Origin of the sequence: Lutibacter sp. TH_r2 (assembly GCF_033101135.1) — a bacterium.
Lineage (GTDB): Bacteria > Bacteroidota > Bacteroidia > Flavobacteriales > Flavobacteriaceae > Lutibacter.
In genome coordinates this window covers 1-57,671 of the sequence record NZ_JAWMPV010000004.1, presented here as the reverse complement: position 1 = coordinate 57,671, position 57,671 = coordinate 1, and the positions used below count along the sequence as shown (strand labels likewise).

Below are 57,671 nucleotides of genomic sequence, written 5' to 3'. Positions count from 1 at the left end.
CCAGCATATTTCGATTTAACTAATAAATTAAAAGCTGATGGTTCAGATAATATTTTAACTGTTCATGTAGATCACTCTAGATATGCTGATGGAAGATGGTATACAGGAAGTGGTATTTACCGAAATGTACAACTAATCACAACTAACAAATTGCACATTCCAATTTGGGGAACATATGTAACAACTCCTGAAATTTCAGAAGAAAATGCAATAGTGAAATTAGAAACTAAAGTTAAAAATGACTCTAAAAAAAGGTCGAAATTTACGTTAGCAACTGAAATTTATGACGCTAATGGTATTTTGGTTGCAAGTAGTAAAAGTGAATCTAAATTATCTTCAAGTAAGGAAATTGCTATTGTTCAGAATATAAATGTTGAAAATCCAAAATTATGGGATTTAGACTCTCCAAACATGTACAAAGCAGTTACAAAAGTAATTGTTGCTGGAAAAACAGTTGATAATTATACAACTCCATTTGGTTTTAGAACAATTAAACATATAAAAAATGATGGTTTCTTTTTAAATGGGAAATCAACATTTGTAAAAGGTGTTTGCATTCATCATGATGGTGGTTTAGTTGGAGCTGCAGTTCCTAAAGGTGTTTGGAAACGTAGATTGCAAGCTTTGAAGGATGCCGGAGTAAATGCAATTAGAACTTCTCACAATCCATTTTCTCAAGAGTTTTACGATTTATGTGATGAAATGGGATTATTAGTGCAGGCTGAAATTTTTGATGAGTTTGACAATCCAAAAGACAAACGTTGGAATATGCAAGAAAGAAAACAAGATGATATTACAGATGGATATACAACAATGCACTTTCAAAAATGGGCAAAGAGCGATTTAACTCGCTCTATGTTAAGGGATAGAAACCATCCATCTATTTTTGAATGGAGTATTGGTAATGAAATTGAATGGACATATGAACACTATCGCCATGTAAGTGGTTTATGGGATCCTGGAGCAAAGGGTTATTGGAACAGATTGCCTAATATTTCAGCAAAAGAAATGCAAGAACGTTATAAAAACTTACCAGACAGAAAATATAAATTAACAGAAACAGCTCAAAAATTAGCAAATTGGACACGTGAAATTGATAACACAAGACCAGTAACTGCAAATTTAATTATCCCTGTAGCTAGTTTAGCTTCTGGATATGCGCAAACTCTTGATATTGTAGGTTTTAGTTATCAAATTAAACAATACGATTGGAGTAAGAAAAATTACCCTAATCTACATTTTACTGGTAATGAAAATGCTGGAACTTGGGAAGAATGGAATTCAATTATAGAAGACCCAATGATATATAGTATGTACATGTGGACAGGTATAGATTATTTAGGTGAAGCTAATAATAAATGGCCTCAAAAAGGTTGGGATGGAGATATTTTAGACTTTGCTGGGTTTAAAAAAGTAGGTTGGGATCATTTCAAAACAATATGGGTAAATAAACCACATATCTCTTTAGGAACGTATCCAGTTAAAGATTCGTTAATGGTTGATCCATTAAGTGGAAAAGTGAAAATTACTTCTCCTAAATTTTTAAAGTGGAATAACCAAAGAGCTCAAAAAATTTGGAATTATAAAAAGGGACAAACTATTATTGTTGAAGTTCCTAGTAATTTGCCAAAAGCAGAGTTATTATTAAATGGTAAATCTTTAGGGTGGAGAACTTTAAGTGGAAGTCCTGATAGAATTTTACGTTGGGCAGTTCCATATGAGCCAGGAATTTTAACAGCTAGAGCGGGATTTGATGGTCAAGAGGTTGAAGTTGAGTTAAAAACTACCACTCAACCAGTAAAAATTGAATTAACAGTTGATAAATCTGAATTAGATGCAGATGGATATGATGTAGCTCATATTATTGCACAATTAGTAGATAAAGATGGTAACCATGTAAAAACAACAGAAGTAAATTTAACTTTTGAAGTTGATGGCGATATAAAGGTTTTAGGAGTTGACAATGGTTCAAATACAAGTATTCAAGATTATCAAACAAACACATTAAAAACAAGTAAAGGTAGAGCACTATTACTAGTTCAGTCTTTTAAAAAATCAAGTTTAGTTAAAATTAAGGCAAGTTCAACAGAGTTTAATAGTAATACTATTCAAATTCAAACTAAATAAATTATAGACATAAACCAATTGGTAGAACTGTAATTGAAAATTTTATATACTAAATAAAACAATTATATAAACAATATGAAAACAAAAAAAAACTTTTTATTAATTACATTAATAGTTATTTGTTCATTCACAATATATGCTCAAAAAAAGAAAAATATTGTATTCCTTTTTGCAGATGACGCAGGTTACCACGATTTTGGTTTTCAAGGAAGTAAAACGTTTAAAACACCAAATTTAGATAAGTTAGCTTCAGAAGGTGTTGTAATGAAACAAGCTTATACAACCGCTGCTGTATGCGGACCTTCAAGAGCTGGTTTATTAACCGGAAGATATCAACAACGTTTTGGTATAGAAGAAAATAACGTGCCAGGTTATATGAGTCAGTCTTCAAAATTATTAGGTGATGAAATGGGAATGCCTTTGGATGAAAAAACCATTGCCGATTATTTGAAACCATTGGGTTATACATCACAAATTTTAGGTAAATGGCACTTAGGAAATGCTGAGAGATACCATCCTCTTCATCGTGGTTTTGATGAATTTTATGGATTTAGAGGTGGAGCAAGAAGTTTTTGGCCATTAACACAAGCTCAAGCAGCAGATAGACCTGAAAATAGATTAGAGATTGGTTATGAAAAATACCAAGAAGCTAACAAATATTTATCTGATGCTATTGCTGATGAAGCTTGTGATTTTATTGAAAGAAATAAAAATAAACCTTTCTTTACCTATGTATCTTTTAATGCTGTGCATACACCTCTTCAAGCAACAAAAGAAGATTTAGCCAAGGTAAAAGGATTAACAGGTAAACGTAAAATTTTAGCTGCTATGACTATTGCTTTAGACAGGGCTTGTGGACAAATTTTAGATAAGTTAAAAGAGCTTGGTTTAGAAGAAAATACGCTAGTTGTTTTTTCAAATGATAATGGTGGTCCTGATGGTTCAATGACATGTAATTATCCGTTAAGTGGCTGTAAATCTAATAACCTTGAAGGAGGGATTCGTGTTCCTTTTATAATGAAATTGCCAAATGTTATTAAACCAGGAACTACATATAACAAACCTATAAGCATGTTAGATATGTTACCAACATTTGTGAATGCTGGTGGTGGAGATGCTTCAAAAATTAAAAATATAGATGGAGTTGATTTAATTCCTTATGTAACAGGAAAAAATAAAGCTGTTCCGCACGAAAAATTATTCTGGAAAAAAGAAAACAGAGGAATTATTAGAATGGGAGATTGGAAACTATTGAGGTTCCCAGATAGACCAGCAGAGTTATACAATATTGAAAAAGATGAAGAGGAAAATAATAATTTGGCATCAAAACACCCTGAAAAAGTTAGAGAAATGTTCAAGTATCTTTGGGATTGGGAATGTGAATTAGAACGTCCACTTTGGATGCTAAAACGTGTTTATGAAGAAAACGCAATGAAACGTATGGATGACAAACGTGTACCTGTTTTAGATTAAATAGCAATAATTTTATTTAGGTTCTTATATTAATCCCATTAATTATTTGTGCTTTTAGTATTCATAATTAATGGGTTTTTTACATTTATAAATGCACCTAATCAACTCTTTTTTAAAATAGTGTTTTTTAACTTTCAATTGTTAAGTGGTTGATAATTATTTTTTTAGTAGGTAAAACACACAAATTTAAAAGTATACAAACACTCTACAAATACAGATGTTTTTAGTATTCTCATAAAAAAAAACATACGTTTTAGTTTTAGACACATATAATCTTACACTCAATTTAACATTGTTTTAAATTGCATACTATTATTAATTTAAGCTCTTAAATAGACTTATATATGAAGTATTTCCACTTTCTATTTGGAATGTTAATTTTGTTTTATTCTTGTAAAACAGAACAGCAAAGTTCAAATAAAAATAGTATTACGTATAAACTACCATTAACATCAGATTTTTCGAATGTTGAAATAAATAAGACTAGAAATATACCTGATATGTCAGCTGTTTCACCAAATGGTCATAAAATCACAGTAAATAGTCAATATTTGACTTATAATGATAAACCTTGGATTCCTTCTTATGGAGAATTTCATTATCAACGTTATCCTGCTGAACAATGGGAAGATGCTCTTTTGAAAATGAAAGCACAAGGTTTTGATGGAGTTTCGGCTTATGTATTATGGATACTGCATGAAGAAATTGAAGGCGAATGGAATTTTTCTGGAAGTAATGATTTAAGACGTTTTATTAAACTTTGTCAAAAACATGGATTAAAGTTTTATGCACGTATTGGTCCTTGGGTAAACGGTGAATGTAGAAATGGAGGTCATCCAGATTGGTTAGTAAAAAGATTAGGAAATCCTAAAAACCCATTTGGAAACAGTGGTAGAGGAGGGAAATTACGAACAATGGATCCAGAATATTTAGCTTCAGTTGATAAATTATTCCAAAAATTAGCAGAACAAATGGAAGGCTTGTATTGGAAAGATGGTGGGCCAATTTATGCCATTCAATTAGATAATGAGTTTTCACACCACGTTTCAAAAGGAAGTCCAGCATTAATGGATTGGGAAAAAGAAACGGCTCTAAAATACGGTATGGAAGTTCCACTGTATTCTGTAACAGGATGGGCAGATGCTCCTTATACGCAAGATAATACCATTCCATCATATGGCTCATATGCCGATTATTTTTGGATTCCTGCGGATGCAAAACACGTACCTGAAGCATTTAGTTTTAGTATTTATAGAGCATCAAATGATGTTAATACAGAATTAAGTGATGGAGCTAAGGAAACTGAAGGAGTACAAATTTCATATGATTCTAATCCATATTTAACTTGTGAAACTGGTATTGGAATGGATATGGCATATCACAGACGAACAAATTTGGATAATTTAGATAATGGAGCACTTTCATTAGTTGAACTGGGAAGTGGCGCAAATGGGATTGGGTATTTTATGAATGTTGGAGGAAACAATCCAAAAGGTAAATTAACCTATATGAATCGTGATATTGAATCGGGTGCAAATGATAATGGTGTTATAAGTCGTGATTTTCAGGCTGCTATTGGAGAGTTTGGGCAAGTTCGTAAAAGTTTTCACGAATATCCTGTTCAGTTGAATTTTATAAGAGATTTTGGGCAATATTTAGCGCCTTGTAAAACATTTGTTCCTTCAGAATTAGATGAGTTAAAAGGATTTAAATTGGGTATGACTGAAAGGTTGCAAAGAGCTATTAGAACCGATGGTAAAAAAGGATTTATTTTTGTAAACAATCATGTAAAATTAGATACAGCTTATCAATTCAATAATATTCAATTTGAAATAAAGTTGAAGAATGAAACCTTAACAATTCCAGAAAAAGCGATAACTATTCCTGTTGATTCTTACTTTTATTGGCCATTTAATTTAACACTTCAAGAAACCACCATAAAATATGCTACTGCGCAACCTATACTTTCCTTAAAAGAAAGTAATACGTATGTTTTCTTTCAAAATGAAGGAATAGATGCAGAATTTGTGTTAGAAAATTCAATAGATGCTATTGTAAAATCTGAAAATGTTGAAGTTTCTAAATTAAAAGGATTTACAAAGATTTCAATAACTAAAGCAGGATTGAACTGTTATTTTGACATAAAGCAAAAGAATGGAAAAATAGTTCGATTTATTGTTTTGTCACAAAAACAAGCAAAGCAGATGTATAAAAATGAAGATAAATTATACTTGTCAAATGCGGAGGTACTAACATTTAATAATGTGAATAATTCAATTAATGTAATAAGTGAAAATATTGAAAATTCTGTTTGGGTGTATCCATCAAACATAATTGCTGATGTAAAAATTACAAAAGATGGTTTGTTTGATAAGTTTGAGATAAACTTTGAAAAAGTAGAAGTTCCTATTACGGTAAAAGAAACACAGAATGGTAAAAACTTAACGTTCAAAAATCGTTCAAACAACAGAAAGGTTAATAACAAAATTGCACGTCCACTAGATTCAGTTTGGCATAAAGGAACTGTTCTTGAATTAGCGTTTCCAAAAGGAATTCCTTTAAATGTAGAAGATGTTAGAGTTGTTGTAGATTATAAAGCAAGTGCGTTACGTTTTTATAAAAACGGAGCGTTTAAATACGACAATTATTACAACGGAAATGTTTGGGATATGAGTGCAAAACACTTGTTATCTGATTATAATTCTAATATGAAATTGGAATTAAAATTTCTTCCACTTCAACCTACAGATGCAATTTATATTGATGGTGTTTACTGGCCAGAATTAAATAATACAGAAAATGTATTAAACGTAAATAGTATAACAACTAAAGCTGTTTATAGTAAAAATTATAAATTAAAATAAAAAAATAATGAATAGATTAAAGTTTATAATATTAAGTATCACAACTGTTTTAATTTCAAGTAAAACAGTTTTTGCTCAAAAGCAACAACAGCCAAATATTTTGTTTGTATTGACAGATGATCAAAGATATGATTCAGTAAAAACTTTTAACAAAGCAATAGATGGGCAAGAGATGAGTAAGCTTGGTTATATTGAATCCCCAGAAGTTGATAAGTTAGCTGTTCAAGGTACAACGTTTATAAATACATACTGCCAAGCAACAGGATGTGCACCTTCTAGAGCAACTATGCATCAAGGGCGATATCCTTTTAGATCTGGTGTTTACGAATTTGAATATCATAACAATGTTGCTGAACATATGAAGCCTTCTTTTCCAGAACAGCTAGCTTCATTAGGTTATCAAACATTTCATGTTGGTAAATTGGGATATAGACTTAAGGGATTGGATAAAAATGGTAAATCTAAAGAGCATAAAGTGTATCAAACAGATATTAATTTTAGAGCTTTAGGACAACAAGGTTTAACAGATTATTCTGGCGGTGGCTGGTGGAAAGAAGTTGATGGTGTAAAATATGAGAATCCAATTAAAGATATGAATTTCTTTGTAACAGCAAATGGAGAATTCGAGTATATTTCAAAGCAATTAATTGAGCAAAACAAGAAGTATGCAAAAGTTCCTGAAGAAGTAACTAAAAAGTATGATCTGTTGAGACATTATAAAAAAGGGCAAAAAAAGTCTATGTATAAAGGAATGATTATTTCTGGAGTGAGCCCACAACCAGCAGGAAAAACACGAGATGGTTATTATGCATATTTTCTAAATGAATATTTAGTGAATGAAAACAAAGAATTTAATGCAGGAAAATTAAAATTTAAAGGTGTTGACCCTTCAAAACCTGTGTTTGCACATGTTGGGTTTGACTTTCCTCATACTCCTGTTTTGCCTCCTGCAGATTTTAGAGAGCGTTTTCAAAAGCACACTTATAAAATCCCAAAGGTTACAGAAAAAGAGTTGAAGACTATGTCAATTCAAATGAAAAAACTGGTTAATAATAAATATACCGATCATATGTCTGAAGAAGATTTACAAAAAATGATTCAGGATTATTATGCGTTTTGTGCATATGGTGATAAACTTGTAGGTCAAACAGCAAATGATTTTATTTCTTATAGCGAAAAACAAAATCAACCTTGGATGATTATTTATGTGTGTGGAGATCATGGATGGAAACTAAATGAGCATGGTGCAACTTCAAAATTCACACCTTGGGAATGGGACAGTCATAATCCAATTATTGTAGTTTCTTCAGATAAGAAAAAATTTCCAGCAGGAAAATTGGTTACAGAGTTTACAGAATTTGTTGATATTGCTCCTACAGCTTTAAGTGCAGCAGGGGAAGACTTAAATTCTGAAAAGTATAATTATATAGATGGACTTGATATGGCCAAAATTGTAGCTAATGAAGCACCTGTAAGAGATTATATAATAGGTGAAACACATGCCGTTATTGGGGCAAGAGCATTTATTAGAACTGCTGATTATGTACTATCATTAAAAACAAGACCATCCAAAAAAGAGGGCGAAAACATGAAATGGGCATTGTCAGCTTCATGGGAAGATCTTGATCCTGCGTTGTACGATTCTAAAAAAGATCCTCAAGAAATAAACAATGTAGCATTTGATAAAAAGTATCAAAAAGTTGCAAAAAAAATGAAAGATAAGTTATTGAATATTGTATTAGGGGATAATCGTGTAGAAGTTAATTGGGAAAAATGGGGAACTGGTACCAAAGTTTATCGAAGTAATTTTGCACCTGGATCTCACGATTATAAATTAAAATTAGAAAATATTAAGTAATGTTAAAATAGAATAATTTCACTTTCAATTAAACTTATAATCTTTTAAGTGAAAATATTATTAATGTTTGAAACAGTAAAGCAGCATTTAAATAGTTTTTTTTATAAAGTTTACTTTCTATTGGTGATGTAGTGATCCTGGTTATTAATTTGAAGTTCTTAATATTGGTTTTATGAGTTAAAATGATAGAGAAATACACTACACAATTTATATACAATAGTTATAAAAGGTCACATTTTTTTGATAAAGAATCATAAACATAAGTTTTAGTTTTATAGACATTCAAATCACTCTTCTATTAGTAGAAAATCTATCTTGCAGATAAGATATTTAAAAAATGTAAGCTTTATTATGAAAACAAATAACAGAATTTTATTCTTTGCTATAGTTTTACTATTTATAGGAAAAAACATTTCAGCTCAATCTACAAAGCAACCAAATATTCTTTGGATATTAACAGATGATCATCGTTATGATGCAGTTAGGTCGTTCAATAAAATGTTAACTGGTAATGAAATGAGTAAACTTGGTTATGTAGAGTCTCCACAAACAGATCGATTAACAGAAATGGGGACCACTTTTATAAATACCTATTGTCAAGCACAAGGTTGTGCGCCTTCAAGAACCTCAATGCATCTAGGACGATATCCTTTCCGTTCTGGTGTATATGAATTTGAATATTACAATAACAATGCTGAACATTTTAAACCTACTTTACCAGAACAAATGGAATCACTAGGCTATCAAACTTTACATATTGGTAAGTTAGGCGTTCGTATAAAAACAGTTGAAAACGGAAGAGCAAAACCTTATGAAATCTATCAAACAGATATAGGTCAAAAAACATTGGGAAAAGCAGGTTATACTGCTTGGGGAAAAGATTGGTTTTATAAAATAGGAGATACTAAATTTGATAAACCGTTAAAAAATGTAGAGTATTTTGTTACTCCTGAAGGAAAGTTAGAATATTGCTCATTTAAAACTGAAGAATTGGGACTTCAAAAGAAAGGAACAACCCAAGGAACTCTAAATAAGTATGATTTAATTCGTTTTACTAAAACTTATCGCGAAGCTGATGCAGAAGGAGGTATGATAGTTTCAGGAGTAAGTCCTAGAAAAGCTGGAAATACTCGTGATGGATTCTATCCAAAAATGTTAGATAAATTTCTAAAAAATGAAAACAAATCATTTGATGTTGGTTCAAAAAACTTTGATGGAGTAGATCCTTCGAAACCTGTTTTTTGTCATATAGGATTTAATTTTCCACATACTCCAGTGTTACCTCCAGCAGATTATCGTGAACGTTTTCAGAAAAAAGAATATAAAATTCCAGAATTTGATAAAGCGGAGATGAAAACAATGGCAAAGCAAATGCTAAAGCAAGTGAAAACTAATTATTCAAAAAATTATTCTGAAGAAGACCAAATTAAAATGATTCAAGATTATTATGCTTTTTGCGCTTATGGAGACGATTTAGTTGGGCAATCCGTTGATTCTTTTATTGAATATAGCGAAAAGCACAATCAAGAATGGTTGATTATTTATGTGCATGGTGATCATGGATGGAAATTACACGAACACGGAGCTGTTTCAAAATTTACACCTTGGGATGTAGACGCACACAATCCAATTGTTGTAATTTCTTCAGATAAAAACAAATTCCCTGCAGGAAAAGTTGTGAAAAATTATACTGAATTTGTAGATGTTGCACCAACGGCTTTAGCAGCTGCAGGTGTTGATTTAAAAACAGAAGCGTTTAATTATTTAGATGGTATGGATTTGGCAGCTGTAGTTTCAGAAAAAGCTCCTGTAAGAGATTATGTTATTGGAGAAAGTCATGCAGTTACTGGTCCTAGAGCATATATTAGAACTAAAGATTATGTGTTTTCAATGCAAACAAGACCTACTAAAAAACGTGGAGAAAATATGAATTGGGCATTAAATGCTACTTATGAAGAATTAGATCCTGCATTGTATGATATGAAAAAAGATCCGCTTGAAGTAAACAATGTTGCTTTTGATAAAAAGTATAAAAAGGTTGCTCAACAAATGAAAGAAAAACTAATCAATATTGTTTTAGGAGACAATAGAGTTGAAGTTGGTTGGGGTAAAAAAGCAGACGGAACAAAAATTTACAAAAGTAATTTTGCTCCTGGAGCGCACGATTATAAATTGAAAGTAAAAAAATAATTAGGTTATATTTTATAAAAAAGATGTAATACGTCATTCTGAACTTGGTTCAGAATCTCATCAAATTTATTCTCAAAGGTTATGAGAACCTGAATCAAATTCAGGTTGATGAAAATTTGTCAATTTTAAGAACCACATAAAATACTCATATGAAATTATTAAAATTATTTTCAATACTAATATTAGGAATACTATTATTTCCTTCAAACATAAATGCACAAAAGAGCGGAGTCGAAGGGAAGCCAAACCTAATAGTTATTCATACTGATGAGCACAACTTTAGAACATTAGGTTGTTACCGAGATCAATTAACAGAAGACCAAGCATTTGTTTGGGGAAAAGGTGTTGAAGTTAAAACACCAAATATTGACAGAATTGCGAATGAAGGTGCTATTTGTAATAATTATTATGCTTCATCACCAGTTTGTACGCCATCAAGAGCATCGTTAGTTTCAGGTAATTATCCTATTGAAACTGCTTCATACAGAAATGATATACCTATGAAAGATGAGGTAATTACTTTTGCTGAAGTTTTAAGAAAAGATGGTTATGCAACTTCATATTTAGGGAAATGGCATTTAGATGGTAAAGCAAAACCTGGATTTGCTCCTAAAAGAAAATTTGGTTTTACAGATAATAAATATATGTTTAACCGTGGACACTGGAAAGGTTTAGAAGATGACGAAAATGGGAACCCAAAACTTGCAGGGAAATACAATCCTAAAAATGAAAGACAAACAATTAACGTTAAAAATACAACTGCAGAAGACTTTACAACAGATTATTTGGTAACAAAAACACTAGAGGTTTTAGAACGTGATAAAAATAAACCTTTTTGTTTAATGGTTTCTATTCCCGATCCGCATACTCCAAATACAGTTCGTCCTCCTTATGATACTATGTATTCAAATTTACATTTTGAAAAGCCTAAAACGTTAAAAACTCCACTAGAAGAAATGCCAAAATGGGCAGGAGCTAAAGGAAAAAATTTAGTAAATGAACTGGAGCAAGATAAAATGCAGCGTTACTTTGGTATGGTAAAATGCATTGATGACAATGTTGGAAGAATTTTAGATTTTTTAGATGAAAATAATTTAACAGATAATACAATTGTGGTTTTCACTTCAGATCACGGAGATTTAATGGGAGAACACCACAAGCACAACAAAGGAAATCCATATGAAGCTTCAGCAAAAATTCCTTTTGTATTGCGTTATCCAAACAAAGTAAATGCAGGAAAAGTAATTAAAAAAGCATACACAACTATAGATTTTGCTCCAACTATTTTAGGATTAATGGATGCTTCACAAATTAAAAATGTTGATGGTTTGGATGCTTCTACAGATTTTACTTCAACAAAAAAAGAAATTGTTGATGATAGAATTACGTATATGACTTCATCTCATCAAAATTGGATTGCTTCCTTAAATAACAGATACAAATTGGTTTTATCTGCTGAAGACAAACCTTGGTTAATAGATTTAGAGAAAAATCCGGATGAGGATATTAATTTCTATAACAACCCTAAATACAAGAAAATTGCAACTAAAATGCAAGCTGAATTGTTAAAGCAAGCAAAAAAATACAACGACCCAATATTTTCGATAAAGAAAAAAGATTTGATTTATAAATAAGAGATTTAAAGATGAACCATTTATTCAAAATAGTATTTGCTGTTTTTTCAATAACACTTTTGAATACAGCTGTTAATGCACAGAAGAAACCAAACATAATTGTTGTTTTTGCTGATGATATTAGCGCAAGAGAATTGCCAATTTACAATTCTTCGCAGTGGAGTATTCCACCTCAAGGAGGAAATACCACAGATCCAAAGTATAGAGCTGAAACTCCAGTAATGGATAAGTTAGCTAACGAAGGTGTTTATATAAAATCGGCTTGGGGAGCAACAATTTGTTCACCAAGTAGAGCAATGATGATGACTGGTAGATATGCCCATATACATAAATGGTGGCATTTAAAAGACAGAGGTACATTCATTAATAAAAAAGGTAAAAAAGTACATACATATCCGTTGTACGAAAGTTCACCACATACCATTGGTCATATTGCAAAAGCTGGTGGTTATGCAACGTATTGGGCAGGAAAAACACAAATTGATGGTGTAGATAAATTTGGTTTTGATGAAGGCTGTTTTACACCTGGAATTAATGATAAAAAGAATCCTTATTCCGATTTTAAAATTCTTCAAACAAAAGTGAACGGTAAAAGAGCGCTGATAAATACCGATACAGGTGTTCAGGTAGAATATTACCAACAATTTGGTTGGTATTGGAAACCTCATGTAGAATTAATGAATCATCCAAGTTCTAAAAATAAATTTCAATATTGGCCAAATACTCCAGAGTCTAAAGCTTCTTACGGTTTAAATACCTTTGGACCTGATGTTGAGCTAGATTTTATTCTTGATTTTATGGAGCGTAAACATAAAGAAGACAAACCATTTTTTGTGTATCATACTACACATTTAGGTCACGATGGCTGGGACTTTTTTAGCAGTGATATCAATAAAAAAACAAGACAAAAATGGCCAGGAACACCAATAGTTAAATGGGAAAATGGGAAATATACTCGAACTGAACCAAATGTTACTGGAGATAAAGGTAACTACAATACTCACGGAACTGTTACTGAAGGCGGTATTCACAATCACGTAAAATATTTAGATTATCAATTATGGCAGTATGTTGAAAAACTGAAAGAATTGGGAATTGAAGACAATACCATTTTGGTTTTTTGTGCAGATAATGGAACAAGTGGTTATGGAAAAGGTAGTGTAAAAGTGCAACAAGGACCACACATTCCAATGATTATTTATGCGCCTGGTTTAAATATGACTAAAAAAGGAGCGCAAGATGTATTAGCAGATGTTTCTGATATTTTACCAACTATTGCTGAAGTTGCAGGTGTAAAAGTTCCTGATAATTATGAATTGAATGGAAAAAGTTTAATTCCGTTTTTAACTACAAATCAAACTGAACACCGCGAATATATTTATACATACCATATGGAAAAGCAATTAATAAGAAGTAAAAATGTATTAATTGATGGAAATGGTAAAACTTATAATGTATCTGAATATCCAGAAAATTTAATCAGTTTTCCAGTTATTAAAAATTTAGAGAACGGAACTAAAGAACAAAAGAAGGAATATAAAATGTTGAAATCAATTTTACCAAAATTTGATTTACACGCTACAGAACACGATGCTCCAATCAATGGAATTGGAGAAATTTCACCTTTAAAAGTTATAAAATAATTACAATGAAGAAATTTATATTTTCTATAGTTATTCTAGTATTGAGTTTAAATCTTAATGCTCAATTCAATAAAAGCTATTTTAAAAAATTAAACTCCAAAAGAGTTGAATCTACAGATTTAGTTGAGTGGAGACAAGTTGGGCCAGGAATGTCTGGTTATTGCGAAGAATTTTGGTGTCATCCAACAGATAAAAATGTGATAATGATGTCTCCAGATATGTTCAACACTTACGGATCGTGGGATGCAGGTAAAACCTGGAAAACGTTAAAAGATGCAGATGGAGATGGAAGAGATTTAGCAAGAGTTAGAAAATTTATGTTTTCATATCAAAATGCGGCTTTTGGATTTGCTATTACAGGTGGAGGAAAATTATATAAAACATTAGATACAGGTAGAAGTTGGAAAGAAGTAAATGCCTTTAAAGGCCGTCATTCTGAAATTACTGTTGATCCTTCAAACGATAAAAACTGGTATATAGGTCCTGGAGATTTTTGGAATGTAAAAAAGAGTTGGAGACATTTAAAAGGTCAAGCCGGAAAAGTAAATAAAAATGCCATTTATAGAAGCACAGATAGCGGTAAAACTTGGCAGAAATTTAAAGTAGGAAATTCTGAAAAAATTGATGTTGGTAGAATAGTTGTTGATCCAAATAATTCAAAAATAATAATTACAATTACAAACGAAGGTGTTTTTAGAAGTGAAGACAAAGGGAAAACTTGGAAATCTAGTGCAAAAGGATTAGATGTAAATAGACCACGTGATTTAGATTTTTATTTTAGCAAAAACACAAAAGAATTCATTCTGTATTTAGTTGATCAAACTGCTTTTGAAGCAAAAGGAAAATCAATTTCAACAAAAGGAGGTGTTTATACAAGTACAGACAGCGGTAAAACTTGGCAAAATATTACAGGGAATTTACCTGTAGATTTAACAAAAATTTCAAGTAAAGCCTTATTAAATAGGTATTGGAAATCGTTGGCGTATTGGTTTCAAACAAGTGTAAAATCTATTAAAGTGAAGTATCCAGAATTACCTACGGAAGTTTTAGATATTTGGCATAGAATTCAGGTAAATCCAACAAACAAAAATGAAATTTATCTATCGCATAATACTAAACACGATAAGGCTTTTTTAACTGGTGATGCTTGGAAATCTAACGATGGAGGAAAAACTTGGAAAGCAGTTGCAAGAACTGGAAAATATTGGGTAAACCAAACAGATAAAGCATATTGGAAATCGAGAAATAATCCAACAAATACCAATACATCTTTTGCGCATTTACAAGGAGATATGGACCGAAGAGAAGATGTTTGGGGAAATCGTTTTTTAGAATTAAGTGTTGATGGAACTGCATACATTTGTTTAGATCAACAAGTTTTAAAATCTACAAACGGTGGCGAAACTTGGATACAAATAGATGATAATGAAACTGCTCCAGGAAGTAAGCATTGGGTAGGCCGTGGAGGAAGTAATTTACCTGGCCGAAATATGTTATTAGAAACTGGAAAAAAAGATAGATATTTATTAGGAAGCGGAGAACACGGTTTATGGCAAACTGCACCATTAGGTAATTATCCTGATAAAATGGAGGTTGCTGTTGAGCAAATTGAAGGACAAGTTTATCACGGAGGAGCACATTCGCCTGGACCAATGGCTGTGCATCCAAACGATCCAAATACTATTTATTTTATTGCCTATCGTCAAAGTCATAGAGGTAAAGTTCGTAGGTCAACTGATGGAGGAAAAACTTGGGAAAACATTTCAACAATATTTGCAGCAGATACGCCTTCTCACGAACGTTTGGTTTTTCTAAACTCTTTAATTATCGATCCAAAAAATCCTGATAATATGTATTTCTGTGCTACCAGAAATCCAATTTCACAAGTAGCAGGTCCAAAAGCAAAAGAATTATCAAAAGGAGATTACGGTTTTTATCGCTCATTTGATGGCGGATATACTTGGGAATTAAGTGTAAAAGGTTTTCATAAGGATGCAAGTATTAGAAGAGTTGTTATGGATCCAAAAAATCCTGAAACTTTATATGCTGCGGTAAACGATGATAACGGTGGATTATTTAAATCAACTGACAAAGGAGGAACTTGGAATGAAGTTGAAATTCCTTCAGAAATAAAAAATGTGAACAATATTTTTATAGATAGAAACACCCAAGAAATGTATTTATCTTCTGGAAATGAACGTGCTACTGATGAAGGAAGTGGTGTTTGGAGAAGTAAAAACAATGGTAAAACCTGGAATAAGATTTTTGATTTACCATACATATGGCAGTGTGAAACTTCACCAGTAAATTCTAATATTATTATGGTAAGTGCTCCTTTGGCTTTTAGAACAAAAAATGCAAATGCAAAACTAAATTCGGGAGTTTATGTTTCAATGGATGCAGGAAAAACTTGGAATAAAATCAACAGAGGTTTAGGGCAACACGATAGAATTGTAGATTTAAAACCTGATCCATACAGAGATGACGTTTTTTGGGCTTCACAAAAAGGAAGTGGTTGGGCAATTGGTTATTTAAAAGGTACAACAAAAGGTTGGTCTAAAAATTAAAATATTTTAAAAATGAAATCATTATTTACATTCATAATCTGTTTAATAGCTCTAACTGTAACAGGTCAAAATAAATACAATTTTGACACTACTAAAACTGAAGAATTAAGAGTCCGAGATGGCTTACCAAATTTTTTTAAAAAATTGAAAGAAGGTAAAAATGTAACTATCGGGTACATTGGTGGAAGTATTACAAATGGAGGTTTATGGAGAGCAAAATCGTTAGAATGGTTTAAAAGTGAATATCCAAAAGCTACTATTTCGCAAGTTAATGCCGCAATTGGTGGTACTGGACCTGATTATGGCGCTTGTAGAATTCAAAATCATTTATTACAACACAATCCTGATATGGTTTTTATTGAATATCGTGTAAATAATGGTGGAGTTTATCAAGGAAGAGCTTTTGAAGGTTTAATTTCTCAAATTTGGAAACATAATCCAACTACTGAAATATGTATTGTTTATACTATTGCTCAATGGATGAAGAATGATATTCAAAAAGGAAAACAAACAAGTGCTGGTATTTGGATGGAACCAGTTGCAAATCACTACGGAATTACTTCTATAGAGTTTGGATTGGAAGTTATGAAGCAGTTAAAAGCTGGTAAATTAGTGTTCAAAAAAGGAGATAGCCCAGCTGACGGGAAAATAATTTTTAGTAAAGATGGTGTGCACCCAATTGAGGCAGGACATGATATTTATAGAGATGTTTTGGTGAGGTCTTTGAAATCTATTGAAAATTATGGAGTTGTTGGAGTTAATAAAATTCCATCACCAACTAGAGAAAATGTATTTTCAAATGCAAAAATGGTTCCAGTTACAGAAGCTAAATTTAGCACAAACTGGGAAAGTGTAGATTTAAGTGGTGAGGTAGACATTAATGATGATTTAACTGATAAAAATAATGGAGCTAAAACATTGTACAATAAAGCTTTTCAAACTTCAAAAGTTGGAGCGAGTTTTACATTTAAATGGGAAGGTTTTTTACTAGGATTAACAACCTTGTTAGACAAAAAAGGAGCAATTCAAATTGAAGTTACAACAGATGGAGGTGCTCCAAAAATAGTTGATTTAAAATCGAGAAAAGGCTCGCCAAGACCTAAATATTTCTTTTTAAACGAGCTTAAAGATGGTTCACATATTACAACAATAAAGGTGGTTAAACTAGAGCCAGAAAAAGTATTTCAAGTAGGACAGTTTTTGGTAGTAGATAATTAAAAAAGTGTTATGAATAAAATCAATTATAAATTTTTAATTGTAGCCTTATTAATTTCATTAAGTGCTTCATTTTTAAATGCTCAAACCAAATTAGCCTCCATTTTTAAGAATCATGTGGTATTACAACGTAATGCTGAAGTAGCTATTTGGGGGAAAGATACACCAAATAAAAATATTCAGATAAAAGCAGGCTGGGGAATTGATGCCAAAACAAAAACAAATTCTAATGGCGATTGGAAAACTACTATTAAAACAACTAAAGCTGGAGGTCCATATACAATTGAAATTATTGGTTCAAAAAAAATAGTTTTAAATGATGTGTTATTAGGCGAAGTTTGGCTATGTGGAGGCCAATCTAATATGGCAATGAAACTGGAAGGTAATATTGGTCAGCATATAGAAGGAAGTAACAAGGAGATTTTAAATAGTACAAATTCAAATATTCGTTTTTTTACAGTTTCTAAAACAGTTAGTAATGTACCTTTAGATAATTGTAAAGGACTATGGGAAATATCAAATCCTAAAACTGCAGCTGAATTTAGTGCTGTTGGTTATTTCTTTGGAAAAATGATTCAAGAAAATTTAGGTGTTCCAGTTGGTTTAATTTCAAGTAATGTTGGTGGAACTCCAGTACAAGCTTGGACTTCAAAAGATGTTTTAGATGCTGATTTTCCTGAATTTAAGAAAATACCTAAAACCACAGGTGAAACTAAAAAGCCTTCTGTGTTATTTAACGGAATGATAAATCCTTTAATTCCTTTTACAATTAAAGGTGCTATTTGGTATCAAGGTGAAGGAAATAGATGGAATCCAGAACAATATTCAAGATTATTTCCCGCAATGATTACTGATTGGAGAACTAAATGGAATCAAGGTGATTTTCCGTTTTATTTTGTGCAGTTAGCTCCATATGGAAATAAAAATCTTGAAGGTTGGGTTGGTATTCAGCAAGCACAATTAAAAACTATGCTAACGGTTCCAAATACTGGAATGGCAGTAATTAATGATATAGGTTATAAAACCAGAATTCATCCTCCAAAAAAGAGGGAAGTTGGTGAACGTTTAGCTTTATGGGCTTTAAAAAAGGATTACAATATTGAAGGAATTACTCATTCTGGCCCAGTATTTAAATCTATTAAAATAGAGAATGATAAAGCATTTATAAGTTTTAATGAAGCTCCTCTTGGGCTAGCAAGTTTTGGGAAACCTTTAACCAATTTTGAAATTGCAGGAGATGATGGAGTTTTTCATCTAGCAGAAGCAAAAATTGTAGAAAAAGGAAAAATTCTACAAGTTTGGAGCAACAAAGTCTCTAATCCCAAAAATGTTAGATATGGCTGGACTAGTTATATAGAAGGTAGTTTATTTAATACAGCAGGTTTACCAGCTTCAGCATTTTCAACAGAAAGTTGGGAAGAAATATTTAAAAAGTAGTATAAAAAACATACGGTTTACATATTAAAACATTTCACTTCTTATAAAAGAAAAAAATAAAATAGTTTTACAATGAAACTATTAAAAACAACTTTGTTTTTAAAATATTTTTTAATAAAAAATGACTGTAAGAAAAATTTTCATAGTACTTCTTTTTTTAAATGTTGTAGGTTCAATTTTGAACGATATTTATGCACAAGAAATTCATGTGTATTCAACGGAAATCCCTTGGGTACAGGGTTCAATAACAGAAGATATTGATAAAATATATTCGATAAGTGAAGCAATAAATCAAGCTTCAAGTGGAGATGTAATTATTGTTCACGAAGGAGTTTACAGAGAAAAAGTAATTGTAAACAAAGACAATATTACACTTCAAAATTACAATGGAGAGTATGTTTTGGTTACGGGAGCTGAAAAAGTAACTGGCACTTGGAGTGATGCTACAGGAATGACTTCGGGAGTGAAAGTTGTAGATATTTCAGGTTTTAATATAGAAACTGATTACAGTCAGTTATTTGCCAATGGAAATATTCAAAAATTAGGTCGTCATCCAAATAGAACTATTGAGGATATGATGGAAGTAATTCATTCCGATGGAGGATATGCGCCATTAATCAATGGTTCTAAACCTTCTGGTGCTAACGCAACTGGACAAATTATATTTGAACAAACTACAATTCCGAGTGTTGATTTAACTGGTGGAATTGTTAGAGCAATGACAGGTAAAATGCGTAATTATGTGTATGGTGATATAGTTTCTAACTCTGGAAATACCGTTTCTTTTAAAGCAATTAATAATAATACCGATTGGATAAAAGATGATGAAATAGCTTCAACAAGATTTAAGTTTAGCTGGGGTTATGTGTTGCATAAAAATTTGGTTGACACTCCAGGAGAATGGTTTATAGAAAACAATAAATTGTACTATTTCCCTTCAAACGGTGGAAATATAAATGATTATAGAATTGAATTACAAGCCAGAGAAAAAGTATTAGTACTTAATAATACGGATGGAATTAAAATTACTGGTATCAACTTTGTTGCTGGAAATGTAGATTTTCAAGATGCTAACAATGCTGTAATTGATGGCTGTACATTTAGATATTTGCATCCATTTTGGACTCCTAATGGTTATGGACAAAATGATACGGACCCGAAAGGAATTTATTTAGAAGACAGCTCAAATAACACTTTTAAAGATACTTATATTGGACACAGTTGGGGTAATATGGTTGCATTGCGAAGTGGTGCAAATAACTCGTTTGAAAACTGTACAATTGAAGATTTTGGATGGGTAGGTGTGTTTACTTCCGGAATACATATTAATAAGTCTGATAATACAAATATTAACAATTGCACATTTGGAGATGCCGGTAGATTCCAAATTCGTTTAGATGGTGATGATGCTAAAGTGAATATTTTGGATTCTGATTTTTATGGTGCCATGAAAATGGGTGAAGATGCTGGTCCAATTGAAGCTACAAGTACAGGTAAAATAGAATCTTTAGATCTAAAGGGAGGAGTTATTGCATACAATAAAATTCACGATGTAACAGGAATTCCGGTTTCAGACGGAAGTTATAACAAGCAAAAAATTACTGCTTTTTATATGGAAGATACTGAAAATTATACAGCACATCACAACTTGATTTATAACATAAGAGCTAATAACTATAATGGGGATGTGGAAATAGTAGAACACGGAGAATTCTTGTATTTGGGACCGAGATATAACCCAATGGACAATCCTGTAAATTATTATAATAACACCATTTGGAATTACGATGCTTGCATAAGTATTTGGAATATTGAAATTGATAACTGGGAAGAATTGGGGTTAGATTTTGATTCAGGACGAATGACTGACGGACATTTTGCCAACAATATTTTTATGTCTGATTCTGATTTTAAATTGAGTTATGTGCGTCAACAACTTTCTAGTACTGGAGGAAATTTAGGCTATGTAACGCTTAATCCGAGTCCAAGTTTAGAAACAACCGATTGGGATGCCTACACAACGCATTGTGCAAACTATAATTATCACTTCAATCCTGAAAATAATGTATTTATTAATCCAACAGAACAAAATTCAAATTTTGCGGATGTTGCAAATGGAAATTTCAGTTTAAATAGCTCTTCTTTAGCAGTTGGAGCTGGAGTTGAAATACCAGGAATCACAAGCTCAATAACTCCAGATTGTGGTGCTTTAGAAGGAGGGAACAGAGTTTTAAATGCTGGAGCAAATTTAACGTTACCTGAATTTTTAGAGAAAGAATTTTCAGTATTGAATGCAAAATTTTCTATTGCAGTTACTTCTGAAACGTGTCCAAATGAAGACAACGGAACACTAACAATTATACCAAATATTGAAGCTAATTATCAAGTAAGTTTTAATGGAGATAATCATGAATTTACAGATGAAATTTCTTTTCAAGATATAAAACCAGACACGTATCAAATTTGTATCAAAATTATAGGAGAAACTGAAGAACAGTGTTTTGAATTTAAAGTAGCTTCAGCAGATGAATTAGCCTCAAAAACAAACTTATCAGGTAAACAACTTCAAGTAAATATTACCGCAGGAACAGCACCTTTTAGTGTTTCAGTAAATAATATTCTGGTAATGGAAACAAAATCTTCTAAATTCAATATTGAAATAAATCAAGGAGATGTTATAAAAATAAAAACAGCTAAACAATGTGAAGGAGAGTTATTTAAAACCATAGATTTTTATGGGGAAATTAACCCAACTCCAAATCCAACAACAGGAGAATTTAGAATTACATTACCTATAACTGAAGGAAACATTCCTATTGAAATTTACAATGTTCAAGGGCAATTAATTTCTTCAGAAGTATATACTGTAAATTCAGGAGTAGTTCAGTTGAATTTAAATGATAAACCAGTTGGTGTTTATTTTGCCAAAATCAAAACCGACAAACCAATAAACTTTAAAATTGTTAAAAAATAAACAAATTATGAAGCCTTACAATTTACTTATCACATCAATAATGTTGCTATTCAGTATGTGCTTATTTGCACAAAATGGAAAATTTGGACCACCAGAACCACCAACAGGGAAAAGATGGGTTATGAATCCTGATTTTTCTGATGAGTTCAACGGCACTGAATTAGATGCAACAAAATGGTACGATTATCATCCAAATTGGAAAGGTAGAGAACCTGGAATATTTTTGCCATCACAAGTTTCAGTAAAAGATGGTTATTTACAAATTAAAGGTGAAAAGCTAAAAAAAGACACTATTGTAAAAGCGTATGGCCGTGAACTTACATTTAACATTGCTGGAGGTGCTGTAGTATCTAAAAAATCTACTTTTCTTGGCTATTATGAATGTCGTGTAAAAGCAGCTGCAACAACTATGTCTACAACGTTTTGGTTTTCAACTAACGGAGCTGCTGAAGGTCCAAATGGTTGTGATAAATATGGTCAGGAATGGGATATTCAAGAATGTATTGGTAGAACTGGAGATTTTGCAGGTAATTTTTTCGCGAGCGGAATGAACTCAAATGGCCATTTTTGGTATAACGACTGTGATAAAAAAAGACACGATTTAAAAGCAGCAAGTGTTGAATTTAAGAATGAAGAATTAGCCTCAAAAGATTTTAATGTTTATGGTGGTTGGTGGCGTAATGAAAATAACGCAAGCTATTATTACAATAATAGAAAACCTAAACATATTAAATTTTACGATAAAATTGTAGACAAACCATTTAGCGAACCTATGTTTATGCGTTTGGTTTCAGAAACCTATCCTTTTCCTTGGATTGAATTACCAACAGATGAAGAGTTAGCAGATCCTACAAAAAACACTGTTTATTACGATTGGGTGAGAGGTTATAAATTGGTCGATGTTTTAGATGATAGCATTAATCAAGATTATGAAAAAGGTTTAAAATTGTATAATGAAAGCGTTCTTTTTTCAGAAGCAGAAATTGAATTGGAAGTTTCAAAAAATAATAAGATACTAATTCCTTTGAGTTTTAAAGCCAATCAAAAAAGAACTATCTACATAAAAGTCTCTGAAACTACCGATAGAACTAAAGTAAAATGGGACAAAAAAGTAGCTGAACAAACTATTAATATTTCTCCTGGGTATGGAAATATGAAAGTAGCATTTAAACTAGATAAAGAGCTTTCAAAATCTTCAACCTATAAAGTTGAAGCAATTATTAGAGATGTTAATGGAACAAACAAAACAAGAGAAGCTTTAGATGTAAGTTCAATGTTTTTTACTCTTAAAAAATGATTAAAAAATGCAAAAAATAATTTGTTTAAGTATATTTCTATTACTGACTACTATAGGAAATTCACAAATAAAATATGAAGAGGTAATTGATGAGTTACCAGTCCGTGAAACTAAATACAAAATTAGAGTTCCAGAAAATTGGAATGGAACTTTATTAAACGATTTAGATTATTTCAAAAATGCTGATTCAGAAAGAAATTTACTTTTTTTAGAAAAAGGCTATGCTTTATCTGGAACTGTAAGACGAACGGATAGATATCAAAAATATGATCCAGCACATGAAGCACACGATTTTATTTCAATATTTGATGTTTTCGAGAGTAAGTTTGGAAAGCCCAAAAGAATTATTCAATTAGGCTGTTCAGGTGGAGGTACGGTTACTTTAAGTATGGCAGAAGTACATTCAAGTAGAATTGATGGAGCCATTGCGGCTTGTGCTGCTACAAGCCAATGGATGTCTAATACCTATTTGGATGCTATGTTCGTTTTAAAATCGTTGATAGCTCCAGAATTAAAAATTATAAATTTTGGTTCATTAAATAATGAAGATTTAAAAAAGCTTCAAACAGATTGGGAAAAAGCATTAACAGAAGCTCAAAAAACTCCTGAGGGTAAAGCTAGAATTGCCTTGGCAATAACAATTGGTCAATGGCCAGCGTGGGGAGGAAGAGGAAAAGCTCCTGTTGAACAACCAAACCCTAACAATATAACAGCATTACAAGAAAGTATGTTTCAAAGTGTAATGAGATTAATTCCATCACAAAGAACAAGAGGAACTTCTATGTTAGAGAATGCAGGAGAAGGACAATTACAAACCAATATTGGATTAGATTATAAAGAGCTTTATAACAATGGAAATGAAGCTTATAAAAAAGCAGTTAAAAAATTGTATAAAGAATCTGGTTTAAGTTTATCTAAAGATTTAAAAAAAATAAATGCATTCAAGCGAATTTCACCAGATGCTAAATCATTAAAGTATTGGAGCGCTCCAGGAAGAACTCACGTTGGAAAACCAAAGGTGCCTTTATTTAGAATTCATACAATTGGAGATGGTTTGGTTTACCCAACAATGGCTCAAGGGTATAGAGATTTAGTGAAGAAGAACGGTTATTCTAAACTTTTTAGAAGTGCTTTTATTAATAGTTGGGGGCACTGTACAATTAGCTCTACAGAATGGTTAGTGGCTGTTGAAACAATGATGGAACGATTAGATTCTGGTGTATGGCCAAGTACAACTCCACAAAATCTAAATAAAAAAGGAAAAAATTTAAATTCAAATGATAAAACCCGTTTTATAGAGTTTGAAGGTGTTAAAAAATATAACCGAGTGTGGATTCCTTCAATTAATAACTATTTAGGAAAGAATAATTAAGAATATACTATTATGAAAAAATCAATTTTAATTCTTTTAGTTTTTATAATAAACTTGTCTTTTGGGCAACAAAATGTATTAGACATTTCAAAAGAAAGGGCAGCTAAAAATAAAATTTGCTTTGCATTGTATACCGTTCACGAGAATACAATGAAAATGACTGCGCAGTTTTATCCAATTAAAAACTACGACCCATTTAGAGCAACGCTTCAAATTAATAACAATGGTAATTGGGAAGATGTGCAAGAAAGTGAAATTCAATATCCTGGATATACAGCACATTTCAGAATAGAAAATTGGGATGACACAAAAGAAAAGGAATACCGTGTTAAATATAAAAAAGCACAGTTTTACAAAGGAGTTATTCAGAAAAACCCAGTATATAAAGATGAAGTTGTAATGGCAGCATTTTCGTGTTGGTCAATTTATGAAAGACATGGTGGACAAGAACCGGAAACAGATATTGTAGATAATTTAAAAAAGTTAAAACCAGATGTACTATTTTTTGCTGGCGATCAAGTATATGATCATAGTGAGCATTATAAATATTGGTTAAAGTTTGGAGAATCTTTTGGAGATGTAATCAGAAATACACCAACCATTACAATACCAGATGATCATGATATTGGGCATGGAAACCTGTGGGGTGATGGAGGTAGAAAATCGGAAACTAGAGATGGTAATTATGGAGGTTATTACATGCCTGTCTCTTACCTTAAAGAAGTTGAAAGAGCACAAACTTGGCATTTGCCAGATCCTTATGATGCCACACCAATTGAACAAGGAATTGGTGTTTATTATACAGATTTAACTTGGGGAGGAATTAGTTTTGCAATTGTTGAAGATAGAAAATTTAAATCGGGACCTAGAAGAGTTTTAGATAAAAGAAGCTATAAAGATACTCGTGATATGGATGTGTTAGAAGCAACTTTATTGGGGAAACGTCAGCTAGATTTTTTAGAAGATTGGACAACTAATTGGAAAAATGCTGAAATGAAAGCGGTTTTATCTCAAACTATTTTCACCAATTTGGCAACACATTCACCAACTATAGATAAAAAACAACGTTACAGTGTAGATTCTAATGGATGGCCACAAGCAGGAAGAAATAAAGCTTTAAATGTAATTAGAAAAAGTTTTGCTTGTATGATTGCAGGAGATCAACATTTAGGTTCAGTTGTGCATCATGGTATTGAAGATTGGAACAATGCAGGTTATTCTTTCGCGGTGCCTGCAGCTGCAAATTATTGGATGCGTTGGTGGAATCCTAGTGAACCAGGAAAAAACCAAGTTAAAGGCGCACCATTTTATACAGGAGAGTATAAAGATGCTTTTCAAAATAAAATTACTGTACATGCTGTTGCCAATCCAACACATAAAGATAATAAGCCTAGAAAAGATTTATTAAAAGGAAGAGCTGCAGGTTATGGAATTATAAAATTCAATAAACCAAAAAGAGAAATTACTTATGAATGTTGGGAACGTAATGTAGATATGTTTGCTGAAGGTGCTAAACCTTATAAAGGTTGGCCAATTACTTTTTCTCAAACAGATAACTTTAAAATTAAAAATGGTTATCAATTACCTACTATAAAAATTTCAAAACCAAACCAAGTAGTTACGGTTAGAAATGAGTATACAAAAGAAGTTATTTCTTCATTAAGAATAAATGGCGAAAATTATCAGCCAACTGTAATGTATCCTGGTGTATACACAATTGAAATAGGAGAAGGTAAAAATCTACAACGTAATTTTGGAATTGAAGCTGTTAAAAAGAATAAGAAATATTTAAAAGTTTTACTTGAGTAAATAGTTGAGAAAATAAGTATTTCTGTTAGATTTTAGTTAAAAGAATATTAAGTTTACCTGGACTAATACTATAAAATGAAAGATATTATTAAAAAGTATGAGTTTAAGAGTAAGCTTAAACTTGAGTTTGAAATTCTAGATTTGTCAGAAATTTTTGAAACAAAAAAAGATATGATGACTCTTCCTCATAGAGCACAATTCTATCATATATTGTGGATTGAAGAAGGGAAAGGAACTCATTTTGTAGATTTTGAACCAATTACTATTGAAAATAATTCAATTATCTGTGTGCCTCATAACAGTGTAAATAAGTTTGATAAAGATGGTGTTTACAAAGGGAAAACTATACTATTTACAGATAGTTTCTTTTGTAAAAGTACGTACGATTCTCAATTTTTGCATTCAACCAGATTGTTTAGCGATTTGTATAGTGTAACCAAATTAAAAATAAGTCCAGAAGTTTCAGGTTTACAAGTAATTTTAAATGCAATGGAGACTGAATATATGAGAGCATCTGATAATACTCAATACCATATTCTTTACAATATGCTTCATGTTTTTTTATTGCAAATGGAACGAGAAATGAGAAATCAAGGTTTTGTAGAATTGAAACCAAGTATTAATTTAGACTATCTTTTTTCATTTAAAAACCTGCTAGAGAAAAACTTCAAAACAGAAAAATCTGTTAGTAATTATGCTTTGGAATTAGGCTTTTCAGCAAAACAATTAAATAAAGCTACCACAGCATTATTAGATAAAACTCCAAAACAAATTATTGATGAGCGTATTTTATTAGAAGCTAAACGTTTATTAGCTCACAGTAGCCAAAGTGTAAAAGAAATAGCTTACGAACTTGGTTATGACGAGCCTACAAATTTTATAAAATACTTTAGAAAACATACCAATTCTACACCTTCAGAATTTAGAGATCAATTTTAATAATTTTGATTAAAATTATTGTAAAAACTTATTTTAGTGTCTTAACTGTTTGATTTTCATTACGGTAAATGGGTTTTTGCTCAAATATATCATATAAAGGCGCAAACCTACCTTTCTTCACTTTTGTATTCGCTACATATTTGCAAAGTAAAATTTAAACAAAACTAAAATGAAGAGACTAGCCTTTATAATACTAACTGTAGTAAGCATAAATACTTATGCACAAGAGAGCAATAATTTAGTAACAAAAAATCAAAAAGAAATGGATTTAAATAAACAAAAAGTAGTAGAATTATTAAAAAGTATTGAAACTGGAGCAACAGAACCTATAGGTTATATTAACCCAAATAAATACATTCAACACAATCAAGGTGTAGCCGATGGATTAGCAGGCTTTGGAGCCTTATTACATCAATTACCTAAAGGTAGTGCAAAAGTTAATACAGTGCGTGTATTTGCGGATGGAGATTATGTAATTGCACATACCGATTATAACTTTTTTGGGCCAAAAATTGGAATTGATATTTTCCGTTTTGAAGAAGGTTTAATTGTAGGGCATTGGGATAATTTACAAGAGAAAGTTGAAAAAACTGCTTCTGGAAGAACTCAAGTAGATGGACCAATAGAAATAGTTGATATAGATAAAACTGAAACTAATAAAACCTTGGTTAATAATATGTTAAATGATGTTTTCTTTGGGGCAGCTCCAGATAAAATAACAGATTATATTTCAACAGAGAAGTACAACCAACATAATCCTGTGATAAAAGATGGATTAGCAGGTTTAGGTGAAGCTTTAACATCATTTGCTGAAGCTGGAATGCCAATGATTTATGAAAAAAATCATGCAATATTTGGTGAAGGAAACTTTGTGTTATCTGTATCTGAAGGAGTTTTTATGAAGGAGAAAGTATCATTCTATGATATTTTCAGAATTGAGAATGGAAAAGTAGTTGAACATTGGGACGCTATTCAAAAAATAATTCCAGCATCAGAAGCTAAAAATACGAATGGAAAATTCAATTTCTAAAAAAGAATTTTTAAATAAAAATAAACTGCTCTTTGTTTTAAACAAAGAGCAGTTTTAGTATATATATGTTTTTTATAAGTTGAATAAACCTAATTGACCATTAGTGCCTTTCATGTTTTAACGGTAACCAATAGTTCTTTAATAAATTTAGTGAAAGTGAGAGAAGTAATATTTTTAATTAAAATACTTAATAGTATTAATGTGATGTTAAAAAATAATACCTTTAAAATAATTTTCAATCATTTAAATAGAAAAACAATAAGAATAAGTGTAATAACTTAAATAATTCAGGAATAATAAAAATAGAGAATAGTAAGAATTAAACATATATTGTTAGTTGTAATTTTAATAAGTAAATTGTAGTTGTTTAATTACAAATTATAAAATAAAATATCTAAAAAAATTGCGCTACTAATTTTATGTTTATTAAACATTATTAAAACATAAATTAGCTTTAAATGAAATATTATGCACTATTAGTAAGTCTAACAATACTATTATTTTCATGTACTGAAAATTCAAAACAGATAAACGTTAAAAATATTCAAGAATTAAATACTGCAATTAAAAAAGCAGTACCTGGCGATGAAATTGTATTAGCAGATGGTATTTGGAAAAATGTTCAAGTAGATTTTTATGGATTGGGTACAGCAGAAAAGCCAATAACACTACGTGCTCAAACTTCTGGAAAAGTATATATTGAAGGAGAATCATATATTCATTTAGGTGGTAAGTATTTAAACATTAAAGGATTCTATTTTAGAAATGGATATACACCAAATAGTGCTGTAATACGCTATATGATTGGAAAAGATAGTGTTGCTTTTAACTGCCGTGTTACAAATACAGTTATTGAAGGTTTTACAAAGCCAGATCGTTTATTAAGTGATCACTGGATAGAATTTTATGGTAAAAACAACCAATTAGATCATTGTTATATTTCAGGGAAATCGAATGATGGTGAAACAATAAGAGTGTTTTTTACAGGTAATAAGCATATTAATACGCACCATCAAATTGTAAATAATTATTTTGGTCCACGTCCAAGAAAAGGTGGTCCAAGAGGTGAAACTGTTAGAGTTGGAGATAGTAAAACACGTGTTTCTCCTGGGTTTGTGAATGTATCTAACAATTACTTTGAGGCTTGTAATGGTGAAGTTGAAATTATTTCAGATAAAACAAATTTCAATTCGTATAAAAATAATATTTTTTATAAATGTGAAGGCTCTTTAGTATTAAGGCACGGAAGTTACGCTATTGTTGATGGTAATATTTTTATTGGAGATGATGATTCTGATTTTTACGGTGGAATTAGGGTTGTAAATTCAGGACATTGGATTACTAATAATTATTTCTACAAAATTAATGGAGCAAAATTTAGAGCTCCACTAGCTGTTATGAACGGGATTCCTATGACACCATTAAATAGATATTTGCAAGTTTCAGATGTTGTAATAGCTTATAACACTTGGGTAGATTGTAAATCTACTTGGCAAATAGGAGTAGGTCAGAATCTAGAAAGTGCCGATGTATTACCTCCAAGTGAAATTCGTTCAGCACCACCAATACGTTCTATTATTGCAAATAATTTAATTTACAATTCGAAAGTAGATAAAACGCCAATACTAAACCATAGTTCTATGGATGGTATTTTATTTAAAAATAATTTAATAGACAATAATGGTAGTCAATACTCCAAATACAATGTGTTACAAAATGGAGTTGTAAAAATAAAAAAGATAAATAATTGGTTGTACGCTCCTGTTAACGTTCAAAATAAACCTTTAAATGAAGTGTTTTTGGGTTATGATTTTGATAAAATTCAAAACGATATTTTTGGTGCTTCAAGAATAGAAACTAATAGTATTGGAGCCATTAACAATTTGTCTGCTGCTGAAAAATTTAAGATAAATAAGAAAAATTACGGTCCAGATTGGTTTAAAACTGAAAAAGAAGCGGTAGAACCTACCATATTAACAGCATCATCTGCTGAAGGAGATTTAGCGAAAAAAATTATGCAAGCTGCAGATGGAGATATTATTGAATTAACAGATAAATTATACACTGTTAAAACGTCACTTAAAATAGATAAAAATATTACACTTCGTTCAAAAAATAAAGCCGAATTACTATTTACTGGTAAAAGTGATGCTGTTGGATTCCAAATGTATCCTAAAGGAACAATTAAATTAGAAAACCTAATGCTAAAAGGTGAAAATGGTAAACATGCTTTTGGGCCTTTAAAAGAAAACATGGGATCTGCTTACAACTTGTTTATTGAAAACTGTACAATAAAGGATTTTGATTATGTGTTAAAAGCAACCAAAGGTTCTTTTGCAGATTCACTAAATTTTAAAGCAACAAGTATTAAAAATTGTAAAAATGGTATTGAGCTAGCTGCTGATGTTAGAGGAGATTATAATGCAGAAATGGTAACATTTAATCAATGTACTTTTGAAAATGTACAAAATAATGTTATTAATTTTTTTAGAGATGGTTATGATGAATCCACCATTGGAGGTTATTTAACTGTAACAAATAGTTATTTTGTAAATTGTGGTAAAAGTGAGAAAAGCAATATTTTAATTAAAACACGTGGTATTATTAATTTACTACTAAATGGCAATACCTTTAAAAATAATTCAATTACAAGTGTGGCAGTTTTATGGGGTGAAAAAAACAATCACCATGCAAATAATACACTAGTAAATTCTGGAAAAATAAAGGTAGAGGAGCAACAAAAACTCAAAATATTGTATTAAATTTAAATTTTAAATTACAACCTTATTAAATATTGCTGATGAAATTTTTATTTTTTATATGTTTTTTAATTTCAACTATAGGTTATTCCCAAAAACAATATAAGTTTGATTATATATTTGAGTATCAGGTAAAACGTTATAAAGATACTATTAAAATTAAAAATCACCATTATAATAAAACAGATAAAATGTTTTATAAGTATTACTTAACTAATTCAAAAAACAACAATTATTATGCTGTTATTACTGATATAGATAGCCTTCATTATAAATTAGTTTTTACAGATTATAATGGAGTTTATTCTAATGTTGAGTATTTAAAATCTGATTTAGATAAAGCTGAATTTATTAATATAGATTGTAAAAATGTTATTAGAACATTAAACCCATATAAGTATAAAGTTAAATATTATGATATAGAGCATTTGAAGGATACCATTATTCATAATAAATCATTTTGGCACTATAAAATAAGTTCAAACAAACCTAGAAGAACGAAAAAAAAGAAACTTGGAACTAATCATTATATCATAGACAAATCATCGAGTTTTCATTTACCTATTTTAACGCATACAACTCCACACGAAAAATGGAAACGTGATAAACAATTACCTAATGGAATTTTAATGGAAAAGTATTTTGTAAATTATTACGGTAAGTTAAGTATGGAGCAAAAATTAATTAGTTATAAAAAAATAGATAAAAAAATTATACTTCAGAAGGAATGTGATTATGCTAAAAAAAATTGAGTTAAATTAATTTTGAAATATAATCTTCATTATAAGGTAAGCCAGATTTAACAATAGCAAAAGCTTGTTTTAATAATTTGTTACAAATGGCAATTAAAGCAAGTTTTTTACTTTTTCCTTTTTCAACAATTCTATTATATAAAGCTTTGCAAGTTTTATTGTATTTTACGGCTGAAAAACTACATAAAAACAGTAGGTTTCTAAGTTTTTTATTTCCTATTTTACTTATTCTACTTTTACCTCTAACACTACTTCCAGAATGTCTAATAGTTGGTGTTATTCCAGTATAACAACAAAGTTGGTTGGCATTTTCAAAATTTGAAAACCCATTGGTTGTAACAATTAGCATTAATGCTGTTTTAATTCCTAATCCAGGAATTGTTTTAAGCAATTCTAGTTGATTTGAATAATGTTCATTAATTAGATCGAATAATTTATTTTCAAGAAATTTAATTTCATTTTTAATGAATTTTAAAGAACGATTTAATGAGTGATAGACAGCTTTAGAAGGATTACCTAATACTTTTTCTCCATGAATTTTGTTTTTTAATGCAGTACTTTGTTTTAAATATATATCTAACAATCGCATTATTTGTAAGCATTCGGCTTGGTTTTTATTTTTAGCTGTATATAGTGGAACTTTATTAATAATAGCATATTCACAAATAGCTTTTGCATCAGATTTATCGGTTTTTATTTTTGATAATTTCATTTGAATAAAGCGTTTAACAGATAATGGATTTACAACTGAAACCAAATAATTTTTACTATATAAGTATTGAGCTAAACAATAGTGATAATAACCTGTAGCTTCCATAACAACAAGGCTATTACGGGATAAAGTTTTAGAAAACTTTTTAAAACCAATAAGGTTATTTGTAAATTGAGAGTGTTCTCCAGATGTGTTTACTACATCAAAAAAATCTTTACTAATATCAACTCCGTGAATTTCATTTAAATTATACATGTGCAAAATAAATTGATTAGAGAATAGAATATTAGAATTGTTAAAATATAGAACTAACATTCATTCGGTAAAATTGGATTATTATTCATTTAAAAGAATGGGATTAGCGATGTTGACGAAATTATAGTTTCAGCGTATATATTAACCTTATTCATGTCTTTTAAACTTTTTGTTTTTCATTAAATAAATCTGAAAATAAGTATGCACAGGGGATTATCAATGTTGTCGAAATCAAAGTTTCACCGAGTATATTAACCTTATTCCTATTTAAAACTTAATTTAACAAATAGTTAAATAATGAATTTGCAAAATTAAATGAAGAGCTAAAAAAAAAGAATTTAAAAGTACTTTATTTACTGTCTTGAACAATGTTAATTCCTTTAGGTAAATAATAACTATTTTAATTAAATTTTTATGAATAAATTTTGGTTATAAGAGTGTAAAAAAAGCAATTAATTTAAACAACCAAATAATATTACCCTTATCTTTATAAGCAGTAATTTTAAAGAACCAATATTAGTTAGTTATAGATAATGAGAATAATAAAAAACAAAGGGTAAAATTATTTCAAACATATACAACAATGGTAATTAGAGGGTAACGTTACCATAAGAAATTACTTTCAAAAATAAATAGAAAATTAAATTTAGAAATATTAAAAATGAAAACAACAAAAATTATCACATTTACAATGTTAGTAACAATAATGTTATTTAATATAAATACGTATGCACAGCGTAATGGAATGGGAAAAGGAATGCAAAACAGAGGTGCTTTTGAAAGTTTTGATTTAAATAACGATGGGTCAATTACTGAAGCAGAATTTAATGAAGTTAGAGCTAATAGACAAAATCAAAACGCTAAAAAAGGAGGCATGATGAAAAATAAAGCCAATGCATCATCTTTTGATAGTATAGATTTGAATAATGATGGAAAAGTATCTAAAGATGAATTTATAGCGCGCCAAACAAGTAGATTGGATACTAATAGAAATAAGCAAAATAAACAAGGAACAAGAAAAGGAATGCAAAACAGAGGTGCTTTTGAAAGTTTTGATTTAAATAATGATGGGTCAATTACTGAAGTAGAATTTGATGAAGTTAGAGCTAATAGACAAAATCAAAACGCTAAAAAAGGAGGTATAATGAAAAATAAAGCCAATGCACCATCTTTTAAAAGTATAGATTTGGATAATGATGGAAAAGTATCTAAAGATGAATTTACTACACACCAAACAAGTAGATTTAGTACTAATGGAAATAAGCAAAATAAACAAGGAACAAGAAATGGAATGCAAAATAGAGCTAGTTTTGAAACATTTGACCTTGATAGTAATGGGGAAATTACAGCTGCAGAGTTTGAAAAAGTGAGATCTGATAGACAAAATAAAAATGCAGCAAAAGGAGGTTTAATGAAAAATAAATCTAGTGCAGCATCTTTTGAAAGTATTGATTTAAATTCAGATGGTGTAATTTTACCTTCAGAATTTGCAAAAAACCAAGCAAATAATTTTAAAAAGAATCAATAAATTTATCAGGTACTTTTGTAGGTGCCTAATAGTTATAATTATAAGATAATAAAATGAGAGATTTAATAAAATTATTGTCAATTACTATTGTAATAAGTATTTTTTGTAGTTCATGTAATAGTAATAATCAGGCAAATAAAAAAAGTGAAACTATAATTGCCCAGTCTGATATTAAAAATACTAAAGGTTTTAAACTTCTTGAAAGCAAGTGTTATATCTGTCATTTTGAAACACCAGATCCTGCTAGAATGAATCAAATGATAGCGCCACCAATGTTACGTATTAAAGAACACTATTTACCTAATTATCAAAATAAAGAAGATTTTATAAAAGCTATTACAACTATTGTAAACAATCCATCAGAAGAGAATACATTAATGCCAGGTGCTGTTAAAAAGTTTAATTTAATGCCAAAATTGATTTATAATCAAGATGAATTAAAATTGATTGCTGAAACAATTTATAAGTACGAGTTTGGTGCTGCTCCTAAAACAAGAATGTTAATGATGGGAGATTTAAAGTTAAATAACGGTAGTAGATGGAAATTAAAATCAGAATCTGTTAAAACAATTGATGGGATAATTAATAGTTTATACAGCTTTAAATCTAATAACATAAAAGACTATAATCAATTTGGAAAAAACATATTTGAACAAGCTAAATTTATAATGTTAGATAAATCATATACAGGAGATAAATTTGATCAAATACATAATTTTTTTAATGGTGTAGAAAGTGATATGCATTTGTTAATACAAGAAAAATCTATTGAAAATGCTAAAAATACAGTTGAAGATTTGAAAATTAAATTCAATAATTTTTACAATTTTTTTGAAGAAGAATAAACGTACTAGATTGCTTTTTGTTAAGTGTAGTTTTAACGTATTAGCTAAATAAATTTTTTAGTAACATATAAAAGGGATTTTAATGAATGTTAAAATCCCTTATTTTATAATTAATTTTAATAGGGTATAAGTTATTCTTCAATCCAACCCATAATTGCATTTGCTACAAACCTAGGTTGCGGAGGTAAAGAATAAATGTCTTTCTCGTAATTTTTATTGTAAGGAGAAATGTTCATAATTTGGTTGTCAACAACCAATGTGCTACTTCCTCCTGGATCAAATCCCATTGCTTTATGCATACCATATTTTTGTAAAATATCGGCCATATCAAAATGCGTTGCTCCAACAGATTCTCTAATTCTACCATTTACCATTAATACTATTAATTTACCTTCTTTGGTAATACCAACTGCAATTTTTGGTCCACGCATATCAGTAAAATCTAATCGAGCAGCTTGTGTTTTTATAGAGTTGGTTGTTTTCCAACCTTCATCTTCCATATTTAAAACTTGTTTTCCTTCATCAAGTAACATTGGTCCAGCTTCAATAGCATAAGAAACTTCATTCCAATTATAAGGGTTGGTTTCTGGTTCTAATAATTGTATGTCTATTGTTTTTCCTTCTTTAAATACTTCACTAGAAAATAATTTTGAAGGAATTGATAAAGTTATTCCAACAGGTATAATAGTTGCACTTTCTTTTTCAGTAGTTTTTAATACTTGTTTTACAGTGTTTCCTGCAATTCTAACAATTATATTACCATTGGCTTCAATGGTTTCTTCACTATGCGTTAAATCATAATAACAAGGTTCTGTGTTGCTATGTTTATTGTAATTATTAGCTGAAAAAACAAGGTTATTAGGTTTTCCTTTTACAATAAAACCAGCTTTACAATTCACTTTACGTATATCTACTTTTCCGTTATTGTAAATAATAAAAGCAGGTTTGTTAAATAATGGAGGACAAAACACTTTATTATTCATAATTAGTAAACCTAAAGGTGAACCAATATACGTTTCTGGTAAACCTAATTTACCAACCAATTCTGGATTTAAAATGTAACCACCATTCCAAGCTAGTTCAATTTTATTAGAATTTTTACTTTTCTTTTTATATTCTTTAATTAATGCTGGAACATTTTTAGGTTCTTTATTAGCAATATGTGCAGCAAATTTCCAACGGTGTTTTGTAGTATCTATTTCTGCTAAAACGCCACTCCAAGGTAAGCCATCACTATAAACTCCGCCTGCAAATGAAGATTTTACTTTTTCAACAGTGCTTGTTTCTTTTAAATTGTTTTTTGTCTGTTCTAAAAACTTTACAATTGGTGTTCCATTTTCTACTGCATCTTTAGAGATAAGTTGTAACAACTCTTTTTCGCCTAAAGTATTTTTTAACTCATTGTATAATTCACTTTTTAAAGCAACTTCAAAATCTTTAGCAGTTTGTATTGGTGTTGGATATGCTAAAGTTGTTCTAACCGCTGCAGGAACGTATTGAATAAAACCACTGCCTTTAGGTATTCCCATAATTTTTGCAGTCATTTCATACAGTACTTTTCCAATATGAAAATGGTCTATTTCTACAATATCTGTCATCATAGCAGCATATTCACCATTTGTAATTATAAAACCATCTGATTCTTTAATTTTTCGTAAAATTTTAATGGCTTTTGCTCCCATTTGAGGGAAATGTACACCTTCAGACCATTGTTTGGTTTCTATTATTTGAACTACACCTGCTTTGTATAACAAACCTAATTCGGGTTCTTTATCACTTTCTAAATACTCTTTAATATTTGCACTAGAGAACCATTTTGTAATTCTAGGTTCGTGAATAAAAATGTATACTTTTTCTAAATTTTCACCTCTTTCTTTAAGTACTTCTTTTGTTAACTCTTCTTCAATAGTTAAGTTTAATTGAGCTCTAATTGGTTGAAGTACAAAATACTCTAATTCGTGTTTAATGTATCGTCCTGGAAAATATCCTTTAGGTACATTTCTTTTTAAATTTTTAGTTAGTAGTTTTCTATCATCAATACCTAAATATTTACTGTTTGTTAACTGAAATAATGCCAATTCCCAATCTGCAAAAAATTGTGGAGCCAGTGTTAAATCGGCTAAATTGGTTGGTTTAAACATTTCGTTGTAAATCATATTTACCAATCCTGTTACTTCTTGGTAAGTAAATGCTTGGTATGCGTACGATTTTTTGTTTCGGTGTCTATATGCTAATGCGTGATCGTGTCTAATAGTAAATTCGCCATCAACATAGCTAAAAATATCGTCTATGGCGTTGTAATATTTATGTATAAGCTCTAGATCTGTGTTTACTAAATCTGGAATATCATTTTCCATCATTCTAGCATAACTCATAACTTTACCTTTTACAAGTTGTTCTTCAACTCTAAAAAAACTAGGATCTATTAAAGATTTTAGGTAAAGCATAAACGATAATCTTCCATAACCAGGTAAATAATGTCTGGTATTTTTATTTAAAATAGCTTGTAAATCATCGTTTTCAAAGTTAACAGCTACTTTGTATTTTTCTAAAAGTTCTACTACTTGTGGATTTACTTTAGCAGAAATAGCGTTTACTTGGTAATACAATCTTTGTAAAATGTATTCCATACTTTTTTGAAGAGATTCTATACTGTAACGTTTATTAATTACATTTCTATTATGCGTAACATCAAACATTCTATTTTGAGGATAAAACACATGATCGCAAATTTCTTCGGCTAGTTTTTTCGGTACTTTTGAACCTTTAAATTCTAAAACTTTTAGACGCATAGACTCATCTAAATGACGTCCAATAACTTCATCATAAACTTCTCTTGGCTCGTATTGTCTACAAAATATTGGCGTTCCACAAGCAGCAGCTTCAATAATTGGTAAACCTCTTCCTTCAGTTTGGCTTGGCAATAGTATTAATGAAGCAACATCATACAATTGTTCAATATCTAATGGTTTTTTATATTTTTTCTTGAATTCATTTTTATCAAATTCACTAAACAAAAAACCTAATAATACTCTTGTTCTGTATTCTTTTGGGAGATCTTTTAAAAAATTTTTAAAATCTTTTTTTAATTCGTGGTAATAATTTTGCTGTCCGTGAGGTATTGGACCAGAAACAATTAGCGAAAGTGTTAATTGTGGATTTGTGTCAAATTTTTCAGAAAAGGTATCATACGAAAATAAGCGTTTAATTAATTTAAAGTTTAGTTCGATAGATTTTCTACTAATAACACGTGTTGGTTGAAGAAATACAATGTTGTTGTTTACAAAATCGAATTTTTTAATGGTTTTATAACCAAGTAAAATAGGTTTTAATGAACGTTCACTTTTGGTATGTTCAGCAGTTTTATGAACGGTAATAGTTTCTTTTTTATTGGCAAAAATAGTTGAGACTTGCATAAACGCTTTTATAATATCACGTTTACTCATTTGATGTGTTTTGGTGTCAACTGCAGTACCTAATAATGCAACATTGGCCGGATTGTGACCATTAATATTAATTAAATGATTTTGTTGAATTTTATTGATATTTACATTCATCCAAGATCTACTTTCCCAAGGATATAACATTTCAATAACAGAGAAAAATTCACCAACGTGAGCGTTGTGAAAAAAGAAATCTCTTGGTCCTTTTTTTAGACCTTTCTTTTTAATATCAACTTCTCTATTTCCACCTTCCCAGTAAAAATCGTGGTTGTTATTAATTACAGGAATACCTAAATATTCAGAAATTAAAACCGTTGCAAATGCTAAAGAAACATTTCCTGGGTTTGAACAAACATTGATTAAATATAACAGCGAAATATCATTTTCTTCAATGTAAGATCCTAACTTTTCAACTAATACTAAAACTTCGTTCCAAAATTTTCCAATTAAATCATTATAAGCTTTACTACCTCTTTCCATTTTAATATTAAAGAAGTCGTTGTATAAAGGCCAAGCATCAAAAGCTTCCATTTCTGGGATTACTTTTTTAAAGGCTGTTTTTGGAATGAGTTCATCAGCTTCTTGCTTAATATCTCCTGCAATAAAGTGAACTGGTATATTAGGATAAATATTTTTAAACGTTTTTGCATATTTTTCAGTTTCTACAGTAATACCATCAATAGTATAGTAAAAAGTTAAAAATGCAATACCACCTTTTTCAAGATGGTTATCAAATAAAGGTTTATCACCTTTAAATGCTGATTTTGAAGTTTGATCTTTAAATTTGTCAATAAATAGCCCGAGATCAAACCAAGTATTTATTTTTTCGTTATTTAATTCGTTTAGAATGTTACTAATTTTCGCTGTTTTGTTTTTAATCATTCGTTATTTCTAAAATTTAAAAAGTTCGGTTAATTTTTCTTCAAGTACTTCATAAGAGAAATATTTTTTCCCTAGTTTAAAGTTATATTCTCCAATTTCTATGCAACGCTTTGGACTATAAATAATGTCAGACATTTGTTGTATACTTTTATTGGTTAAATTACTATCTTCAATCATTACTGTTTCAAAGCCTTTATTACCAATATCTTGCATGTAAACTGGTTTGTAGTTATTTACAAAAATTGGTTTTTTAGCAAGTACACTTTCTACAAAAGCATTTCCAAAACCTTCATAAGTACTAAAATAAGTACAAGCTCTACCGTGTGCATAAACATCAGAAAGATCTTTATGATCTAGTACTTTTTGGTCTGCAAAAATAATTTGATTAGAAAGGTTTAACTCGTGAATTTGATCAATCAATTCATTGTAATATTCTTTATTTTCGTCATCATTATTATTACCTGTAATTACTAGTTTTAGCTTTTTATCTTGAAGTTTGTCAATTAATGAAATTGCAGTTTCAATTCCTTTGCGTCTTACAATACGCGTAACTTGTAATAGAGCAATTTCATCTTCATTAACGCCAATATCTCTTAAAAAAAATTGATTACTATATGAAGGAACACCGTACACACGATTAAAATCCATTACGTTAGGAACTAAAGTAGCATCGATGTTAAATTTATTTTTAAAGGTTTCAACTCCAAAAGTATTGATAACTGCATGTTTTACATTTGGTAGTAACAGTGGGAAATTATCATCTACATATTTGTTAATTTCAGGATGAACCGAAACGTAGCGTTGTCCACGTTCCCAATGAAAATCATGATCGTGAGTTACTATTGGTAATCCTGTATTTTGAATTAGTTTTTTAATAGCAACTCCCATAGATAGTTGGCAGGGTAGTGCTGAAGCATTTTCAGAAAGTAAAACTTCAATTTTTTTGTCTTTTACCCATTTTCTCATTTCTTTTTCAATAGCATTTGACCAAGTTTCTACATGTTCCAAAAGAGGTTCTGGACTTTCATCAGGTTCAAAAAAAGCTTTACGTTGTTCCCATTCTGCTTCCGCAGAGAAAAAAGATAGGGTAGGGTATAAATAATCGTGTTCATAATCTAAATTCCAAGATTCAAATTCACCAGACATAATAAATATTTCGTGTCCTAATTTTTTTAGAACGTCAATCCATTTTTCAGTTTCTAGCGCAACACCATCTACACCTCCAATTCTTCCAATAATAATACCTATTCGCATATTTGTAAAATAAAAGTTAGTATAGCTTAAAGATACATTTTTAAGAAAAAAATAAAAGGTTTTAAAGGTTTATGTTTAATGAATTACCACTTCGTAAATTTTAATAACATTTAAATAACAGTATTTAAATTTAGTGTACTTATTTTGATAAATTGATAATTAGAAAAAATAAAATTTAATAGGTTTTCTTGTAAAGTTATAGTTTAGTGTTGATTTTTTTTTATTAATAACGCTTGTTATTAAGAGTAATTCAATTTTTTTAGTTGGCTATTGAACTTATATAATATTAATTATATACAGTTTTACCTTTGTTAGAGTAATTATATTTTAAAGTTTAACTAGTGTATTTATTTATAAAGGTGTTTAAAATGAATCAATAATTTCAGTATTTGAAACATTTGTTTTAGTATGTGTATAGAGTTTTTAATATTTTTACGTATTAATTACACCTAAATGATTAAAACCTTAAAGCTCTTAAAAATATTATTTATTTTTCTAGTATCAAATATCTGTTTTTCACAAGGAATAACTGAATTTAAGTTTGTTGATATTAAGGAAGGTATAACTAAAAGAGCTGTATCATATATAAAACAAGACTCTCAAGGATTTATATGGTTTGGAACTAATGGCGCAGGACTATATCGATATGATGGTATTAATTATAAGTTATATGAATATAAGTGGGATGATTTTAATTCAATTGATAGTGGATTAATTCATTCTATTTTTGAAGATACAACAGGCAATTTTTGGATTACTACTGATGAAGGTTTAAACCTTTACAATAAAGAGCTAGATAATTTTAAACGCTTAAATTTAAATAGTGCGTTTTCTGCTAAAGAAAATCATACAATTCAAATAAAAGCTATTGCAGAACTTAATAAAGAAGAACTTATTTTAGGATCTTATGGGTACGGTTTGTTTAAAATGAACAAATCAACATTTAAATCTGAAAGAATTCCTTTTGGTGAACGTTTTGGAAATGTTTTTTTAATAAATGTAATAGTAAAAACATCGGAAAATAATTTTTTTATTGGAACATCAAATGGTTTGTTTCAATTATCAGGGAAAGATAATTATAGTATTAATAAAGTTTTAGCAGATGTTTCTATTGAATCACTTTTTAAAGATTCTGAAGAAAACTTATGGATAGGAACAAGTAACAAAGGTCTATTTAAAAAAGAATTAAAAACCTTAACAAGCAATATTCATAAATTTAAAATTACTGATAAAAGAATTCTATCAATAATTGAATATAAAAATCATATTATTTGTGGTTCAGAAAACGACGGAGTATTTGTTTTAAATAAAAAAGGGGAAATAAAGAAAAACTATTTATACGATAAATATAATCCTTCAAGTTTAAAATCAAATTCAGTATGGTCTTTGTTAAAAGATAATGAGAATAGAATATGGCTTGGATTTTATAATAAAGGAGTTGCCGTTGTTGATGAATTGTACAATAAATTTAAAGCCATTGAAAGTGTAACTAACAATGTAAATTCATTATCGGCAAATTCTGTGTCCGGTATTCAGGAAGATAGCCAAGGAAATTTATGGATCACTACAGATGGTGGAGGAATTGATATTTATAATAAAAATGGCTTATTTAATCACTTAAATAATAGTGTTAAAAATAGAATAAGTAAAGATATTCAAACTATTTATATAGACAGTAAAGAGCAAATTTGGGTTGGTACATGGACAAAAGGTTTGTTTAAAATAAACGCAATAACTAAACAAATTGTAAACTACAATACTGAAAATAGTAATTTAACATCAAATAGGGTTTTAAGTATTCAAGAAGATTCTAAAGGAAAACTATGGATAGGAACCTTTTTAAATGGACTTCATTATTTAGATCCTCAAACAAAATCAATCTACCATTGCAATACAAAAGATTTTTTAAAATATGAATTGCATAATGCAGATATTAGAAAGTTATATGTAGATACAGAAGATATAATTTGGCTAGGTACAACAGATGGTTTGTTTAGTGTAACTCAAAACAAAGAAAATCTGAAAGTAACATCCTTAAGAGATAAAATGTCTGTTAAATTAAGAAACCACTCAAGTACACATCGAATACTTTCAATTACACAATCTAAAGATGGACTAATTTGGGTAGGAACTGATGGAGCAGGTTTATTCAGCTATTTTAAATCAATAAAAAAGTTTAATTGGTATAATGAAACTGACGGTTTTAACGAAATGTATGTAAGTTCAATAGTTGAAGATGAGCGTGAAAATATTTGGGTGGCAGGAACAAGTGGAATAACTAAATTAGATAGAAAAAATAATATTGGAATTAATTTTACAAAAGATGATGGTTTATTGTTAAACGATTTCAATTATAATGCAGTATTAAAAAGTAAATCAGGCAATTTATATTTTGGAGGATATCAAGGCGTAAATTATTTTCATCCTGATAAAATGAAAAAGAATAAGATTGAACCAAAATTATTTTTTACAGACTTCAAATTGTTTAACAAATCAATTAGCCCTTCCAAAAAAGGTTCGCTACTTTCAAAATCAATTTCATGCACAAAAAACATTACATTAAAACATAGTCAGTCAGTTTTTACAATTGATTATATAGGTTTAAATTATACAAGACCAGAAAAGCACCAATATGCATATTTTATGGAAGGTGTTGATCCAGAATGGAATTATGTTGGAAACAATAAAAGTGCAACATATACTAATTTATCAGCAGGAGAGTATGTGTTTAATGTAAAGGCAAGAAATAATGATGGAGTTTGGACAAAAAAACCATTAAAACTAAATATTAAAGTGTTGCCACCTTGGTATTTAACTAATTGGGCGTATGTTGTATATTTAGTATTATTTGTTGGGTTAATTTTTGCCATAAATTGGATTTTACAACAAAGATTTAAAGAGAAACAAGCCGTAAAATTTGAACGAGATAAACGTATTCAAGAAGAAAAACTAAACAATAAAAAGTTACAATTTTTTACTAATATTTCACATGAATTTAGAACACCATTAACGTTAATATTAAATCCATTACAGGATTTGTTAAAAGATAAAAAAATAGAATTTTCAGAGGAAGCAAATGAAAAGTTAAACATCATTCAGAAAAATGCAGAAAGACTAAACAGATTAATTAATGAGTTAATGGATTTTAGAAAATTAAAATCGAATAAAATTCAGTTAAAACCCGAAAAAGTAAATATTATTTCTTTTGTAAATGAAGTAGTTAGTTGCTTTAAAGAAGAGGCAGCTCATAGAAAAATTGAGTTGGTTTTTGAATCTAAAAGTGAAAACTTTCAATCATATATAGATAAACAAATGATTGAAAAAGTATTATTCAATATTATATCAAATGCTTTTAAAGTAACACCTGATAAAGGTAAAATTATAGTTTTAACCAAAAAAATAGAAAAACCTAAGTATTTAGAATTAGTGAATCCTAATAAAAATGTAGAAGCATTTGAAATTATTGTTAAAGACACAGGAAAGGGACTTTCAAAAAAAGAGTTAACAAAAATTTTCGAGCGTTTTTATCAAGTAAATAAATTAAATAAAGGCTATTATGGGAGCACAGGAATAGGTTTAGAAGTTGTAAAAGATTTTATTGAATTACACAAAGGTGAAATTGAAGTAAATAGTAAGGTAAATAAAGGCACACAGTTTAGAGTAATACTTCCAATAATTAATAAAAACCCAAAACGTATAGACGAAGAAGCAGAAATTGACGAAAAACTATCAGATGTTATTCTAAATATTGACACCTCTTTAGTTTCTGAAATTAAACAGCAAGATAGTGTTAATAAAAAAGCATATACTTTATTAATTGTTGAAGATAATACCGAATTAAGAAACTATTTAAAGTCAGTATTAGAAAAAACATATAAAATTATTACAGCATCAAATGGAGAAATTGGGTTAAAAAGAGCTGTAGAAAAATTACCAGATGTTATACTAACAGATGTAGTAATGCCAGAAATGGATGGAGTTGAGTTGTGTAAAGCCATAAAAAGCAATCTAAAAACTAGCCATATTCCATTATTAATGTTATCGGCTAAATCTATGGTTGAAGATAAGGTAAAAGGTTTAGATTCTGGAGCCGACGCCTATATAAGCAAACCTTTTAATATGGAAATTTTAAAATCTACTCTAACACAATTAATATCTAGTAGACAAATTCTTTTCAACAAGTTTTATACAGGAGTTTCAAACAAAACAAAAGAAAATACTACCACTTTAGATAATCAATTTATTCAAAAAGCATTAAAGTATATAGAATTACATATAGCAGATTCTAATTTAACAGCTGAATCATTAGCAGAAGAAATGTTTTTAAGTAGAAGTCAATTATATAGAAAGCTAAAAACATTAACAGGAACATCTGTAAATGAATTTATTAGAAATGTTAGATTAGAAAAAGCAAAGCAATTAATAGAAAGTAAACAGTATGCAATTAGTGAAATTGTATTCAAAGTTGGTTTTGCATCACCATCATACTTCACAAAATGCTTTAAAAAACGCTTTGGAAAATTACCTACAGAAGTCGAATAAAACTTTATCGTATGATATTAGTTTTGTTAGCTATGCATAAAACACTTAAAAACAGTTTGTTATGTTGAATTGAAACAATAGTGCAACTGAATGCAACAAAAATGTTAATACCTAATTATAGTTAAACGTACTTTTAATATGAATTTTTTGAAAACGTTTTAGTAATGCTATATAAAAAATTCAAAACACAAATTTATTTAACCAAATAGTAAAAATTAATTATGAACAACAAATTTGTAAAAAAATTATTTCTTCTGTTGATATTATTATCAGGAAGCGTAATTTTTAGTCAAACTGTTACAGGAAAAGTCTCCGATGGAGGCGGACCATTACCTGGAGCAAGTATTTTAGTTAAAGGTACCAACAATGGTACTATAACAGATTTTGATGGGAATTTTACTTTAGAAAAAGTTTCATCAAATGCCACATTAATTGTTAGTTATGTTGGGTTTCAAACTCAAAATGTAGCACTCAATGGTAAAACTACAGTTAATATTACTTTAAAAGAAGATGCACAATCTTTAGATGAAGTTGTAATTATTGGATATGGAGCTGTTAAAAAAAGTGATTTAACAGGTTCCATTGCAACAATAAAAGGTGATGCATTAGAAGATCAACCTTTTACGGGAGTAGATCAAGCTTTACAAGGTAAAGTATCTGGGGTAACAGTAATGCAAAATTCTGGAGCACCAGGAGGTGGAGTTTCTGTTAGAGTACGAGGTATAACTTCGTTAACGGGTAATAATGAGCCATTATATGTAATTGATGGAGTTCCAGTTGAAGCAGATTCTAATAACGATTCGTTTTCTTTTTCATCATTAGGTGGTGGAAATGGGCAAACTAAAGTTAGTGCACTTTCCAACTTAAACCCTTCAGACATAGAATCTATGCAAGTATTAAAAGATGCATCGGCAACAGCTATTTATGGTTCAAGAGCGTCTAATGGTGTAGTTTTAATAACAACTAAAAAGGGAAAGAATGGTAAATCAACCATTACATATGAATCTTATTTAGGTTATCAAAGTACACCAACATATATAGATTTAATGAACCTACAAGAGTATGCAGAATTTTATAAAGAAATTGCAGCAGTTAGAGGGCAATCAGTTCCTTTAGAGTTACAAAATACAGCCTTGTTAGGAAGTGGAACTAATTGGCAAAAAGAAATATTTCAAGTGGCTCCAATTATGAATCATCAAGTATCTGTAAAAGGAGGAACAGAAAAAACAAAATTTTATACATCAGTAAACTATTTCGACCAAGAAGGTATAGTAATTAATTCAGATTTTAACAGAGTTGCTATTCGATTAAATTTAGAACATAAGGTAAATAATTGGTTTAAAGTAGGCAATAATATTACTGTAAGTAAATCACGTGAACATATAACTTTTAATGATGATGAAAGTGGTGTAATTAGTAGTGCTGTTAGACAATCTCCAGCAGTTCCAGTAAGGTATTCAGATGGAAGTTGGGGAGGACCAACAGACAATACAGGAGTTGGTAATGGAAGAAACCCAGTAGCATGGGCAGAAATTAGAAATAACCAATTAGATCGTTTTAAAATAAACGGAAACTTTTTTGGTGAATTTTCAATTTTTGAAGATTTTACTTTTAGAACAGAATTAGGATATGACTATAATACTACTAAAGTAGCAGTATTTAATCCAACTTATGAAATGGGAATAGAATCCAATAGTGTTGCAACTTCAGCTAAACAAAATACAGATAGCTTTTATTGGATTTATAAAAATTATTTAAACTACAATAAAACCATAGGTAAACATTCTGTTAATGCAATGGTAGGTATGGAGTCGCAAGAGTCTAAATGGGAAGGTGTAAGTTTAAGCAGAAGAGATTTCTTAACCAATGATATTAGCACTATTAATTTAGGAGATGAAGATACAGCAAGAAATGATAACTGGAAAGGCACTTGGAGTTTAATGTCATACTTTGGGCGAGTAAATTATTCATTTGATAGTAAGTATTTGTTAACAGCAACTATGCGTGCCGATGCTTCGTCAAACTTTGGAGATAATAACAAATGGGGATATTTTCCATCATTCTCTGCAGCTTGGGTTTTAAGTAAAGAAAACTTTATGGAAAGCACTGAAGATATTATCAGTTTAGCAAAAGTACGAATTGGATATGGTGAAGTAGGAAATCAAAATATTGGTGGTTATAAATATGGAGCAGCGTTAAGAAATGTTGCAACTGCTTACGGTACAGGGTTTACACAACAAAATATTGCAAATCCAGATGTTAAATGGGAATCTACCAAGTCTACAAATTTAGGTATAGAGCTTGGCTTTATCGATAATAAAATAAAACTAGATATAGATTTATATAAGAAAACGTCAGCAGATTTCTTGTTTCAAGAACCATTGCCAAGTTATTTAGGAGCTTACAATGTTGCTTCGTATTTAGGGTTACAACCTCCGTTTGTAAATTTAGGTGAAATGGAAAATAAAGGTATTGATGTAATGTTAACAACACATAACATTTCAACCGATAATTTTAATTGGACAAGTTCTTTCGTATTTTCAAAATACAAGAATAAATTAGTCTCTTTAGCCGATGATAATTCAGCTATATTCCAAACAATTGAATTTAATAATACCATAACTAAAACAGCTGTTGGTCAACCAGTAGGATTGTATTATGGTTATGTTTCTGATGGTTTGTTTACAAGCGAAGAAGAATTATATAGTAGTCCTTCTCAAGGAGATATTAATGAAGATACTGGTATTTGGATTGGTGATATAAAATGGAAAGATATAAATGAAGATAATGTAATTGATGATAAAGATAAAACCTATATAGGTAATCCACATCCAGATTTTACATTTAGTATTTCAAATAATTTAAACTATAAAAACTGGGATTTAGCAATTGCAATGAATGGTTCTTATGGGAATGATGTTTATAACTGGACACGTAAGTTAACCGAAGGTATGTTAGAGTTAAATGGTAATCAATCTGTAGTTGTAAACAATAGATTTATTGAAGGTGTAAATGAAAATACAGATATACCAAGGTTTGTTTTTGGTGATCCAAATGGTAATGCAGGTGTATCAGATAGATTTGTTGAAGATGGTTCTTATTTAAGAATTCAAAACATAACTTTAGGATATACATTACCTTCAGTAGCTATAGAAAAACAAAATTTAATAAGTAAAGTTAGATTTTACACTACTATCCAAAACTTATACACATTTACTAATTATTCTGGTTACGATCCTGAAATTGGAGCATTTAACCAAAATTCAATGATGATGGGAATAGATAATGGTAGGTATCCAGTGCCAAGAACATATATGATAGGAGTAAATGTAGAATTTTAATTGACTAAAACATTTTATTATGAAAATATATAAATTATTAATAGTATTTGTGTTGATATTTGCAGCATCTTGTTCAGAAGATTTTGTAGACAATCCACCAGAAGATGCTTTAACCGTTGATAATTTCTTCAACACAGATCAACAGGTATTAAGTTCAGGAAGTCCATTATATGGTTATCCTTGGTTTTATTTTAACGAAAAATTTCTAATAACTATAGGAGATTTATATAGTGGCAATGCTATTGGAAGTTATTCTGACCTTGCGCAATTTGAGAATTTTTCTGTAAACGGAGCTAACCAATTTGCAAACGAAGGATGGGATTCTTTATACAACGTAGTAGCAAATGCAAATGTTCTAATGTATAATTTAGAAACAAAAGTAGGAGCAGACGTTTCAAAAGAGGTTATAGACCAAGTAATGGGAGAAGCTTATTTTATGAGAGCTTCAGCATATTTTTATTTGGTAAGAATTTGGGGTGCAATACCTATTATTCATTCTGTAGAACAAATAAATTCAAAAGAACCAGTTTATAGAAATAGAGTAGAAGATATTTACACTTTTATTATAAATGATTATAAAAAAGCTTATAGTTTACTTCCTTCTCAATGGGATGCTAACAATCTAGGTAGAGCAACAAAATCAGCTTGTGATGGTATGTTAGCAAAAGTATATTTAGCACAAGGCGATTATACAAACACTAATATTTATACTTCAAAAGTTATTAATAGTGAACAGTATAGTTTAATGGCTAATTATCAAGACTTATTTAATCCAGATTATAATAATAACATAGAATCTATTTTTGCTTTACAATGGGTTGCATGTGGAGATTGGGGATTTCAAAATCCTAATCAAGCGTATTTAGCAGCTTCACCAAAATTAACACAAGTAGGTGATGGTTGGGGAACATTTCAACCAAGTATAGATTTAATGAATGCTTATGAAGATGATGATTTAAGACGTTATAGAACTATTATGGAGCCTGGAAGTTTTTATCCAGAATTAGTAACTGCAGAAGGTGGCTATACAGTACCAGAAGATGGTTTAACAAGTACAATTGCAGGTTTTAGAAAATATGTAGTAGGCTCTCCAGATGAAGGGAATGTATGTTTTATGTCAACAGAAGTAAATACTAATATTTTACGTTACGCAGATATTTTATTAATGCACGCTGAAAGTATTTTAGCAAACAACACTTCAACTACAGATCAAAATGCACTTGATGCATATAACGCAGTTAGAACTAGAGCAGGATTAGATGCTAAAGATGAAATTACAGCTGAAGATATTTTTAATGAACGAAGAATTGAATTTGTTGTAGAAGGTGATTATTGGTTCGATTTAGCTCGTAGAGATAGAGCTGAAGCATTAGAAATTATAGCAAATCAAGAAAGAGGTGTTTATCAAGATAGAGATATAAATATTATTGCATCTAAAAAGGTTACACCTTCAGAAAGTGATTTTTTATTACCAATTCCAAGTGCTGAAACGGCAAAGAATCCTTTGTTATTAGAAGAACCTGTAGCATTTGAATTTTAAAAACTTATAAAATTATGAATACAAATAAAATAAAATATATAAAGTATTTATTCATTTTTCTTGCAAGTACATTTGTATTTACTGCTTGTGATGATAATGATGATATGCTAGAACCTGTAATTTCGGGAATATATTCATCGGATACAGGTTTGGGTGTAAATAAAGCATATCCAGAAGACGTTGTAATGGCGGAAGGCGAAGACCTTCAAAATGTAAAAACTATATTTTTTGATAACAAGGTTGAAGTTTTATTTAACCCAGTATTTAATTCAAATTTAGCAATATCATTTACAGTACCTTTTGATGAAGCAAAAGGAAGTAGGTTTGGAAATCAAATAATTACATTCACAAAAGAAGATGGAACATCGTTTCAATCAAATTTTGAAATTTTACAACCAACACCTTTTATCGCAAATTTTAACCCAGAAAGACCAACTGTTGGAAATCAAGTAGAAGTGAATGGAGAGTGGTTTTACAATGTGTTAGATGTTATTTATCAAGGAGAATCAATGGAGTTTAATGTAGTTTCTTCAGAACAAATAACATTTACAATTCCAGTAGATTTAACACAAGGAGGTGAATTAGAAATTATTACAGAAGGCGGTTCTATAACAAAAGAATTAGATATTTATTTAGGGTTTGAAGAGTTGTTAGTTACTGATTTTGATGGTGGAGGTTTACGTCCAAATAACAATTGGGTTACTTATGGAGATTTCAACACGTTTGAATATAAAGAAGCAGGTGGTATTTCAGGGAATTATGCTGAACTTACTTGGGCAGGAGCAACAGCAAATGGTTATAATGGATCTCAATCAGATGCAGGAGCGTTAATGATGGAAGAATCAAATCCAGAAAAAGTTGTGTTTTTAATGGATGTAAATGCAAATGGAGCTATTGGAACAAGTGTAGATGTTTTTATTGTTGATACTGATGGTGTAAACTGGGCATTTAATTACGTAATAGCCACTGATGGATGGCAAACAATTGAAGGTTTAGTTGCAGATTTTGGTAAAAACTACGATCCATCTAATCAAAGTAATGGAGATGCAAATCCTGCAGCTTTAAATCAAGTTAAAGTTAGTATTAATCAAAACGCAGTAACACCAAACCCATCTATAGTTCAATTTGATAATATAAAATGGCAAGTTTACGAAACAGTACAGCCATCAAAATTACCACCTACAGGTCCACAAAATATTTTGTTGAATAGTGATTTAGAATTAGGAGATGGCGATAATTTTGAAAACTGGGGAATGTGGAATGGAGCAGATAGAATGTTTGCTGAAACTACAGAAATATACAGTGGAGCAAGAGCATTAAAAGTGGTGAACCCTGCAGCAGGAAATTCTTGGGATACACAATTTGTAAGTGATCCCGTAGATACTGAAGTTGATAAAGAGTACACTGCTTCAATGTGGATTAAAGGTGAAACTGCTACAGTTCGGTTTTCAACAAATGCAGCAGCAGGAGCTTTATATGGTCCAGATTTTACAGTAACATCAGATTGGCAACAAGTTACATGGGATTTTGTAGCAAATGATGCTTCAACAAGTTTGGTATTAGATATGGGAGTTTCTCAAGGCACATTTTATGTTGATAGTATTGAACTTAAAGAAAAAATATAATTCAGTAATAGATTAATTGAGTTAACCAGGGTTGCTCATTTTATTAGAGCAACCCTTCAAAACAGAAAATAATGAAAATAAAATTTATACATACATTCTATATCTTTATCATAGGAAGCTTATTTACACTTACTAATTGTGCAGACGCTGGAGATGATAGTGATATTGCAAAGGATACAGAATTAGGTAGCCCAATTATTAATTCAGCAACTAATGTAACTTCAGAAGGATTTACCGTAAGTTGGACAAGAGTTTATAATGCAGATGGTTACGAGTTAGATATTTCAATAAATGAAGATTTTGAATCTTTTGTAGTTGGCTATGAAGCAAAATCAACAACTATGTTTAGTGAAGATGTTTATGGTTTAGATGAAGGTACTAATTACTTTTACAGAGTTAGAGCTGTATCTAGTACTGAAAAATCAAAAAATTCAGGAGTATTACAAGTAACAACTCTAGAAGCAAATGGACCAGAACTTACAACTTATTTAAAAGATACTGCTACCACTTTTTATGTTGGAATGGCTGTAAAATCAGATCAACTTACAGATGGATCTAAATATGATGAAATTTTAAAAAATGAATTTTCAAGTATTTCAGGAGAATACGAAATGAAAATGAATATAATTCAACCAACAAAAGGTAATTATGATTGGTCAAAATCAGATGCACTAGTTGATTATGCAACAGCAAATGGAATTAATGTTCACGGTCACGCTTTAGTTTGGCACGAATCTACTCCAGATTGGTTAGAAAATTATACAGGAACTGATGCAGAGTTTGAACAAGAAGTTAAAGATTATATTACAGCTGTATTAACAAGGTACAAAGGTAAAGTAACTTCATGGGATGTAGTAAACGAAGCCATTAATAATACGGATGGATCTATAAGAAGCACTGTATTTAGTCAAAAAATGGGAAATGATTATGTAGCAAAATGTTTTCAATTTGCACGTGATGCAGATCCAGATGTATTGTTATTTTATAACGATTACTCTGTAACTACAGATATTACAAAACAAGCCGCAATATTTAATTTAATTGATAATATGCAAACTAATAATGTACCAATTGACGGTATTGGATTTCAAATGCATATTCAATATAACAGCCCATCTGTAGCTCAAATGGAAACAGCTGTTGATAAAGTAGTGGATAGAGGTTTAAAACTTCATTTTTCAGAGTTAGATGTTCGTGTAAATCCAGATAAGGATATTACGGAATTAACAGCAGAAAGAGCCGTTGCTCAAAAAAATAAAATAAAAGAAGTTGTAGAAGTTTACAATGCTATTCCAACAGAAAATAAATATGCAATTACTATTTGGGGAATGAAAGATGATGAATCGTGGCTATTATCATTCTATAATAATTACAATGAATGGCCATTATTATACGATACTAATTTTGAAATTAAAAAAGCACACACAGGTTTTTTAGAAGGTCTGAAGTAATTAATTAAATCAATTAAAACTTATAAAAATGAAAATGAAGTTGATAATAGGAACGCTATTAACTATCCTAATTACTTCTTGTAATAATAAACTACCTATGCATAAAGATGATTCCTTAACTTTTGAAGAGAGAGCAAAATATTTAGTTTCTTTAATGACATTAGAAGAGAAAGTATCTCAAATGAGTTATGAATCTCCTGCAATTGAACATTTAGAAATTCCTGAATACAATTGGTGGAATGAGTGTTTACATGGTGTTGCTAGAGCAGGAGAAGCTACAGTTTTTCCTCAAGCCATTGGAATGGGAGCAATGTGGGATAAAGAACAAATGTTTAAAGTAGCCACAGCTATTTCAGATGAAGCTAGAGCAAAACATCAGGAGTTTGTATCAAGAGAAAAACGAGGAATTTACCAAGGATTAACTTATTGGACACCAAATATCAATATTTTTAGAGATCCACGATGGGGAAGAGGAATGGAAACTTATGGAGAAGATCCTTATTTAACAGGAGAACTTGGAGTTCAATTTATTAAAGGACTTCAAGGAGATGATCCTAAATACTTAAAACTAATAGCTACAGCAAAACATTTTGCTGTACATAGCGGACCTGAAGCTGATAGACATAAGTTTAATGCTGAACCTTCAGTTTTTGATATGATTAATACCTATAGTCCACAATTTGAAAAAGCAATAAAAGAAGCAAATGTGTATTCTGTAATGTGTGCTTATAATAGTTACAATGGATTACCTTGTTGTGGAAATTCGGTATTAAGTAATTTATTACGAAAAGAATGGAATTTTAAAGGTTATATAGTTTCAGATTGTTGGGCAGTAGTTGACTTCTTCAAGAAAGATACACATGAAATTGTTGAAACAGAACAAGAAGCAGCTGCAATGGCTGTAAAAGCAGGAACAGACTTAAATTGTGGTAGCTCTTACCCTGCTTTAGTAGAAGCTGTAAAAAATGGATATATTACTGAAGCGGAGATTGATGTTTCGATAGAAAGATTGATAGTTGCAAGAATGAAAGTAGGTTTGTTTGCCCCAAAAGGAGCAGTTAAATATGAAAACATACCGTATGATATTGTTGATTCAGAAAAACATAGATTACTAGCTTTAGAAACAACAAGAAAGTCAGTTGTTTTATTAAAAAATGAAAATAACACACTTCCTTTAAGTAAAAATGTAAAAAAAGTAGCTGTTATTGGTCCAAATGCTGATGATTTGGAAACCTTATTAGCAAATTACAATGGTTATCCATCAAATCCAATTACTCCATTAAAAGGTATTCAACAAAAGCTACCGAATGCAGAAGTAAATTATGCAGTAGGAACACCACTAGCAAAAGGGTTACCAATTTTTGATATTATACCATCTGCGGTTTTGTTTGCAGATAAAGAGTTGACTTCAAATGGTTTAAATGGGGAGTATTTTAATAGTATTGATTTGTCTGGAGAAGTTATTCATAAAAGGGTAGATAAAAATATAGATTTTGTTTGGGGTACTAAAGCGCCTTTTAAAGATATGAGTTATGATCAGTTTTCAGCACGTTGGACAGGTTATTTATCTGTAGATGAAACTGGAAATTACGCCATTGGAGGTGAAGCTTTTTCAGGAATGAAATTATATATAAATAACAAATTACTAGTAGCTAGAGAAGATGTTCATCATCCTAGAAAAGAGTATGAGTATGTGAATTTACAGGCAGGTAAAGCTTATGAAATTAAATTAGAATATAAGCAAGATAATACAGAACGTGCAATGATGCAATTGCTTTGGCAAGTTCCAAATTCTAATTTAGAAAAAGAAGCTATTCAATTAGCAAAAGAATCAGATGTAGTAATTTTATGTATGGGATTAAGTCCTTTGTTAGAAGGTGAAGAAATGAAAGTAAAAGTTGAAGGTTTTGCACATGGAGATAGATTAGATACCAAATTACCAAAGGCTCAAACTGATTTAATGAAAAAACTGAAAAAGTTAGGTAAACCAATGGTATTGGTTTTACAAAATGGTAGCGCTTTATCTGTTAATTGGGAGCAAGAGAATATACCAGCAATAGTTGAGGCTTGGTATCCAGGTCAAGCAGGAGGAACTGCAATAGCTGACGTGTTGTTTGGAGATTACAACCCTGCAGGTAGATTGCCATTAACTTTTTATAAAAGTATTAAGGATATTCCTGCTTTTGAAGATTACAATATGCAAGGAAAAACCTATCGATATTTCAAAGGAGATCCTTTGTATGATTTTGGTTTTGGTTTGAGTTATTCAACATTTGAGTATAAAAACTTAAAAGTTGCAGAAACTATAAAAACTTCAGAAGAATTAATAGTAGAAGTGGATGTAACTAATTCAGGGAAGTTTGAAGGAGATGAAGTTGTTCAGTTGTATGTTAATCAACAAGATGATGGACATAATCCAATTAAAAGTTTAGTAGGGTTTGAACGTGTTCATTTAAAAGTAGGTGAAACCAAAACAATGTTATTTAAAGTTCAACCAAAGCAGTTGGCTAAAGTAAATTTAGAAAATCATAATTTAGAAGTTATAGAGAAAAATATATTTATTTCTGTAGGAGGAATGCAGTATACAAAAGAAAGAGAGCTTCAAAAGAAAGTGATTTCAAAAAATGTTAGAATTGAAGGAAATTCATATCAAATTAAATAAACTCAAATTTTTTAAAATTAAAATGAAATTTTTTATAGACACAGCTAATTTAGAGCAAATTAAGGAAGCACAAACTTTAGGGGTTTTAGATGGCGTTACCACAAACCCATCATTAATGGCAAAAGAAGGAATTACTGGTGCTGAAAATATATTGCAACACTACCGTGATATTTGCCAGGTAGTTGATGGAGATGTTTCTGCTGAAGTTATAGCAACAGATTACGAAGGAATGATTAAACAAGGAGAAGAATTAGCAGCATTAAATCCTCAAATAGTAGTTAAATTACCTATGATAGCTGCTGGTGTTAAGGCTTGTAAATATTTTTCAGATAAAGGTATAAAAACAAATGTTACATTAGTGTTTTCTGCTGGTCAAGCATTATTAGCTGCAAAAGCAGGAGCAACGTATGTTTCTCCATTTTTAGGACGTTTAGATGATATATCAACTGATGGATTACATTTAATTTCAGAAATTAGAACTATTTACGATAATTACGGTTTTGAAACTCAAATTTTAGCAGCATCAGTACGTCATACAATGCACGTAATTGATTGTGCAAAATTAGGAAGTGATGTTATGACTGGGCCTTTAAGTTCTATTACAGGTTTATTAAAACACCCATTAACAGATAGTGGTTTAGCTCAATTTTTAGCAGATTATGCAAAAGGAAATTAAGTATGGAAATCTATAAATTAGAAGAAATAGTTTCTCAAACAAGAAGAGATATTTTGAGAATGGTTCATAAAGTAAATTCTGGTCATCCAGGAGGATCTTTAGGTTGTACAGAGTTTTTAGTAGCTTTATACAATGAAGTTATGGAGCTTAAAAATGAATTTGATATGAACGGAAAAGATGAGGATGTATTTTTTCTGTCTAACGGACATATTTCACCAGTTTTTTATAGTGTTTTGGCACATAGAGGTTATTTTCCAGTTGAAGAATTAGGAACTTTTAGGTTGTTAAATTCTCGTTTACAAGGGCATCCAACTACGCACGAAGGTTTGCCGGGCGTCCGTATGGCTTCAGGATCTTTAGGTCAAGGTTTATCAGTTGCTTTGGGTGCTGCTCAAGCTAAAAAGTTAAACGACGATACAAGGTTAGTGTATACTTTGCATGGTGATGGAGAATTACAAGAGGGTCAGAATTGGGAAGCAATCATGTACGCTGCTGGTAAAAATGTAGATAATTTAATTGCAACAATAGATTTTAATGGACAACAAATTGATGGGCCAACTTCAGAAGTTCTTCCTCTAGGAGATTTAGAAGCTAAATTCAAGGCTTTTGGTTGGGAAGTGCTTCATATTAAAGAAGGAAACAATATAAAAGCTGTTGTTGCTGGTTTAAAAGAAGCAAAATCTAAAACAGGAAAAGGAAAACCTGTTTGTATTTTATTACATACAATTATGGGAAATGGTGTAGATTTTATGATGCATACACACGCTTGGCATGGGAAAGCTCCAAACGATATGCAATTAGAGAATGGATTGGCTCAAAACCCAGAAACTTTAGGTGATTATTAATATTGAAGAAAGTAAAATGAAAAAATACACTTTTACAGAGAAAAAAGATACACGAAGCGGATTTGGAGCTGGTTTAGCAGAATTAGGAAGAACAAACCCTAATGTAGTAGCTTTATGCGCCGATTTAATA

At 30.1% G+C, this 57,671-nt stretch carries 31 protein-coding genes and 1 pseudogene (1 of these 32 running past the window's edge); 29 read left to right on the top strand and 3 right to left on the bottom strand.

What is annotated here, in order from left to right; all coding sequences use genetic code 11:
- The 18 genes from R3X25_RS11970 to R3X25_RS11885 form a co-directional block, all read left to right on the top strand.
- Window positions 1-2,127, top strand: the 3' portion of a protein-coding gene (locus R3X25_RS11970) for a glycoside hydrolase family 2 TIM barrel-domain containing protein (protein WP_317675131.1). Its footprint begins 390 nt before the window's first position; only the last 2,127 of its 2,517 coding nucleotides appear in the window; its start codon lies off the left edge, out of view; the stop codon is at window positions 2,125-2,127.
- Between the two features lie 75 nt (window positions 2,128-2,202).
- Window positions 2,203-3,600 (top strand): sulfatase, encoded by a 1,398-nt coding sequence (locus R3X25_RS11965; RefSeq protein WP_317675129.1) that lies wholly within the window; start codon window positions 2,203-2,205, stop codon window positions 3,598-3,600.
- Between the two features lie 344 nt (window positions 3,601-3,944).
- Entirely contained in the window at window positions 3,945-6,464 is a 2,520-nt protein-coding gene (locus tag R3X25_RS11960) for a beta-galactosidase (protein WP_317675127.1), read from the top strand.
- Between the two features lie 7 nt (window positions 6,465-6,471).
- Window positions 6,472-8,322 (top strand): sulfatase-like hydrolase/transferase, encoded by a 1,851-nt coding sequence (locus tag R3X25_RS11955; RefSeq protein ID WP_317675125.1) that lies wholly within the window; start codon window positions 6,472-6,474, stop codon window positions 8,320-8,322.
- A gap of 351 nt (window positions 8,323-8,673) precedes the next feature.
- Window positions 8,674-10,512, top strand: a complete 1,839-nt coding sequence (locus R3X25_RS11950; RefSeq protein WP_317675123.1) for a sulfatase-like hydrolase/transferase — start codon at window positions 8,674-8,676, stop codon at window positions 10,510-10,512.
- Window positions 10,513-10,661: 149 nt separating this feature from the next.
- Window positions 10,662-12,146 (top strand): sulfatase-like hydrolase/transferase, encoded by a 1,485-nt coding sequence (locus R3X25_RS11945; RefSeq protein ID WP_317675121.1) that lies wholly within the window; start codon window positions 10,662-10,664, stop codon window positions 12,144-12,146.
- Window positions 12,147-12,157: 11 nt separating this feature from the next.
- Window positions 12,158-13,789 (top strand): sulfatase-like hydrolase/transferase, encoded by a 1,632-nt coding sequence (locus R3X25_RS11940; protein ID WP_317675120.1) that lies wholly within the window; start codon window positions 12,158-12,160, stop codon window positions 13,787-13,789.
- Between the two features lie 5 nt (window positions 13,790-13,794).
- Window positions 13,795-16,356 carry a VPS10 domain-containing protein gene (locus R3X25_RS11935; RefSeq protein WP_317675119.1) on the top strand — a complete coding sequence of 854 codons (2,562 nt, stop codon included), beginning with the start codon at window positions 13,795-13,797 and terminating at the stop codon, window positions 16,354-16,356.
- Window positions 16,357-16,368: 12 nt separating this feature from the next.
- A complete protein-coding gene (locus R3X25_RS11930; RefSeq protein ID WP_317675118.1) occupies window positions 16,369-17,574 on the top strand; it encodes an SGNH/GDSL hydrolase family protein in 1,206 nt (401 codons plus the stop codon).
- A gap of 9 nt (window positions 17,575-17,583) precedes the next feature.
- The gene (locus R3X25_RS11925; protein WP_317675116.1) at window positions 17,584-19,008 is read left to right on the top strand and encodes a sialate O-acetylesterase; all 1,425 of its coding nucleotides are present in this window, start codon (window positions 17,584-17,586) and stop codon (window positions 19,006-19,008) included.
- A 121-nt stretch (window positions 19,009-19,129) separates the two neighbouring features.
- Window positions 19,130-21,982 carry a right-handed parallel beta-helix repeat-containing protein gene (locus tag R3X25_RS11920; protein WP_317675115.1) on the top strand — a complete coding sequence of 951 codons (2,853 nt, stop codon included), beginning with the start codon at window positions 19,130-19,132 and terminating at the stop codon, window positions 21,980-21,982.
- Window positions 21,983-21,989: 7 nt separating this feature from the next.
- Window positions 21,990-23,279 (top strand): family 16 glycosylhydrolase, encoded by a 1,290-nt coding sequence (locus R3X25_RS11915; RefSeq protein WP_317675113.1) that lies wholly within the window; start codon window positions 21,990-21,992, stop codon window positions 23,277-23,279.
- A 7-nt stretch (window positions 23,280-23,286) separates the two neighbouring features.
- The gene (locus R3X25_RS11910) at window positions 23,287-24,651 is read left to right on the top strand and encodes a hypothetical protein (protein ID WP_317675112.1); all 1,365 of its coding nucleotides are present in this window, start codon (window positions 23,287-23,289) and stop codon (window positions 24,649-24,651) included.
- 12 nt (window positions 24,652-24,663) lie between these two features.
- Window positions 24,664-26,460 carry an alkaline phosphatase D family protein gene (locus tag R3X25_RS11905; RefSeq protein ID WP_317675110.1) on the top strand — a complete coding sequence of 599 codons (1,797 nt, stop codon included), beginning with the start codon at window positions 24,664-24,666 and terminating at the stop codon, window positions 26,458-26,460.
- 75 nt (window positions 26,461-26,535) lie between these two features.
- Window positions 26,536-27,399 carry a helix-turn-helix transcriptional regulator gene (locus tag R3X25_RS11900; protein WP_317675108.1) on the top strand — a complete coding sequence of 288 codons (864 nt, stop codon included), beginning with the start codon at window positions 26,536-26,538 and terminating at the stop codon, window positions 27,397-27,399.
- Between the two features lie 169 nt (window positions 27,400-27,568).
- Entirely contained in the window at window positions 27,569-28,429 is an 861-nt protein-coding gene (locus tag R3X25_RS11895; RefSeq protein WP_317675106.1) for a hypothetical protein, read from the top strand.
- 458 nt (window positions 28,430-28,887) lie between these two features.
- On the top strand, window positions 28,888-31,191 hold the full coding sequence (locus R3X25_RS11890; RefSeq protein WP_317675104.1) for a chondroitinase-B domain-containing protein: 2,304 nt from the start codon (window positions 28,888-28,890) through the stop codon (window positions 31,189-31,191).
- Between the two features lie 38 nt (window positions 31,192-31,229).
- On the top strand, window positions 31,230-31,940 hold the full coding sequence (locus R3X25_RS11885) for a hypothetical protein (protein ID WP_317675102.1): 711 nt from the start codon (window positions 31,230-31,232) through the stop codon (window positions 31,938-31,940).
- A gap of 1 nt (window position 31,941) precedes the next feature.
- Here R3X25_RS11885 and R3X25_RS11880 read toward each other — a convergent pair whose 3' ends face one another.
- Window positions 31,942-32,907: an IS110 family transposase gene (locus tag R3X25_RS11880; RefSeq protein ID WP_317675100.1), complete on the bottom strand. Its 966-nt coding sequence runs from the start codon at window positions 32,905-32,907 to the stop codon at window positions 31,942-31,944.
- Between the two features lie 661 nt (window positions 32,908-33,568).
- On the opposite strand from R3X25_RS11880, the gene R3X25_RS11875 reads away from it, so the two are divergent.
- Together R3X25_RS11875 and R3X25_RS11870 are read left to right on the top strand one after the other, a co-directional pair.
- The gene (locus R3X25_RS11875) at window positions 33,569-34,435 is read left to right on the top strand and encodes an EF-hand domain-containing protein (protein ID WP_317675098.1); all 867 of its coding nucleotides are present in this window, start codon (window positions 33,569-33,571) and stop codon (window positions 34,433-34,435) included.
- A 53-nt stretch (window positions 34,436-34,488) separates the two neighbouring features.
- On the top strand, window positions 34,489-35,280 hold the full coding sequence (locus R3X25_RS11870; protein ID WP_317675096.1) for a hypothetical protein: 792 nt from the start codon (window positions 34,489-34,491) through the stop codon (window positions 35,278-35,280).
- 131 nt (window positions 35,281-35,411) lie between these two features.
- Here the strand turns inward: R3X25_RS11870 and R3X25_RS11865 are convergent, their stop codons facing one another.
- Window positions 35,412-39,605: a phosphodiester glycosidase family protein gene (locus R3X25_RS11865; protein ID WP_317675094.1), complete on the bottom strand. Its 4,194-nt coding sequence runs from the start codon at window positions 39,603-39,605 to the stop codon at window positions 35,412-35,414.
- 9 nt (window positions 39,606-39,614) lie between these two features.
- On the bottom strand, window positions 39,615-40,859 hold the full coding sequence (locus tag R3X25_RS11860; RefSeq protein ID WP_317675092.1) for a glycosyltransferase family 4 protein: 1,245 nt from the start codon (window positions 40,857-40,859) through the stop codon (window positions 39,615-39,617).
- Window positions 40,860-41,312: 453 nt separating this feature from the next.
- On the opposite strand from R3X25_RS11860, the gene R3X25_RS11855 reads away from it, so the two are divergent.
- The 9 genes and pseudogenes from R3X25_RS11855 to R3X25_RS11815 all read left to right on the top strand — a co-directional run.
- The gene (locus tag R3X25_RS11855; RefSeq protein WP_317675090.1) at window positions 41,313-45,401 is read left to right on the top strand and encodes a two-component regulator propeller domain-containing protein; all 4,089 of its coding nucleotides are present in this window, start codon (window positions 41,313-41,315) and stop codon (window positions 45,399-45,401) included.
- Between the two features lie 221 nt (window positions 45,402-45,622).
- On the top strand, window positions 45,623-48,742 hold the full coding sequence (locus R3X25_RS11850; RefSeq protein ID WP_317675088.1) for a TonB-dependent receptor: 3,120 nt from the start codon (window positions 45,623-45,625) through the stop codon (window positions 48,740-48,742).
- 19 nt (window positions 48,743-48,761) lie between these two features.
- Window positions 48,762-50,282: a RagB/SusD family nutrient uptake outer membrane protein gene (locus tag R3X25_RS11845; RefSeq protein WP_317675086.1), complete on the top strand. Its 1,521-nt coding sequence runs from the start codon at window positions 48,762-48,764 to the stop codon at window positions 50,280-50,282.
- Between the two features lie 14 nt (window positions 50,283-50,296).
- Window positions 50,297-51,907: a carbohydrate binding domain-containing protein gene (locus R3X25_RS11840; protein ID WP_317675084.1), complete on the top strand. Its 1,611-nt coding sequence runs from the start codon at window positions 50,297-50,299 to the stop codon at window positions 51,905-51,907.
- 71 nt (window positions 51,908-51,978) lie between these two features.
- The gene (locus R3X25_RS11835; protein WP_317675082.1) at window positions 51,979-53,358 is read left to right on the top strand and encodes an endo-1,4-beta-xylanase; all 1,380 of its coding nucleotides are present in this window, start codon (window positions 51,979-51,981) and stop codon (window positions 53,356-53,358) included.
- A 34-nt stretch (window positions 53,359-53,392) separates the two neighbouring features.
- Window positions 53,393-56,020, top strand: a complete 2,628-nt coding sequence (locus tag R3X25_RS11830; RefSeq protein ID WP_317675080.1) for a glycoside hydrolase family 3 protein — start codon at window positions 53,393-53,395, stop codon at window positions 56,018-56,020.
- A 22-nt stretch (window positions 56,021-56,042) separates the two neighbouring features.
- Window positions 56,043-56,696, top strand: coding sequence for a fructose-6-phosphate aldolase (gene fsa, locus R3X25_RS11825; RefSeq protein ID WP_317675078.1), 654 nt, complete (start codon window positions 56,043-56,045; stop codon window positions 56,694-56,696).
- A gap of 2 nt (window positions 56,697-56,698) precedes the next feature.
- Window positions 56,699-57,541 carry a transketolase gene (locus R3X25_RS11820; protein ID WP_317675077.1) on the top strand — a complete coding sequence of 281 codons (843 nt, stop codon included), beginning with the start codon at window positions 56,699-56,701 and terminating at the stop codon, window positions 57,539-57,541.
- A gap of 16 nt (window positions 57,542-57,557) precedes the next feature.
- Window positions 57,558-57,671, top strand: a pseudogene (locus R3X25_RS11815) (transketolase family protein); the annotation flags it as partial.

What these genes read in the sequence shown, in the direction of transcription:
- R3X25_RS11880 (WP_317675100.1), bottom strand. Translation starts at nt 32,907, where the DNA reads ATGTATAATTTAAATGAAATTCACGGAGTTGATATTAGTAAAGATTTT.
- R3X25_RS11865 (WP_317675094.1), bottom strand. Translation starts at nt 39,605, where the DNA reads ATGATTAAAAACAAAACAGCGAAAATTAGTAACATTCTAAACGAATTA.
- R3X25_RS11965 (WP_317675129.1), top strand. Translation starts at nt 2,203, where the DNA reads ATGAAAACAAAAAAAAACTTTTTATTAATTACATTAATAGTTATTTGT.
- R3X25_RS11920 (WP_317675115.1), top strand. Translation starts at nt 19,130, where the DNA reads ATGACTGTAAGAAAAATTTTCATAGTACTTCTTTTTTTAAATGTTGTA.
- R3X25_RS11935 (WP_317675119.1), top strand. Translation starts at nt 13,795, where the DNA reads ATGAAGAAATTTATATTTTCTATAGTTATTCTAGTATTGAGTTTAAAT.
- R3X25_RS11925 (WP_317675116.1), top strand. Translation starts at nt 17,584, where the DNA reads ATGAATAAAATCAATTATAAATTTTTAATTGTAGCCTTATTAATTTCA.
- R3X25_RS11895 (WP_317675106.1), top strand. Translation starts at nt 27,569, where the DNA reads ATGAAGAGACTAGCCTTTATAATACTAACTGTAGTAAGCATAAATACT.
- R3X25_RS11900 (WP_317675108.1), top strand. Translation starts at nt 26,536, where the DNA reads ATGAAAGATATTATTAAAAAGTATGAGTTTAAGAGTAAGCTTAAACTT.
- R3X25_RS11860 (WP_317675092.1), bottom strand. Translation starts at nt 40,859, where the DNA reads ATGCGAATAGGTATTATTATTGGAAGAATTGGAGGTGTAGATGGTGTT.
- R3X25_RS11830 (WP_317675080.1), top strand. Translation starts at nt 53,393, where the DNA reads ATGAAGTTGATAATAGGAACGCTATTAACTATCCTAATTACTTCTTGT.
- R3X25_RS11890 (WP_317675104.1), top strand. Translation starts at nt 28,888, where the DNA reads ATGAAATATTATGCACTATTAGTAAGTCTAACAATACTATTATTTTCA.
- R3X25_RS11915 (WP_317675113.1), top strand. Translation starts at nt 21,990, where the DNA reads ATGAAGCCTTACAATTTACTTATCACATCAATAATGTTGCTATTCAGT.
- R3X25_RS11960 (WP_317675127.1), top strand. Translation starts at nt 3,945, where the DNA reads ATGAAGTATTTCCACTTTCTATTTGGAATGTTAATTTTGTTTTATTCT.
- R3X25_RS11910 (WP_317675112.1), top strand. Translation starts at nt 23,287, where the DNA reads ATGCAAAAAATAATTTGTTTAAGTATATTTCTATTACTGACTACTATA.
- R3X25_RS11875 (WP_317675098.1), top strand. Translation starts at nt 33,569, where the DNA reads ATGAAAACAACAAAAATTATCACATTTACAATGTTAGTAACAATAATG.
- R3X25_RS11845 (WP_317675086.1), top strand. Translation starts at nt 48,762, where the DNA reads ATGAAAATATATAAATTATTAATAGTATTTGTGTTGATATTTGCAGCA.
- R3X25_RS11940 (WP_317675120.1), top strand. Translation starts at nt 12,158, where the DNA reads ATGAACCATTTATTCAAAATAGTATTTGCTGTTTTTTCAATAACACTT.
- R3X25_RS11905 (WP_317675110.1), top strand. Translation starts at nt 24,664, where the DNA reads ATGAAAAAATCAATTTTAATTCTTTTAGTTTTTATAATAAACTTGTCT.
- R3X25_RS11955 (WP_317675125.1), top strand. Translation starts at nt 6,472, where the DNA reads ATGAATAGATTAAAGTTTATAATATTAAGTATCACAACTGTTTTAATT.
- R3X25_RS11870 (WP_317675096.1), top strand. Translation starts at nt 34,489, where the DNA reads ATGAGAGATTTAATAAAATTATTGTCAATTACTATTGTAATAAGTATT.
- R3X25_RS11930 (WP_317675118.1), top strand. Translation starts at nt 16,369, where the DNA reads ATGAAATCATTATTTACATTCATAATCTGTTTAATAGCTCTAACTGTA.
- R3X25_RS11850 (WP_317675088.1), top strand. Translation starts at nt 45,623, where the DNA reads ATGAACAACAAATTTGTAAAAAAATTATTTCTTCTGTTGATATTATTA.
- R3X25_RS11835 (WP_317675082.1), top strand. Translation starts at nt 51,979, where the DNA reads ATGAAAATAAAATTTATACATACATTCTATATCTTTATCATAGGAAGC.
- R3X25_RS11820 (WP_317675077.1), top strand. Translation starts at nt 56,699, where the DNA reads ATGGAAATCTATAAATTAGAAGAAATAGTTTCTCAAACAAGAAGAGAT.
- R3X25_RS11885 (WP_317675102.1), top strand. Translation starts at nt 31,230, where the DNA reads ATGAAATTTTTATTTTTTATATGTTTTTTAATTTCAACTATAGGTTAT.
- R3X25_RS11950 (WP_317675123.1), top strand. Translation starts at nt 8,674, where the DNA reads ATGAAAACAAATAACAGAATTTTATTCTTTGCTATAGTTTTACTATTT.
- fsa (WP_317675078.1), top strand. Translation starts at nt 56,043, where the DNA reads ATGAAATTTTTTATAGACACAGCTAATTTAGAGCAAATTAAGGAAGCA.
- R3X25_RS11945 (WP_317675121.1), top strand. Translation starts at nt 10,662, where the DNA reads ATGAAATTATTAAAATTATTTTCAATACTAATATTAGGAATACTATTA.
- R3X25_RS11855 (WP_317675090.1), top strand. Translation starts at nt 41,313, where the DNA reads ATGATTAAAACCTTAAAGCTCTTAAAAATATTATTTATTTTTCTAGTA.
- R3X25_RS11840 (WP_317675084.1), top strand. Translation starts at nt 50,297, where the DNA reads ATGAATACAAATAAAATAAAATATATAAAGTATTTATTCATTTTTCTT.